At 58.9% G+C, this 55,735-nt stretch carries 54 protein-coding genes (1 of these 54 running past the window's edge); 29 read left to right on the forward strand and 25 right to left on the reverse strand.

The genetic code is table 11. From position 1 onward, the window contains the following. The 4 genes from purF to alr form a co-directional block, all read right to left on the reverse strand. Window positions 1-1,277 carry the 5' portion of an amidophosphoribosyltransferase gene (purF, locus tag ACTJKV_RS08715; protein WP_062425637.1) on the reverse strand. It extends 217 nt beyond the left edge of the window, so only the first 1,277 of its 1,494 coding nucleotides appear in the window; its start codon is at window positions 1,275-1,277; its stop codon lies off the left edge, out of view. Between the two features lie 138 nt (window positions 1,278-1,415). Continuing rightward, window positions 1,416-2,003, reverse strand: a complete 588-nt coding sequence (locus tag ACTJKV_RS08720; RefSeq protein ID WP_062437952.1) for a CvpA family protein — start codon at window positions 2,001-2,003, stop codon at window positions 1,416-1,418. 93 nt (window positions 2,004-2,096) lie between these two features. Continuing rightward, the gene (gene radA, locus ACTJKV_RS08725; protein WP_274103767.1) at window positions 2,097-3,500 is read right to left on the reverse strand and encodes a DNA repair protein RadA; all 1,404 of its coding nucleotides are present in this window, start codon (window positions 3,498-3,500) and stop codon (window positions 2,097-2,099) included. 111 nt (window positions 3,501-3,611) lie between these two features. Beyond that, the gene (gene alr / locus ACTJKV_RS08730) at window positions 3,612-4,787 is read right to left on the reverse strand and encodes an alanine racemase (protein WP_274103766.1); all 1,176 of its coding nucleotides are present in this window, start codon (window positions 4,785-4,787) and stop codon (window positions 3,612-3,614) included. Window positions 4,788-4,866: 79 nt separating this feature from the next. On the opposite strand from alr, the gene ACTJKV_RS08735 reads away from it, so the two are divergent. The 3 genes from ACTJKV_RS08735 to ACTJKV_RS08745 all read left to right on the forward strand — a co-directional run bounded on the left by ACTJKV_RS08735 (window position 4,867) and on the right by ACTJKV_RS08745 (window position 6,807). After that, the gene (locus ACTJKV_RS08735; protein ID WP_274103765.1) at window positions 4,867-5,724 is read left to right on the forward strand and encodes an AraC family transcriptional regulator; all 858 of its coding nucleotides are present in this window, start codon (window positions 4,867-4,869) and stop codon (window positions 5,722-5,724) included. Between the two features lie 73 nt (window positions 5,725-5,797). Next, a complete protein-coding gene (locus ACTJKV_RS08740; protein ID WP_274103764.1) occupies window positions 5,798-6,508 on the forward strand; it encodes an AzlC family ABC transporter permease in 711 nt (236 codons plus the stop codon). Next, the gene (locus tag ACTJKV_RS08745; RefSeq protein ID WP_113179442.1) at window positions 6,505-6,807 is read left to right on the forward strand and encodes an AzlD family protein; all 303 of its coding nucleotides are present in this window, start codon (window positions 6,505-6,507) and stop codon (window positions 6,805-6,807) included. Before ACTJKV_RS08740 ends, ACTJKV_RS08745 begins: the two co-directional genes overlap by 4 nt. Window positions 6,808-6,874: 67 nt before the next feature. Here ACTJKV_RS08745 and ACTJKV_RS08750 read toward each other — a convergent pair whose 3' ends face one another. Further along, the gene (locus ACTJKV_RS08750; protein ID WP_062425631.1) at window positions 6,875-8,371 is read right to left on the reverse strand and encodes a replicative DNA helicase; all 1,497 of its coding nucleotides are present in this window, start codon (window positions 8,369-8,371) and stop codon (window positions 6,875-6,877) included. 320 nt (window positions 8,372-8,691) lie between these two features. Here ACTJKV_RS08750 and ACTJKV_RS08755 point away from each other — a divergent pair, with 320 nt between their 5' ends. The 3 genes from ACTJKV_RS08755 to ACTJKV_RS08765 all read left to right on the forward strand — a co-directional run bounded on the left by ACTJKV_RS08755 (window position 8,692) and on the right by ACTJKV_RS08765 (window position 11,936). Further along, window positions 8,692-9,147, forward strand: a complete 456-nt coding sequence (locus ACTJKV_RS08755) for a MarR family winged helix-turn-helix transcriptional regulator (protein ID WP_113179443.1) — start codon at window positions 8,692-8,694, stop codon at window positions 9,145-9,147. A gap of 146 nt (window positions 9,148-9,293) precedes the next feature. Continuing rightward, complete coding sequence (locus tag ACTJKV_RS08760) at window positions 9,294-10,850, forward strand: MFS transporter (RefSeq protein WP_113179790.1); 1,557 nt, start codon at window positions 9,294-9,296, stop codon at window positions 10,848-10,850. An 18-nt stretch (window positions 10,851-10,868) separates the two neighbouring features. Next, window positions 10,869-11,936 (forward strand): HlyD family secretion protein, encoded by a 1,068-nt coding sequence (locus ACTJKV_RS08765; RefSeq protein ID WP_112359598.1) that lies wholly within the window; start codon window positions 10,869-10,871, stop codon window positions 11,934-11,936. A gap of 84 nt (window positions 11,937-12,020) precedes the next feature. Here the strand turns inward: ACTJKV_RS08765 and ACTJKV_RS08770 are convergent, their stop codons facing one another. Then, a complete protein-coding gene (locus ACTJKV_RS08770) occupies window positions 12,021-12,731 on the reverse strand; it encodes an ArsR/SmtB family transcription factor (RefSeq protein WP_274103763.1) in 711 nt (236 codons plus the stop codon). A gap of 121 nt (window positions 12,732-12,852) precedes the next feature. On the opposite strand from ACTJKV_RS08770, the gene ACTJKV_RS08775 reads away from it, so the two are divergent. Continuing rightward, window positions 12,853-13,776: a DMT family transporter gene (locus ACTJKV_RS08775; RefSeq protein WP_274103762.1), complete on the forward strand. Its 924-nt coding sequence runs from the start codon at window positions 12,853-12,855 to the stop codon at window positions 13,774-13,776. A 76-nt stretch (window positions 13,777-13,852) separates the two neighbouring features. Here the strand turns inward: ACTJKV_RS08775 and rplI are convergent, their stop codons facing one another. From rplI to ACTJKV_RS08800, 5 genes are all read right to left on the reverse strand, one after another. Further along, on the reverse strand, window positions 13,853-14,428 hold the full coding sequence (gene rplI / locus ACTJKV_RS08780) for a 50S ribosomal protein L9 (protein WP_440598611.1): 576 nt from the start codon (window positions 14,426-14,428) through the stop codon (window positions 13,853-13,855). A 15-nt stretch (window positions 14,429-14,443) separates the two neighbouring features. Further along, complete coding sequence (locus tag ACTJKV_RS08785) at window positions 14,444-15,421, reverse strand: DUF2232 domain-containing protein (protein WP_274103761.1); 978 nt, start codon at window positions 15,419-15,421, stop codon at window positions 14,444-14,446. Window positions 15,422-15,610: 189 nt separating this feature from the next. Beyond that, window positions 15,611-15,859, reverse strand: coding sequence for a 30S ribosomal protein S18 (gene rpsR, locus ACTJKV_RS08790; RefSeq protein ID WP_003502063.1), 249 nt, complete (start codon window positions 15,857-15,859; stop codon window positions 15,611-15,613). Between the two features lie 12 nt (window positions 15,860-15,871). Next, window positions 15,872-16,309: a 30S ribosomal protein S6 gene (gene rpsF / locus ACTJKV_RS08795; RefSeq protein ID WP_062425625.1), complete on the reverse strand. Its 438-nt coding sequence runs from the start codon at window positions 16,307-16,309 to the stop codon at window positions 15,872-15,874. A 288-nt stretch (window positions 16,310-16,597) separates the two neighbouring features. Continuing rightward, window positions 16,598-17,641 (reverse strand): aldo/keto reductase, encoded by a 1,044-nt coding sequence (locus tag ACTJKV_RS08800; protein ID WP_274103758.1) that lies wholly within the window; start codon window positions 17,639-17,641, stop codon window positions 16,598-16,600. Between the two features lie 226 nt (window positions 17,642-17,867). On the opposite strand from ACTJKV_RS08800, the gene fabD reads away from it, so the two are divergent. From fabD to gmk, 7 genes are all read left to right on the forward strand, one after another. Beyond that, window positions 17,868-18,812, forward strand: coding sequence for an ACP S-malonyltransferase (fabD, locus tag ACTJKV_RS08805; RefSeq protein WP_113225465.1), 945 nt, complete (start codon window positions 17,868-17,870; stop codon window positions 18,810-18,812). A 30-nt stretch (window positions 18,813-18,842) separates the two neighbouring features. Then, window positions 18,843-19,580 (forward strand): 3-oxoacyl-[acyl-carrier-protein] reductase, encoded by a 738-nt coding sequence (fabG, locus tag ACTJKV_RS08810; protein ID WP_274103757.1) that lies wholly within the window; start codon window positions 18,843-18,845, stop codon window positions 19,578-19,580. A gap of 383 nt (window positions 19,581-19,963) precedes the next feature. Then, window positions 19,964-20,200 carry an acyl carrier protein gene (locus tag ACTJKV_RS08815; protein ID WP_027675866.1) on the forward strand — a complete coding sequence of 79 codons (237 nt, stop codon included), beginning with the start codon at window positions 19,964-19,966 and terminating at the stop codon, window positions 20,198-20,200. A gap of 165 nt (window positions 20,201-20,365) precedes the next feature. Next, on the forward strand, window positions 20,366-21,628 hold the full coding sequence (gene fabF, locus ACTJKV_RS08820; protein WP_062425622.1) for a beta-ketoacyl-ACP synthase II: 1,263 nt from the start codon (window positions 20,366-20,368) through the stop codon (window positions 21,626-21,628). Window positions 21,629-21,938: 310 nt separating this feature from the next. Next, a complete protein-coding gene (gene mltG / locus ACTJKV_RS08825) occupies window positions 21,939-23,156 on the forward strand; it encodes an endolytic transglycosylase MltG (RefSeq protein ID WP_113225403.1) in 1,218 nt (405 codons plus the stop codon). A 58-nt stretch (window positions 23,157-23,214) separates the two neighbouring features. Next, window positions 23,215-24,102 carry a YicC/YloC family endoribonuclease gene (locus ACTJKV_RS08830; protein ID WP_274103756.1) on the forward strand — a complete coding sequence of 296 codons (888 nt, stop codon included), beginning with the start codon at window positions 23,215-23,217 and terminating at the stop codon, window positions 24,100-24,102. 5 nt (window positions 24,103-24,107) lie between these two features. Beyond that, window positions 24,108-24,770, forward strand: coding sequence for a guanylate kinase (gene gmk, locus ACTJKV_RS08835; RefSeq protein ID WP_062425619.1), 663 nt, complete (start codon window positions 24,108-24,110; stop codon window positions 24,768-24,770). On the opposite strand, the gene ACTJKV_RS08840 is transcribed toward gmk, so the two are convergent. The 7 genes from ACTJKV_RS08840 to lptF form a co-directional block, all read right to left on the reverse strand. Then, complete coding sequence (locus tag ACTJKV_RS08840) at window positions 24,771-25,394, reverse strand: alpha/beta hydrolase (RefSeq protein ID WP_274103755.1); 624 nt, start codon at window positions 25,392-25,394, stop codon at window positions 24,771-24,773. Window positions 25,395-25,457: 63 nt separating this feature from the next. Further along, window positions 25,458-26,288 (reverse strand): 16S rRNA (adenine(1518)-N(6)/adenine(1519)-N(6))-dimethyltransferase RsmA, encoded by an 831-nt coding sequence (gene rsmA / locus ACTJKV_RS08845; RefSeq protein ID WP_113225406.1) that lies wholly within the window; start codon window positions 26,286-26,288, stop codon window positions 25,458-25,460. After that, window positions 26,288-27,304 carry a 4-hydroxythreonine-4-phosphate dehydrogenase PdxA gene (gene pdxA, locus ACTJKV_RS08850; RefSeq protein WP_274103806.1) on the reverse strand — a complete coding sequence of 339 codons (1,017 nt, stop codon included), beginning with the start codon at window positions 27,302-27,304 and terminating at the stop codon, window positions 26,288-26,290. The genes rsmA and pdxA overlap by 1 nt, the downstream gene beginning before the upstream one ends. A gap of 115 nt (window positions 27,305-27,419) precedes the next feature. Next, entirely contained in the window at window positions 27,420-28,361 is a 942-nt protein-coding gene (locus tag ACTJKV_RS08855) for a SurA N-terminal domain-containing protein (protein ID WP_062598224.1), read from the reverse strand. 324 nt (window positions 28,362-28,685) lie between these two features. Next, the gene (locus tag ACTJKV_RS08860; RefSeq protein ID WP_274103754.1) at window positions 28,686-31,046 is read right to left on the reverse strand and encodes an LPS-assembly protein LptD; all 2,361 of its coding nucleotides are present in this window, start codon (window positions 31,044-31,046) and stop codon (window positions 28,686-28,688) included. After that, entirely contained in the window at window positions 31,046-32,134 is a 1,089-nt protein-coding gene (gene lptG / locus ACTJKV_RS08865) for an LPS export ABC transporter permease LptG (protein WP_062425614.1), read from the reverse strand. The genes ACTJKV_RS08860 and lptG overlap by 1 nt, the downstream gene beginning before the upstream one ends. Beyond that, window positions 32,131-33,300, reverse strand: a complete 1,170-nt coding sequence (lptF, locus tag ACTJKV_RS08870) for an LPS export ABC transporter permease LptF (RefSeq protein ID WP_440598612.1) — start codon at window positions 33,298-33,300, stop codon at window positions 32,131-32,133. The genes lptG and lptF overlap by 4 nt, the downstream gene beginning before the upstream one ends. A gap of 295 nt (window positions 33,301-33,595) precedes the next feature. Here lptF and ACTJKV_RS08875 point away from each other — a divergent pair, with 295 nt between their 5' ends. Together ACTJKV_RS08875 and ACTJKV_RS08880 are read left to right on the forward strand one after the other, a co-directional pair. Then, a complete protein-coding gene (locus ACTJKV_RS08875; protein ID WP_274103752.1) occupies window positions 33,596-35,086 on the forward strand; it encodes a leucyl aminopeptidase in 1,491 nt (496 codons plus the stop codon). 29 nt (window positions 35,087-35,115) lie between these two features. After that, on the forward strand, window positions 35,116-35,565 hold the full coding sequence (locus ACTJKV_RS08880) for a DNA polymerase III subunit chi (RefSeq protein ID WP_062425612.1): 450 nt from the start codon (window positions 35,116-35,118) through the stop codon (window positions 35,563-35,565). A 12-nt stretch (window positions 35,566-35,577) separates the two neighbouring features. Here the strand turns inward: ACTJKV_RS08880 and ACTJKV_RS08885 are convergent, their stop codons facing one another. Then, window positions 35,578-36,504, reverse strand: a complete 927-nt coding sequence (locus ACTJKV_RS08885) for an SMP-30/gluconolactonase/LRE family protein (protein WP_111847821.1) — start codon at window positions 36,502-36,504, stop codon at window positions 35,578-35,580. A gap of 33 nt (window positions 36,505-36,537) precedes the next feature. Continuing rightward, entirely contained in the window at window positions 36,538-37,251 is a 714-nt protein-coding gene (locus ACTJKV_RS08890) for a GntR family transcriptional regulator (protein ID WP_062425610.1), read from the reverse strand. Window positions 37,252-37,356: 105 nt separating this feature from the next. On the opposite strand from ACTJKV_RS08890, the gene ACTJKV_RS08895 reads away from it, so the two are divergent. The 10 genes from ACTJKV_RS08895 to ACTJKV_RS08940 all read left to right on the forward strand — a co-directional run bounded on the left by ACTJKV_RS08895 (window position 37,357) and on the right by ACTJKV_RS08940 (window position 48,337). Next, a complete protein-coding gene (locus tag ACTJKV_RS08895) occupies window positions 37,357-38,406 on the forward strand; it encodes a Gfo/Idh/MocA family protein (protein ID WP_274103751.1) in 1,050 nt (349 codons plus the stop codon). Then, window positions 38,403-39,419, forward strand: coding sequence for a Gfo/Idh/MocA family protein (locus ACTJKV_RS08900; protein ID WP_274103750.1), 1,017 nt, complete (start codon window positions 38,403-38,405; stop codon window positions 39,417-39,419). The genes ACTJKV_RS08895 and ACTJKV_RS08900 overlap by 4 nt, the downstream gene beginning before the upstream one ends. Next, window positions 39,416-40,495: a Gfo/Idh/MocA family protein gene (locus tag ACTJKV_RS08905; protein ID WP_274103749.1), complete on the forward strand. Its 1,080-nt coding sequence runs from the start codon at window positions 39,416-39,418 to the stop codon at window positions 40,493-40,495. Before ACTJKV_RS08900 ends, ACTJKV_RS08905 begins: the two co-directional genes overlap by 4 nt. Before the next feature lie 117 nt (window positions 40,496-40,612). Beyond that, window positions 40,613-41,887, forward strand: coding sequence for an ABC transporter substrate-binding protein (locus ACTJKV_RS08910; RefSeq protein ID WP_111847825.1), 1,275 nt, complete (start codon window positions 40,613-40,615; stop codon window positions 41,885-41,887). Between the two features lie 57 nt (window positions 41,888-41,944). Continuing rightward, the gene (locus tag ACTJKV_RS08915) at window positions 41,945-42,913 is read left to right on the forward strand and encodes a carbohydrate ABC transporter permease (protein WP_274103748.1); all 969 of its coding nucleotides are present in this window, start codon (window positions 41,945-41,947) and stop codon (window positions 42,911-42,913) included. Beyond that, the gene (locus ACTJKV_RS08920; RefSeq protein WP_274103747.1) at window positions 42,906-43,949 is read left to right on the forward strand and encodes a carbohydrate ABC transporter permease; all 1,044 of its coding nucleotides are present in this window, start codon (window positions 42,906-42,908) and stop codon (window positions 43,947-43,949) included. The genes ACTJKV_RS08915 and ACTJKV_RS08920 overlap by 8 nt, the downstream gene beginning before the upstream one ends. 22 nt (window positions 43,950-43,971) lie before the next feature. Beyond that, on the forward strand, window positions 43,972-45,054 hold the full coding sequence (locus ACTJKV_RS08925) for an ABC transporter ATP-binding protein (protein ID WP_274103746.1): 1,083 nt from the start codon (window positions 43,972-43,974) through the stop codon (window positions 45,052-45,054). Between the two features lies 1 nt (window position 45,055). Continuing rightward, complete coding sequence (araD, locus tag ACTJKV_RS08930; RefSeq protein ID WP_274103745.1) at window positions 45,056-46,780, forward strand: L-arabinonate dehydratase; 1,725 nt, start codon at window positions 45,056-45,058, stop codon at window positions 46,778-46,780. Window positions 46,781-46,792: 12 nt separating this feature from the next. Next, the gene (locus ACTJKV_RS08935) at window positions 46,793-47,593 is read left to right on the forward strand and encodes an NAD-dependent epimerase/dehydratase family protein (RefSeq protein ID WP_274103744.1); all 801 of its coding nucleotides are present in this window, start codon (window positions 46,793-46,795) and stop codon (window positions 47,591-47,593) included. 33 nt (window positions 47,594-47,626) lie between these two features. Then, window positions 47,627-48,337, forward strand: coding sequence for a ribonuclease activity regulator RraA (locus ACTJKV_RS08940; protein WP_062425600.1), 711 nt, complete (start codon window positions 47,627-47,629; stop codon window positions 48,335-48,337). Between the two features lie 146 nt (window positions 48,338-48,483). Here the strand turns inward: ACTJKV_RS08940 and ACTJKV_RS08945 are convergent, their stop codons facing one another. From ACTJKV_RS08945 to ACTJKV_RS08955, 3 genes are all read right to left on the reverse strand, one after another. Continuing rightward, window positions 48,484-49,410, reverse strand: coding sequence for a Gfo/Idh/MocA family protein (locus tag ACTJKV_RS08945; RefSeq protein WP_274103743.1), 927 nt, complete (start codon window positions 49,408-49,410; stop codon window positions 48,484-48,486). A gap of 99 nt (window positions 49,411-49,509) precedes the next feature. Further along, window positions 49,510-50,352 carry a polysaccharide deacetylase family protein gene (locus ACTJKV_RS08950; protein WP_112359618.1) on the reverse strand — a complete coding sequence of 281 codons (843 nt, stop codon included), beginning with the start codon at window positions 50,350-50,352 and terminating at the stop codon, window positions 49,510-49,512. Window positions 50,353-50,448: 96 nt separating this feature from the next. Further along, window positions 50,449-52,332, reverse strand: coding sequence for an ABC-F family ATP-binding cassette domain-containing protein (locus ACTJKV_RS08955; RefSeq protein WP_440598613.1), 1,884 nt, complete (start codon window positions 52,330-52,332; stop codon window positions 50,449-50,451). A 114-nt stretch (window positions 52,333-52,446) separates the two neighbouring features. Here ACTJKV_RS08955 and ACTJKV_RS08960 point away from each other — a divergent pair, with 114 nt between their 5' ends. The 3 genes from ACTJKV_RS08960 to ndk all read left to right on the forward strand — a co-directional run bounded on the left by ACTJKV_RS08960 (window position 52,447) and on the right by ndk (window position 54,536). Then, window positions 52,447-53,205 (forward strand): class I SAM-dependent methyltransferase, encoded by a 759-nt coding sequence (locus tag ACTJKV_RS08960; protein WP_112359620.1) that lies wholly within the window; start codon window positions 52,447-52,449, stop codon window positions 53,203-53,205. A 116-nt stretch (window positions 53,206-53,321) separates the two neighbouring features. Further along, the gene (locus ACTJKV_RS08965) at window positions 53,322-54,011 is read left to right on the forward strand and encodes a glutathione S-transferase family protein (protein WP_162686475.1); all 690 of its coding nucleotides are present in this window, start codon (window positions 53,322-53,324) and stop codon (window positions 54,009-54,011) included. Window positions 54,012-54,113: 102 nt separating this feature from the next. Further along, window positions 54,114-54,536 (forward strand): nucleoside-diphosphate kinase, encoded by a 423-nt coding sequence (gene ndk / locus ACTJKV_RS08970; protein WP_062425595.1) that lies wholly within the window; start codon window positions 54,114-54,116, stop codon window positions 54,534-54,536. A gap of 99 nt (window positions 54,537-54,635) precedes the next feature. On the opposite strand, the gene ACTJKV_RS08975 is transcribed toward ndk, so the two are convergent. Then, entirely contained in the window at window positions 54,636-55,136 is a 501-nt protein-coding gene (locus ACTJKV_RS08975) for a hypothetical protein (RefSeq protein ID WP_274103742.1), read from the reverse strand. Beyond that, entirely contained in the window at window positions 55,133-55,684 is a 552-nt protein-coding gene (locus ACTJKV_RS08980) for a CGNR zinc finger domain-containing protein (RefSeq protein ID WP_113225419.1), read from the reverse strand. The genes ACTJKV_RS08975 and ACTJKV_RS08980 overlap by 4 nt, the downstream gene beginning before the upstream one ends. Window positions 55,685-55,735 lie beyond the last annotated feature (51 nt).

The following is a 55,735-nucleotide window of genomic DNA, read 5'->3' on the forward strand; positions in this document are numbered from 1 at the left end:
CACTGGTTGGCGAGAAGCTTGTCGGCATCCGGCGTGTCGATACCGTAGAAATCGGGATGAAAAATCATCGGGCTCGCGACGCGGATGTGGACTTCCTTGGCGCCCGCTTCGCGGATCATCTGTACGATCTTGACCGATGTCGTGCCGCGAACGATCGAATCATCCACCAGAACGACACGCTTGCCCTCGATCATTGCCCGGTTGGCCGAATGCTTCAGCTTCACGCCGAAAGCGCGAATCTGCTGTGTCGGCTCGATGAAGGTGCGACCGACATAGTGGTTGCGGATGATGCCGTATTCAAACGGGATGCCGCTTTCCTGCGCAAAACCAAGCGCTGCAGGCGTGCCGCCATCCGGTACCGGCACGACGACGTCGGCCTCAAGCGGCGCTTCCTTGGCGAGGTTCATGCCCATGTTCTTGCGCGTCGTGTAGACGTTACGACCGCCGACGACCGAGTCGGGACGCGCGAAATAGACATATTCGAACAGGCAGAGCCGTTCGGGCTGCGGCTTGTTTGGCTTGCGCGCATCGATGCTGATCGATCCATCCGGCTGGATTTCGCAGATGATGACTTCGCCGTTCTCCACGTCGCGCACGAATTTCGCGCCGATAATGTCGAGCGCACAGGTCTCCGAACAGAAGATCGGCTTGCCGTCGAGGTCCCCCATGACGAGTGGGCGAATGCCCGTGGGGTCGCGCGCAGCAATCAGCTTGGTGCGGGTCATCGCAAGCATCGAATATCCGCCCTCCATCTGGCGGATCGCGTCGATGAAGCGGTCGGCGGTGGAGGAATGGCGTGAGCGTGCGATCAGATGCAGCACAACTTCGGTATCGGAGGTGGATTGGCAGATTGCACCGGTTGCGATGATCTGGCGGCGCAGTGTCAGGCCGTTGGTGAAGTTGCCGTTATGGGCAATGGCGATACCGCCTTCTTCCAATTCGGCAAACAGCGGCTGCACGTTGCGCATCGCCACTTCACCCGTGGTGGAGTAGCGGGTGTGACCAATAGAGATCGAGCCGGGCAGGCGGGCAAGTGTCATTGGGTTGGTGTAGTGATCGCCCACCAGACCCATGTGCCGCTCCTGATGGAAGCGCTTGCCATCGAAGGAAACGATACCGGCCGCTTCCTGACCGCGATGCTGGAGAGCATGCAGGCCGAGCGCCGTCAGGGCCGCCGCATCCGCGTGACCGAGGATGCCGAACACACCGCATTCCTCATGCAGCGTATCGCCATCGATAATGTCATTGAAGGTGGAATGCGAAAGCGGCTCATTCATCTGGCTTGCCTTTGCTTACTGCCAAAAACAAAAACCGCCCCGACGAATTGCTTTGCCGGTTTGGCCTGTCTGCTGCCTATGTCGAAGTATCTAGCACAAATAGCGCGCCTTGCATCTATTGCAAGGCGCGCTATCGCATCAATTCGCTGGTACCGGTGCCGTGGTCGCCGGTGCGTCTTCCGCGGGCGCCTGCTCAGGTGTCGTTTCTGTCTTTTTGCCGAGAATGCGAGCGCGGATTTGCGGCTCGATATCATCCGGCAGAACCGCCTCAAGCTTTCCGACCAAACCATCCAGGAACGGCTTGGACTTGGCCTGCGTCACCCATTCGGGCTGCGTTCTGACATCGACCAGCCAGTTCCAGAAGGCGACCGCGACGACGAGCAGAAGCAGGCCGCGCGCTGCACCGAAGAGAAAACCGAGCGTGCGATCCAGCGCACCAATGCGGCTGTCGATGATGAAGTCGGCAACGCGCGAGGTAATGAAGGAAATGATGATCAGCGCAACGAGAAAGACCAGACCGGCCGAACCGGCAATCGCGATCTTGTCGTCATCGGTATAGTTGCGCGCATAGGGAAGCAGCAGCGGGTAGAGATAATAAGCAGCTGCAACGGAGCCAACCCAACTTGCGATGGACAGAATTTCACGCGAGAACCCGCGCACCATGGCGAGAACGGCGGAGAAAAGCACAACGGCAAGAACGATACCGTCGAAAATCGTAATGGGCATTTACCAACTCCGGAGGTCGCAGCACCCAAACAGGGCGCCGCTGTGCCAATTTGCGATCCTCTTACACTAGCCGGGTAACCAGCGAAAGGATCATTATTCGTCTTCCTCAGCCTGTCTGAAGCGGTTGCCCGAGCCGGCAATGCGCGCCACGAGATCGGGGAGGCTTTCAATTTCCGTCCAGCGCCCCTTTGAGCCCTTCGGGAGTTCTGCTGATGCGGAAGGCAGAAATGCGGCGGAAAATCCAAGTTTCTCGGCTTCCTTCAACCGCTGCGCCGTTTGGGAAACCGGCCGCACTGCGCCCGACAGGCTGATTTCGCCGAAATAGACGCAATCGGCAGGCAGGGCAAGACCGGCAAGCGAGGAAACCAGTGCAGAAGCAATCGCCATGTCTGCTGCGGGCTCCGAAATCCGGTAGCCACCGGCGATGTTGAGATAGACATCGTGCTGGCCAAGCTTCACGCCGCAATGGGCCTCGAGCACGGCAAGAATCATGGCAAGGCGTGAGGAGTCCCACCCCACCACAGCACGACGCGGTGTGCCAAGCGAGGTGGCCGCCACCAGGGCCTGAACCTCCACCAGCACTGGCCGCGTGCCTTCCATACCGGCGAAAACAGCCGCACCTGGGGATTTTTCGTTGCGCTCTCCAAGGAAAAGCTCCGATGGATTGGAGACCTCGCGCAGACCCCTGTCCGACATTTCGAAGACACCGATTTCATCGGTCGGCCCGAAACGGTTTTTGACGGTACGAAGGATGCGGTAATGATGCCCACGATCGCCTTCGAAATAGAGCACGGCATCCACCATGTGTTCCACCACACGCGGACCGGCGATCTGGCCTTCCTTGGTTACATGGCCGACAAGCACCATGGTGGCACCCGTCTGCTTGGCAAAGCGGATCATCGCCTGAACGCCGGTGCGCACCTGCGTGACAGTTCCAGGCGCTGAATCGGTGGTGTCGCTCCACAGCGTCTGAATGGAATCGATGATGACGAGATCGGGCCGTTTGCCCTCGGAGATCGTCGCCAGAATATCTTCGACGTTGGTTTCAGCCGCCAGCAACACGTCGGTGTCCGCCGCACCAAGACGCTGCGCTCGCAAGCGCACCTGTGCCACAGCCTCTTCGCCCGATACGTAAACGACACGATGACCTTGGCGGGAGAGTGCCGCCGCAGCCTGCATCAGAAGGGTGGATTTTCCGATGCCCGGATCGCCACCGATCAACACCGCCGATCCGCGCACGAAGCCCCCGCCGGTCGCACGATCCAGTTCGCTCATACCGGTCGGAATGCGCGGTGCCTCTTCGATTTCACCGGAAAGCGAGGTGAGGGTGACGGGACGGCCCTTCTTCGGCGTCTTGCCCGGGCCGCCGCCAATTCCGCCCATCGGGTCTTCTTCGACGATGGTGTTCCACTCGCCGCAGCCCTCGCATTTTCCGGCCCAACGGGTGTGCACCGTGCCGCAGTTCTGGCAGACGAATTGTGTCTTGGCTTTGGCCATGAATGTCAGTCTTTTTCTTTAGAGAGTAACGAGCGGGGTCGCGAAGAATTTCGATCCCGTTTTGTTCTCATCTAGCACGGATCGCTCGAGCTTTCCAAGAGGTGGAAATCGTTACTCGTCGCCGATCAGATATTGCCGCTCATACCGAAGCCCGAGGCTTGTCAGCATCTCATAACCGATGGTGCCCGCGGCCCGCGCCACTTCATCGACTGGAACATTCGGCCCGAAGAGCTCGATATAGTCGCCTGCGCGAATGGCACGTTCCGGCACGTCAGTGACGTCGAAAATGGTGAGATCCATGGTGATGCGGCCGGCGACCGGAACGCGATAGCCATTGATGAACCCTTCCGCGCCGCCACGGCCCATCTCGCGCAGCGGAATGCCGGAGCCGGAGAGCGATCGCGAATAGCCATCGGCATAACCCACAGCCGCGATCGCCAGACGGCTCGCACGCTGCAACTGATAGGTGCCGCCATAACTCACCGTCTGCCCTTCACCGGCCTCGCGAATCTGAATGATCCGCGCCTCCGCCTTGGCGACGGGGCGCATGGGGTTCTTCATGTCATTGACCGCTTCGCCGCCGTAAAGCGAGATGCCTGGACGCGTCAGATCGAAGTGGTAGTCCGGGCCGAGGAAGATTCCGGCAGAGGCTGAAAGGCTTGATTCGATACCTTCGAAAGCAGCGCTAACTCTGCGAAATGATTCAAGCTGCGCCTTGTTCATTGGCGAAGAGGGGGTATCGGCGCTGGCAAGGTGGGACATGACCAACACGGGATCGAAGCTTGCCGGACGTGTCGGGTCATCGGCGAGATAAAGCGCGTCTTCGAGCGGAAGCCCAAGCCGGTTGAAGCCCGTATCGACATGCAGCGCAAACGGATGGTCGCCGCGCTCGGCCAGAGCGCCCGTCCAGAAGGAGAGCTGCTCTTCAGAGGCAATGACTGGCACGAGATCATGGGCGAAGACGTCGCGTTCCTGGCCCGGCCAGATGCCGGAAAGAACGAAGATGCGCGCTTCCGGCGCATGAGGACGAAGCGTCACGCCCTCCGACACACTGGCGACGAAGAAATCCCGGGCACCGGCGTGATAGAGCGTTGCGCCACAATCCTCAATCCCCATGCCATAGGCATCCGCCTTCACCACGGCGGCGGCGCGTGCCTTGCCGGAACGGCGCTGCATGTCGCGAAAGTTATCTGCAAGTGCGGCAAGATCTATGGTCAGCCGAAGTGGCGCGGTTTCGAATGCATCCGCATCCATCTCGGAGAAGCTGTCATCGAGGTCGTCTGTCATGGTCTGCACCTTTTGAATATCGCCGTGGTCTATCACTTTTGTTCAAGACGGTCATGACGGATTGGGTTAAACCCGAGCTATGCACAATGTTTCGCAGGAACAGGCCACCGACCACATGCCGCTTTCACGCGCAGAAACCACCAGGTTCTGGCGGGACAAGCGTTTCAAAGGCATGGAGTGCATGACCGCGACGTTCCTGACGCATGAGTTTTCGCCGCATGCGCATGATACATTTTCCATCGGCGCCATCGAAAACGGCTCGCAGATTTCAACCATCAAGGGCACGACGGAGCGCACCGGCCCCGGTCATCTCTACCTGATCGATCCCGGCCAGATACATGACGGTGCCCCCGGCGGTGACGGTTATCGATACCGCATGATCTATCCAGATATCGCGCTTTTGTCTGAGGTCATCGAAGACATGACGGGCCGCGCCTTTCACGGCACGCCATCCTTCCCAAGCTTCCTGCCGCATGATCCCAAGATGGCGCAGGCCTTCCAGATTGCCCATCGCAGGTTGGAAAACGGGGCAGGCGCACTGGAGGCAGATGAGGGCATGTTCTCGGTTCTGGCAGAACTGTTTTCCCGCCATGGCAGCACCATCATTCTGCCCGTCCAGACACGCGAGAAAACTGCGGTCTATCAGGCGCGTGAATATCTCAACGACAACTTCGACACGGATGTCGGGCTCGAAGAATTGGCGGGTATGGCGGGGCTCAGCCGTGCGCATTTGATCCGCGCCTTCCGCCGCGAATTCCACATCACGCCGCATGCCTATCTCACTGATATCCGCATCCGCCGAGCAAGGCATCTGTTGCGTCAGGGAGAAAGCCCGGCTTCGGTTGCGCTCGAATGCGGGTTTGCCGATCAGGCGCATTTTACGCGCCACTTCAAGGCCCGCACCGGCGTAACGCCGGGTCAATTCCGCGCCGCATGACCGGCAGATCATTTTCGTTCAATACGGCGGACCAGCTGTCTCCTAGATGCATCTCCTGAAGAAGGAGAATGACATGGTGAGCAAAGCCAAACCTGAAAGACGCCAGGAACTGATCTCCGGCCTCAAAGCCGCGTCCCCGCTGCTGGTTGCCATGGTGCCGATTGGCGTTGTCTTCGGCGCGATCGCTGTCAGCAAAGGTCTGTCGCCGGTGGAAGCCTGCCTGATGTCACTCCTCGTTTTCGCCGGCGGTTCGCAATTCGTCGCAATGGACTTGTGGACCCACCCGGCAAGCTGGGGAGCGCTCGGTTTTGCGGCACTCCTCGTCAATCTCAGACACATATTGATGAGCGCTTCCATCGGCGTGAAGATGGAGGGCTTCAAGCCCTGGCAGCGCTGGTTTGCCATGCCGGTCCTGACGGATGAATCCTGGGCGTTGGCGGAATTTCGCAGCATGACGAGCACGCTCCGTCCGGCATTTTTCGCTGCTGCTGCTCTCTCGATCTATGTCGTCTGGAACTTGTCAACGCTGGCAGGCGCTCTGCTCGGTTCGGTCATGGGCGACACGACCATCATCGGCCTCGATTTTGCATTCCCTGCGGTCTTTATCGTGCTTCTGATGGGGTTTTGGAAAGGCAGGCAAACGGGCTTCGTTCTTCTGGCGAGTGCGACCGCCGCCTTCGCCACCCATAGATACGTACCCGGCGCATGGTATATCGCTGCGGGTGCTCTTGCAGGACTGGCCGTTGCCGCCTTCGCCAAGGACGAGACGGAGATGCCCCAATGAGCATCGATGCCAACACGCTGCTGACCATCCTCGCCATGGCCGTCGCGACACTCGCAACACGCTTCGGCGGTCTCCTTCTCATCCGCCATGTCCAGATGACGGATCGAGCCAAACGCGCGCTCAACGCCGTACCGCCGGCAGTCCTGATGGCCGTCGTCACCCCAACAGCATTGACGAGCGGCCTTGCCGAAACCATCGGCTGCGCTGTCACCGCGCTCGCTGCGATGCGCCTTTCGCTTCTACCTGCCGCAGCTGCGGGTGTGGTAACCGTGGCGGTTTTACGCGGAATCGGTTTCTAAACCGCCGCCGCTATCCCCTTAAAAAGACTCCGCCTCATCTTTGCTGAAATATGAGGCGGAGGGACTGTTAGTGCTCTTCATACTGGCTGAAGGATGGATCGGCCAGATCCGCAAAGCGGGTGAACTCGGCCTGGAAGGCGAGCTTCACCGTACCGGTCGGTCCGTGACGCTGCTTGGCGATGATGACGTCGGCCGTGCCCTTGACCTTGTCGAACAGCGATTCCCACTCGGCATATTTCGGGTCTGCGGGATCGCGCGGCTCCATGTTCTTCACATAGTATTCCTCACGGAACACGAAGAGCACCACGTCGGCGTCCTGCTCGATGGAGCCCGATTCACGAAGGTCGGAGAGCTGCGGGCGCTTGTCTTCGCGGCTTTCCACCGCACGGGAGAGCTGTGAGAGCGCGATGATCGGAACGTTGAGTTCCTTGCCGAGCGCTTTCAGGCCGGTAGTAATCTGGGTGATTTCCTGCACGCGGTTTTCGCCGCCCTTGCCGGAGCCGGTCATCAGCTGAACGTAGTCGACCACCAGAACATCAAGGCCGCGCTGACGCTTCAGGCGGCGCGCGCGCGCGGCAAGCTGCGCAATCGAGATACCACCGGTCTGGTCGATATAAAGCGGTACCTTCTGCATCATCTGGCTGCAGGCGACGAGCTTTTCAAAGTCTGCTTCGGTGATGTCACCACGGCGGATTTTCGAGGACGAGACTTCCGTCTGCTCCGAAATGATACGGGTTGCGAGCTGTTCGGACGACATTTCGAGCGAGTAGAAGCCGACGACGCCGCCATTCTTGGCCTTGTAGGTGCCGTCCGGCTGCACTTCCTGCTCGTAGGCGGCTGCAATGTTATAGGCGATGTTGGTGGCAAGCGAGGTCTTGCCCATGCCTGGACGTCCGGCAAGCACGATCAAGTCCGACCGCTGAAGGCCACCCATGCGGGCATCGAGCGAATGGATGCCGGTGGAAATACCGGAGAGATTGCCGTCGCGCTCGAAGGCAGCGCCGGCCATGTCGATCGCGAGCGCCACCGCATCGTTGAACGACTGGAAGCCGCCATCATAGCGCCCGGTTTCGGCAAGTTCGAAAAGGCGGCGCTCGGTGTCTTCGATTTGCGCCTGCGGCGGCATGTCGAGCGGCGCGTCATAGGCGATGTTGACGACATCCTCACCGATTTGAATCAGCGCGCGGCGAAGCGCCAGGTCATAGATCGCCCGGCCGTAATCCTCGGCATTGATGATCGAAACCGCTTCGGCAGCAAGGCGTGCAAGATATTGGGCAACGGTCAGGTCGCCGACCTTATCGTCTGCCGGAAGGAAGGTCTTGATGGTGACCGGGTTGGCCGTCTTTCCCATGCGGATGATATCGCCCGCGACTTCAAAAATCTTGCGGTGCAGGGGCTCATAAAGATGCACCGGCTTCAAAAAGTCCGACACGCGATAATAGGCATCGTTGTTGACGAGGATGGCGCCCAGCAGCGCCTGCTCGGCCTCAATGTTGTTGGGCGCCTCGCGGTAAAGCGGTTCGGCAGCGGGCGCTGGGGTGATCTTTCTCACGGCGTCATTCATGGTCTCGTGATCTCCCTTTAGCCTTATCTTTTGTTCTGCAAGCCTGCCGGTTTGAAGCCTGGAGGCGTTGCCGTCAATGACCTGAAGGCAACACTTACAACTCACCTTACCTAAAGAGAGGCGGGGGACCCAACATAACGGGTTGTCCCCATTAATCCACAGGATGATTCGGCTGACGTCTCAGGTACCGAGCGAATCAGGCATGCTCCGCCATGATTTTAAGGCATGGCTCCAATCCACCAAAGACACTTGAAATTTAGCAAGGATCAAAATAGATAGGAACAAAATAAGTAGCTACCTAATTATAAGGTCTAATTACGTTGTCCCGCATTACCGAGAAAGAACAGCTTTTCGATGAGATGGCGGCCTTCAATCGCAAGCTCCGCTCGTTCTTCGACGCCCGCGTTGCTGAGAAAGGCTTGACGCTGGCGCGTGCGCGAACATTGTTTGCGCTGTCGAGAAGGGGTTCGTTGACGCAAAAGGAGCTTGCCGAGGAGTTGGAAATCGAAACGCCGACGCTCGTGCGGCTATTGGATGCCATGGAGAAACAAAAGCTCATCGAACGGCGTTCTGATGAGATCGACCGGAGGGCGAAACGAATTCACATGACACCCGCCGGACTGCAGACATTCGAAGATGTGGATGCGCAGGCAAAAGCCATGCGAGCCGAGATCGCGCTGGATATCTCTACAGATGAGATTCGCGTGGCGCTCAACGTGGTAAGACGCCTGACGGGCAATCTGCAAAAACTTTCGGAAAACGAGGTGACGCCGTGAGCAATGCCATAACGAGCACGCGCGATGCGCCTTTGGATGAGGCAGGCGAGCAAGCCGCTTCGCCCGCAGCGACAGCGCCTGCGCCGGAGGACGCTGCACCGGTGCCGCCAGCGCAGCCTGCGGAAAAGCCGCTTCGCGAAAAGCTTATGTATATCGCCGCTGGTCTTGCCTTCTTCATCACCCAAGGCATGGGCATGAACATCGTCATGGCCAATCTGTATCAGCTGCAGGGCGAGTTTTCCGGCACGGTGGCGGAGGTCGCGGGGCTGTCGGCCGCTTATATGGCGCCTTACGCCACCTTCTCGATTGCGCTGTTCAAGGTGCGCCAGCAATATGGCCTGCGGCCCTTTGCGGAAATCAGCATCATCGCTTTCGTCCTGGCGTCCTGTCTCAACCTCTTCGTCACGGATTTGCACTCCGCCATCGTCGTGCGCTTCGTCAGCGGCATGGCGGCCGCACCTTTGTCATCTCTCGGCTTCCTCTATATTCTCGAAGCCTTCCCCGTGCAGCGCAAGCTCACTCTAGGCCTCAGCATCGCGCTGACCGGAACGCTTTTGGCGGCACCCCTTGCTCGTATCGTCTCGCCACCTCTCTTGCAGATTGACGGCTGGCACGCGCTCTACAGCATGGAAGTGGGTTTAGCGCTCGCGGTTCTGCCCATCATCTATCTTCTGCCATTGACAGCACCTCCCCGGGTCAAGGTCATAGAGCGCCTGGATATCTTGAGCTACCTGCTTTTCGCCGGTGGCCTAGGTTGCCTTGCCGTGTTCCTGACGCTTGGCCGTTTTTACTGGTGGTTCGAGACCTGGTGGCTCGGCGTTCTGCTGGCAACCTCGATCACCCTGTTGACCGTGATGACAATGATCGAATTGCCACGCAAGAACCCGATGCTCGATCTGCGCTGGATCTTCTCGCGCACCAATCTGCATCTTATCGCAGTCCTGCTGGTCTATCGCGCCGTCTCGTCGGAACAGTCCTCCACAGCTGTCAGCCTCTATCAGCAACTCGGCATCCTCAATGACCAGACCACGGGCCTTTACGGTCTTATCATTCTGGCAACCGTCCTTGGCGGCGCGACCTGTGCTTTGCTGATGCTGACGAAATATGTCGAGACTGCGCACGTTATCGCGCTGTCCTGTATAGCGGTTGGCGCCTTCATGGACAGCACATCGACGAACCTGACGCGTCCCGAACAAATGTATCTGAGCCAGGCGATGATCGCCTTTGGCGCTGCCATGTTCCTGCCGCCGGTGATGGCGAAGGGCTTTGGTGCCGCATTGGCGAAAGGCCCGCCCTATCTCGTCAATTTCATCACCATCTTCCTGTTCACCCAGATTACCGGATCGATGCTGACGACAGGGCTACTGGGCTCCTTCGTGACGCTGAGGGAAAAATTCCACTCCAACATCCTGGTGGAAAGCATCCTTCTGCAAAATCCGCAGGTCGCGCAGCGCATCAGCCAGCTCTCCGGTGCCTACAGCCATGTGCTCACCGATCCGACGCTTCTGCGAGCGGAAGGCGTGACCCTTCTTGCCCAGCAGGTGTCGAGAGAGGCCTATATCCTGGCTTACAACGACACATTCCTGCTGATCGCCGTCTGCGCCGCCGCCGCTCTCGTGATGCTGCTCCTTCACCTGGCGTGGCTGCGCATCAAACCATTGATGACGGGCGGCGAGAGCGCCGCCGCCGTTTCCCAATCCTGATCCTTCAGAGACCCCAAAATGCTAAAAAAGATTTTCACACCCGTTACTCTTATCGTTCTTCTCGGCGGCATCGCCGGGGTCGCGCTGGTTCTCTATGCCTGGCGCCTGCCACCCTTTTCCAGCCATGTCGAAATGACCGACAATGCCTATGTACGCGGTTATGTCACCACGATGAGCCCACAGGTCAGCGGCTACGTCGTGGATGTGCCGGTCAAGGATTATCAGGAGGTCAAGCAGGGTGACCTGCTGGTCAAGATCGATGACCGCATCTTCCGCCAAAGACTGGCCCAGGCCGAAGCCACACTCGCCGGCCAGACGGCAGCCTCGGATAATTCCCGCCAGCAGGAAAACGCTGCCCGCGCCAATATCGCGTCCAGCCAGGCCGCGGTGGATAGTGCCGAAGCGTCCTTGAAACAGGCGCAGCTTGCTGCCGACCGTCAGGACAACCTGATCCGCAGCGGTGTCGGCACTTCAAGTCTTCAGGAAGAAGCGCAAGCCAATCTCGAAAAGTCCCGTGCCGGGCTGTCGCAGGCCAAGGCAGCACTCGAAGTCGCGCGTCAGGATTTACAGACCATCATCGTCAACCGCAGCTCGCTTCAGGCCGCCGTCGCCAATGCGCAAGCCGCAGTCGAACTCGCCCGGATCGATCTGCAAAATACGGAGATCAAGGCGCCGCGCGATGGCGAACTGGGCGAGGTTGGCGCGCGTGTGGGCCAATATGTCGCCGCTGGCAGCCAATTGATGGCGGTCGTGCCGCACGAGGTCTGGGTCGTTGCCAACTTCAAGGAAACCCAGCTTGCGGGTATGGAAGTCGGGCAGCCTGTCTCGATTTCTGTCGATGCGCTGCATCATCGCAAATTGAAGGGCAGGGTCGAGCGTTTCTCGCCCGCCGCGGGTTCAGAATTTGCGGTAATCAAGCCGGACAATGCCACGGGCAATTTCGTCAAGATCGCGCAGAGAATCGGCGTACGCGTGTCGATCGATCCGGATCAGCCGGCCGCGACGGAACTGTCTCCCGGACTGTCCGTGGTGGTGCGCGTCGATACGAGCAAGCCGCCGGTGGCTGAACAAACGGCGGCCAAGTAGTCTTAGGCAAGCCTTTCACGTTCAAGCCTTTCAGCTCAAATCGAGAGTTGGAGGGCTTTATCTTGTTTATCTGGTCGCGTCCGCTCAGCCTTCCCGCCACTCAGCGGGCAGACAGAAGATGTCTCGAAATCCTTTGTCGCCAGCAGGCGTGATCCTCAACGCGCGGCTATCGGTCCGGCGCGTCACCCAGCCAAGATCCAGCGTGCGCTGAAAAAGCGCAGTACCGACGCGTCCCGCAATGTGGTGCCGTCTCTCGCTCCAGTCCAGGCACGTGCGGCAAAGCGGTCGCTTCGACCGGGTGCCATCGTTGAGATCGATGCCGAAATCCACCAGGAAGGCCTTGCCCTGTTCCGTCACCAGTGCACCTTCGTCGGAAAGCAGAATGTGTCCCCTGCCGCTGAGACTGTCGGCCATCGCCACCGCAAGCCGGCCTGCGATGTGGTCGTAGCAACTGCGGGCAAGCCGCATGTCCTTTTCCTTCGGCCCGACGGGATGATGCCGTTTCGGCCCGGCTGCGGCAATCGACATCAGCGCATCGATACCATGGGCAACCTGCGCAGAAGCAAGCCGGTAGTAGCGATGGCGGCCCTGTTTCACCGTCGTCAGCAGATTGGCGTCCACCATTTTCGCCAGATGTTCGCTGCCCGTCTGCGGCGTTACACCCGCACCCCGGGACAACTCACCTGCTGTCAGCGCTTGCCCACCCATAAGCGCGCAGAGCATGTTTGCGCGCGTGGTATCGCCAATCAGGTTGGCGATGGCGGCAATGGTGTTGGGGGAGGCGATACCGGTCATGGGAGAAATACTATCATCCGAGTATGCCTTCGTCAGCGGGCCATTGTTCGGCCGATACCGAAGCTTCCCATCCTAGCGCAACTCTATAAAGAGGGATCGCTTCGACAGAGAGACTGACAGAATGACCGACAAAAAGCTGCTGCCCGAACTTGCCCTGCTTGTATTGCTGGGGTGCCTGTGGGGCAGCTCCTACACTTTCATCAAGATCGGCATCGAGACGATCCCGCCGCTGACGCTGATTGCGGCTCGCACCGCGATAGCCGGCAGCATCCTCACCGTCATCATTCTCTGGCGAGGCTTGCGGCTACCGAAGGATCCAGCGCTGTGGAAGATGTTTGCCATCCAGGCCGTGCTGAACAGCGTCCTTCCATTCACGCTGATCGCCTGGGCCGAGCATTACATCGATGCCGGGCTTGCCGTCATTCTCAACTCGCTGACACCGGTCTTCACCTTTCTGCTGACGGCGATCATCACCCGGCATGAGGTGGTGAATGGCCGGAAGCTCTTCGGCGTCATGATCGGTCTCGTTGGGACAGTGGTCATGATCGGCGTTCAGGCACTGAATGGTCTGGGCGATGTGGTGCTGGCGCAAATGGCGGTCATTCTTGCCACCGCCTTTTATGCAGGCGCGGCAATCTTTGGGAAGAATTTCAAGGGCATCGATTCGATGATCCCTGCTGCAGCCTCGCTGATCTGCGGGGCGATCATTCTCATTCCTGTCAGCCTGGTGGTGGACCGCCCGTGGGAGCTTGCACCCTCAACGCGCTCGATTGCGGCCCTGATCGGGCTCTCGATATTTTCCACCGCGCTCGCTTTCACCATCTACTTCCGCCTCGTCCGCACGCTTGGATCTCTCGGAACGACGGCGCAGGCCTATGTGCGCGTGCCCGTAGGCGTGGCGATCGGCGTGGTTTTCCTTGGTGAGCAACTGCAGGTGAGCACGATGATCGGGCTTGTGTGCATTCTGGCTGGCGTCATTGCCATGACGCTGCCGTCACGGATGCCGACTAGAGTAAGGACAGCGGCGAAAGCCATAGGCGAATAGTTTTCGCAACGCCCAAACAAAAACCCCGGATGTCGCCATCCGGGGTTTTGTCTTTGAGCCAAAAGGCCTCAAGATATTAGTCGTCGTCGCCGTCGCGGTCAGCTTCTGGATCGAAGAAGTCTTCCGGACGAAGCGCATCTTCGTCAACGCCGTAGATGGCGTCAGCGGAGGTGAGGTTTTCACCCTTGGCCTGACGCTCAGCTTCTTCAGCCGAACGGGCAACGTTCAGTTCAACCTGAAGCTCGACTTCCGAGTGCAGGTGAAGCGTGACGTTGTGCAGACCGATGGTCTTGATCGGCGTGTTGAGTTCGACCTGGTTACGGCCAACGCTGAAGCCTTCAGCGCCGAGGATTTCAACGACGTCACGGGCAGCAACGGAACCGTAGAGCTGACCGGTTTCGCCAGCGGAACGAACAACGATGAAGCTCTTGCCTTCGAGTGCGTCGGCAACCTTCTGGGCTTCGGACTTGCGCTCAAGGTTACGGGCTTCGAGCGTTGCGCGCTCGGTTTCAAAACGGGTCTTGTTGGCAGCGTTGGCGCGCAGTGCCTTGCCCTGCGGCAGCAGGAAATTACGTGCGTAGCCGTCGCGAACCTTTACGGTTTCGCCCATCTGGCCAAGCTTTGCGATACGCTCGAGAAGAATGACTTCCATCTTCTTGATCCTTTCTTATTTGGAGTTGGTTTCGTTCGATTTATCGGAGCTCCGCGCAGGTGTCAGAGAGATCGTGCTGCGCACGTCGCTGAGACCTAGGAGGAGGATGAGGAACAGCGGAAACATGAAGATCGCTGAAAGGTATGCGAGGATAAGAACCGGCAGCCGCCAGTCCTTGCCCTTGGAACGGTGATGCAGCGAGGCGTAACCCGCCATGATGAATCCCGCGCCGAATGTACCGCAGAGAACCGCACCGACCATGGCGGGAACACCGCCAAAGAAGGTCAGGACGATGCCTCCAAGGAAAATGAAGATCGCGTTGCGATGCATGCGAAGTGCGGCTGCGATATCTTCGCGTGGGCGAAGACCCTTACCGAAGGAGCGCACCATGCGGCTTGCGAAATAATAGGCCGCAAACAAAAGCATAACCCAGAGGCCGCCCTGGATCATCGGCAGCATCAGAACCAGAAGCGACTTTGTTTGCGAAAGGGCTGCCGGATCTGGCTTGAAGGTCGATTCGCTTGCCTGGACCGACGCCATCATCAGGTCGACCATCTGCGAAACGAGTTCGTGACCATAGCCGATCATCGTGCCGAGAATGATGACCGAGACCGTGATCAGGCCGCACAGATGCAGAACGATGCCGGACAGCGGGTACCAGGCCATCAGGTCTTCCGGGCCGCCGATCTCGGCGGCAGGCCGTGCGAGGTTTGCGAGGTGAGACAGCCAGCCAGCCGGGATCAGCGTAAAGATCGCGATCGTCACGGCAAAAAGCGGGGAGACGGCAAGGGCGCCGAGGAAGCCTGCGGAGAGAACGGCAACGATGGCCGCGGCATTGCCCCAGCCGAGACCGGCAACGAGAACCGGCATGGCGGAAGCTGCATAGAGCAGGAAGGACATCGACGACTGTGCCGTTGCGCCAAGCGTTAGAAACGCGGCGCATATGCCGGCAAGAATGCCGGCGATCAGCACTGTCTGGTTCAATTGTCTCAACGTCGCTGTCCTGCTTGTCTTAGCAGTTAGAGGACCGTTCGTTTGAACGTCGTCCCCAACATGGGGTTTGCTGTCATTCGATCCGCGCCCAACGCGGAAGGAATTGGCGCTCTTGAAGAAGCTGACCGAGAGTCGGCTGCTTCGAGAGGGAGAACGAGGTCGCGTGAAACCGCGACCTCGAAACTTGAATTACGCTACGACGTAAGGCAGCAGGCCGAGGAAGCGTGCACGCTTGATCGCCTGAGCGAGTTCGCGCTGCTTCTTCTGGGAAACGGCGGTGATGCGCGAAGGAACGATCTTGCCGCGCTCGGAAATGTAGCGCTGCAGCAGACGAACGTCCTTGTAGTCGATCTTCGGAGCGTTTGCGCCGGAGAAGGGGCACGTCTTGCGACGGCGGTGGAAGGGGCGGCGTGCCTGGGAAGAGGATGCGTCAGCCATTATTGTTTCTCCTTATGCACGGTCTTCGCGCGGACGGCGCGGACGGTCTTCGCGCGGTGCGCCATCACGGGGACCACGGTCGCCACGGTCAGGACGGTCGCCGTCGCGGCGCGGGCGGTCGTCACGGTCGCGCTTCTGCAACATGGCAGACGGGCCTTCTTCGTGAGCTTCCACAGCGATGGTCATGTAACGAAGAACGTCTTCGTTGATGCGCATCTGGCGCTCGATTTCGTGGATAGCAGCCGCCGGAGCGTCGATGTCCATCAGAGCGTAGTGAGCCTTGCGGTTCTTCTTGATGCGGTAGGTGAGGGACTTCAGACCCCAGTTCTCGATGCGTCCGACTTTGCCGCCGAACGATTCGATAACGCCCTTGTACTGTTCGACAAGTGCGTCGACCTGCTGGGCAGTGATATCCTGCCGGGCAAGGAAGATGTGTTCGTAAAGAGCCATTTAAGCTTTGCCTTTCTTGCGTTTCATTCATCACCCGGCAATGGCGCTAAGCCTCAACGACTGCTCTTGATCGGAAAACCGGAGGCAAGAAAAGCGTTGTTCGAGACGGTCGAGAGCGGAGACACGGGAGGCCGGAAAAACCTTATGGTTCCTGCTGTTTCGAGATCGAAACCAGCCCTCCGTTCAGCCACCAGCCATAAGACCGGGTGTTGTGAACAGCGCGCTTATACTGAATTTTGCTGCGAATGCAAGCGCGCTGCCCGAAAAAGCCTGGTTTAAGGGCCTCGATCAGATTGCCATCGGATACTGACGATGGATATCGGCTATGCCCTTCAGCACCTCGTCGGAGAGCGTGACATCGGCCGCGGTAATATCCGTCTTCAACTGCTCCATCGTTGTTGCACCGATAATGACCGACGCCATGAAGGGGCGCGTAAGACAAAAGGCAATCGCGAGCTGGGCCGGATCGATACCAGCCTCATAGGCCAGTTCCAGATAGGCCTTCACCGGCGCTTCCTGCAGAGGCTGAAGCCGTCCGCCGATGTCGTGATTGATCGACCCGCGCGATCCTTCCGGGCGCGCGCCGTTCTGATACTTGCCGGTCAGGATGCCACCTGCAAGCGGCGAATAGGCAAGCAGGCCGACATCTTCGTGGTGGGCCACTTCGGCCAGATCGAGGTCGAAGCTGCGATAGAGTAGATTGTACTCGTTTTGAATGGAGGCAACGCGTGGGAGCCCCTTTGCTTCGGCGATATCGATATATTTCTGCGTGCCCCAGGCGCTTTCATTGGAAAGGCCGATGGCGCGGATCTTTCCGGCCTTTACCAGCTCGCCCAGTGTTTCGAGCTTTTCGTTGAACTCTTCGAGCGTCTTTTCCTTATTCTGCTTGGACGCGTCGAAGCTCCAGGCCCCGCGGAAATGATAGGTACCGCGGTTCGGCCAGTGGATCTGGTAGAGGTCGATGTAATCGGTCTTCAGGCGATTGAGGCTGGTATCGACTGCTTCGCGAATGGCTGCGGCATCGATATCGCGCCCACCGCGAATGTAATCGCGGCCGGAGCCGGCAACCTTGGTGGCAAGAACCACGTCGCTGCGCTTGCCGGTCTTCTCGAACCATGTCCCGATATAGTCTTCCGTGCGCCCTTGCGTTTCGGCAGAGACCGGCGTCGTCGGGTAGAGCTCGGCTGTGTCGAAGAAATTGACGCCGTTCTCGAGTGCGTAGTCCATCTGCTCATGGGCCTCGGCCTCGGTGTTCTGCGTGCCCCATGTCATCGTGCCAAGGCAGATTTCCGACACGGAAATGCCCGTGCGTCCCAACGTGTTCTGTTTCATGGAAATGTCTCGTTTTGCTTGGAAGGTGGGCAGAAAGTAATGCGGAATTGCCGCAGCGCAAGAAAAAACATTCCGTCTCAATCTCTGTGGAAGAGGGCGGCGAAACAGATGGCAAAGGCGTCGCAAGCGGCGCAAAGCCTTGACTTTGCGGGCCGGAATGTGAATGGAAAGCCCCACAATGGAAGGGAAGGCCCGAGAACAGGCCCAAAAAGAAGGACCGCATTCCATGGCTATCGCATTCACATTTCCCGGTCAGGGCAGCCAGGCTGTCGGCATGGGCAAGGATCTGGCGGAGAATTTTGCAGAAGCCCGCGCCGTTTTCGAGGAAGTCGATGAAGCACTGGGACAGAAACTGTCCGACATCATGTGGAATGGTCCGGAAGAGACGCTGACGCTGACCGCCAATGCACAGCCGGCCCTGATGGCGGTTTCTGTCGCCGTGATGCGCGTCTTGGAAGCGCGTGGCCTGAAGCTCGCTGAAAAAGTATCCTACGTTGCGGGTCATTCGCTTGGCGAATATTCGGCGCTTTGTGCAGCCGGTACCTTCTCGCTGGCCGATACCGCCCGTCTTTTGCGCATCCGTGGCAATGCCATGCAGGCTGCCGTTCCCGTAGGCCAGGGCGCCATGGCGGCGATCATCGGCCTCGAGCATGGCGATGTAGAGGCCATTTGCGCCGAAGCGGCTGCCGGGGGCGTCTGCCAGATTGCCAATGACAATGGCGGCGGCCAGTTGGTCATTTCCGGCGCTAAGGCACCGGTGGAAAAGGCAGCAGCTCTTGCTTCAGAGAAGGGCGCCAAGCGCGCCATCATGCTGCCGGTCTCCGCACCCTTCCACTCGGCGCTGATGGCACCTGCTGCAGAGGCGATGCGCGAGGCGCTGGCTTCTGTCAAGAAGAACAATCCGGTCGTTCCGGTTGTCGCCAATGTGCGCGCAGCACCCGTGTCGGATGCCGAGGAGATTGCCGCCCTGCTGGTCGAGCAGGTGACAGGCCAGGTTCGCTGGCGCGAAACGGTCGAGTGGTTTGCCGCCAATGACGTGACGACACTTTACGAGATCGGCTCCGGCAAGGTTCTGACGGGTCTCGCTCGCCGCATCGACAAGACCGTCAACGGCGTTGCCGTCAATTCCCCTGCGGATATCGAAGCCGCACTTCAGACGCTTCTCGGCTGAGTTCAAGAGAAAAATAAAAGGACGAACAGCATGTTTGATCTGACTGGCCGCAAGGCTCTCATTACCGGCGCGACCGGCGGCATCGGCGAAGAAATCGCCCGTATTCTCCACGCGCAGGGCGCAACCGTTGGCCTTCACGGCACCCGCGTCGAAAAGCTCGAGGCATTGGCCTCCGAGCTTGGCGAGCGCGTCAAGATTTTTCCGGCCAACCTGGCTGACCGCGCAGAGGTAAAGGCACTTGGCGAGAAGGCGGAAGCCGAACTCGAAGGCGTCGACATCCTCGTCAACAATGCGGGCATCACCAAGGATGGCCTTTTCGTTCGCATGAGCGATGAAGACTGGGACAATGTCATCGAGGTCAATCTGACGTCCATGTTCCGCCTGACACGTGAGCTGACCCACCCGATGATGCGCCGCCGTTTCGGCCGCATCATCAACATCACCTCCATCGTCGGCGTCACCGGCAATGCGGGCCAGACGAATTACTGCGCCTCGAAGGCCGGCATGATCGGCTTCTCCAAGTCGCTGGCACAGGAAATTGCTTTGCGCAACGTGACCGTCAACTGCGTGGCACCGGGCTTCATCGAAAGCGCGATGACTGGCAAGCTGAACGACAAGCAGAAGGAAGGCATCATGGGGGCGATCCCGATGAAGCGCATGGGTACGGGCGCTGAAATCGCTTCTGCCGTGCTTTATCTTGCCTCTAACGAGGCCGGTTACATGACCGGTCAGACTCTTCACGTAAATGGCGGCATGGCCATGATCTAATCCATCCTGCATGAAAATCCGCTGCGATTTTCGTGAGGGGTGATTGGACGATCCAACAGGTGAAAGCGCCTTGCATCTTGCTGTGGTGGCGCTTGCACACTTCGACTTCTGACATGTATCGAAAAGAAAATTGCCTGTAGAGCGCGTGTGTTAGCGCTATTTTAAGGCTTTTTTCCCGCAGGAAAGCATGTTAAGCGGGCGAAGACTGTGAACAGTCGTCCCGGAGTGACAGGCGACCGTTGCGATTTCTTGCGACGATGTTAGCTTGACCGGGTTGAACGGGTTTGCCCACGGTGCTTGCCTTAAAGGGGCGCTTGGGGGTTTTAACAGGGCAGGGTGCCTGAAGGGGCATTCCTTTCAAAGTAAAGGTCGAGGAAACCGACATGAGCGATATCGCAGAACGCGTAAAGAAAATTGTAGTTGATCATCTTGGCGTTGACGCCGACAAAGTCGTTGAAGGCGCAAGCTTCATCGACGACCTGGGCGCTGACTCGCTCGACACCGTTGAACTGGTTATGGCGTTCGAAGAAGAATTCGGCGTTGAAATTCCAGACGACGCAGCTGACTCGATCCTGACTGTTGGCGACGCTGTCAAGTTCATCGAAAAGGCTCAGGCCTAATCTTTGAATGGATCAAGGGAAGGCCTAAAAGCCTTCCCGATGTGGCCCGGCCTGTCCGGGCCAATATTTTATCATGCGGTCTCTTTGGGCCGGATGACGCTTGTCGCACGCAAGATGACATATACCAAACACCTATGATTGGACTATGAGGGCGCACAATTGACTTTGAGACGTGTCGTTATCACGGGTACCGGCATGGTATCTCCCCTTGGCTGTGGAACGGAAGTGACCTGGGAGCGGCTTTTGGCCGGTCAGAATGGCGCCCGTCTCGTCACGGAATTCGAAGTCGAAGATCTGCCCGCGAAAATTGCCTGCCGCATTCCTGTCGGTGACGGCACCGATGGCACCTTCAATGCCGATGACTGGATGGAGCCGAAGGAACAGCGCAAGGTCGATCCCTTCATCATCTATGGCATGGCCGCCGCCGAGATGGCGCTGAACGACGCCAACTGGCATCCTGCAACTGACGAAGACCAGATCATGACTGGTGTGCTGATCGGCTCCGGTATCGGTGGCCTCGAAGGCATCGTGGAAGCAGGATACACGCTTCGCGATAAAGGCCCGCGCCGCGTCTCGCCCTTTTTCATTCCCGGTCGTTTGATCAATCTCGTTTCCGGCCAGGTGTCCATCAGGCACAAGCTGCGCGGCCCGAACCATTCGGTCGTCACGGCATGCTCCACCGGTGCGCACGCGATTGGTGATGCTTCCCGTCTGATCGCGCTTGGAGACGCCGATGTGATGGTTGCAGGTGGTGCTGAATCGCCCGTCTGCCGTATTTCACTCGCTGGCTTTGCCGCCTGCAAGGCGCTGTCCACCCAGCACAATGACGATCCGCAGAAGGCATCGCGCCCCTATGACCGCGACCGTGACGGTTTCGTCATGGGCGAGGGCGCCGGCATTGTCGTTCTCGAAGAGCTGGAACATGCAAAGGCACGTGGCGCGAAGATCTATGCCGAAGTCGTCGGCTATGGTCTCTCCGGCGATGCTTACCACATCACCGCTCCGTCCGAAGATGGCGAAGGTGCCTATCGCTGCATGGCCATGGCACTCAAGCGTGCCGGCCTGACGCCAGCCGACATAGATTACATCAACGCCCACGGCACCTCCACAATGGCCGACACGATCGAGCTTGGCGCGGTCGAGCGTCTGGTGGGTGACTCTGCCTCGAAGATTTCCATGTCGTCGACCAAGTCGGCGACAGGCCATCTTCTCGGTGCAGCAGGCGCGATCGAAGCGATCTTCGCGACGCTTGCCATCCGCGACAACATCGTCCCGCCGACGCTCAATCTCGACAATCCCGATGTCGAGACCGCGATCGATCTGGTGCCGCACAAGGCGCGCAAGCGCGACGTCAATGTGGCGCTTTCGAACTCCTTCGGCTTTGGCGGCACGAATGCATCTCTGGTCCTGCGCCGTTACGAAGGCTGAGTGTCTGGACTGACGCTCTAAGTCTGCCAGCATGGGGCGGCCACTTGCCGCCCTTCCAAGAATCGATCAGAACGTTTTTCAGCTTTCCCGGCGAGTTGCCGGGATTGCCTGATCTGCCAGCTCTTCGAAACCAAGGATGCGAGCGCGTCCGTTTTCGATGAACTGGAACGGTGGAGGAACCTCGCTTCGTCAACGAAGATGTGTTTGATCCGTCAGCCGGTTGAGAGTGCAGAATAGCCTGCCGAACCTGTTTTTGCCGCATTGCCTGCTCAAATAAGCCGTTGTAATGCCGAACTGAAAAGGACCGCCGGTGAGCGATAACAGAGAGAACAATCAGCCGCCCTACGACCGCAACAGCTCCTATGAGAGCAAGGGTGGACCGATCATTCCCAAATCGCCGACCGAGGCTCTGAGACCTGAAAAAGTGCCTGAGCCGCCGAAGCGCTCGCGCAAGGCCCACAGCCAGACAGTGATCTTCCTGAATTTTTTGATGACGCTGATCGTGGCCGTCACCGTGGTAGGTATCGCGGGCTTCTACTACATGATCCACTCGTTCCATGAGCCGGGCCCGCTGCCGACCAACACGACCATTACGGTGCGCAATGGCGCCGGTCTGGCGGAAATCGCCAACACGCTGGAGCGAAGCGACGCCATTTCCAACGGACGCATCTTCCGCCTGATGGCAGATCGTTACATGGAGGCCGGTCAGACGCCGAAACCGGGCGAATATGAGATCAAGGCCCATGCATCGATGAAGGATATTCTGTCCTTGCTGGAATCGGGCAAGTCGATCCTCTACACAGTTGCTTTCCCGGAAGGCCTGACGGTCAAACAGATGTTCGCGCGCCTTGAATCCGACCCTGTGCTCGAAGGTGATCTTCCGACCGAATTGCCACCGGAAGGCAGCCTGCGTCCGGACACCTATCCCTTTACCCGCGGTACCAAGCGGGAAGAAATCGTGCGCCAGATGCGCGCAGCGCAGACAAAGCTCGTCGACATGCTGTGGCAGCGGCGCGACCCGGACCTGCCGCTGAAGACCGTCGAGGAATTCATCACACTTGCTTCCATCGTCGAGAAGGAAACCGGCAAGGATGATGAGCGTGGGCACGTCGCGTCCGTCTTCTATAACCGGATGAAAAAGAATATGCGTCTGCAATCCGATCCGACGATCATCTACGGTCTGTTTGGCGGTGAGGGCAAACCATCCGACCGGCCGATCTATCAGTCGGACCTGCAAAAAGAGACGCCGTTCAACACCTATATCATCCGCGGCCTGCCGCCGCACCCGATCGCCAATCCCGGCCGGGCAGCGCTTGAGGCAACGGCCAATCCCTGGCGGACAGACGATCTCTACTTTGTAGCCGATGGCACAGGCGGCCATGTCTTTGCCAAGACGCTGGACGAGCACAACGCCAATGTCCGTCGCTGGAGAAAGATCGAAGCCGAAAAGGCTGCTAGCGGCGGAAACTCCGAAACCGTTGTCGACGGTCAGCCAGGCGGTAATCAGGCAGAGAAACCGGCGAATTAATAGAGGGCTGGCTGCGGCTGCGTGGCCGCACGCACGCAAGCGTCTGGGGGACATTCGAATGACATTGCAATCCATGACGGGCTTCGCGCGCAGCGAAGGCTCCTCCGGACGATATCGCTGGGCCTGGGAGTTGCGCTCCGTCAATGGCAAGGGGCTGGATCTAAGGCTGCGCCTGCCATCGGGCATGGAGGCACTGGAGACGGCGCTCCGTGACATCGCATCGAAAAGCCTGTCGCGCGGTAACATTCAGGCCGGGCTCTCGGTCTCTGCATCAGAGACCAAGCTTGAGGCCGTCGTCAACCGTGACGCGCTGGATGCGGTCCTTGCCTTGAAGCAGGAACTGGGAAATGCGGTCAGCGACGCGCCGCTCAGCTTTGATACGTTGCTGTCGGTGCGCGGTCTCGTTGAGTTTCGCGAGCCAGAGGAAACGGAAGATGCGCAAGCTGCCCGCAACGCCGATATCGTTGACGGATTCTCCGCGGCCGTCGCTTCGTTGAAAGCCATGCGTGAAAGGGAAGGTGCATCGCTCTACACGCTGCTTTCCACCCATATCGACCGTATCGAACAGCTGACATCTATCATCGAAGCCGATCCCTCCCGCCAGCCGGAGCACATCCGGGCGAGGCTGGAAGCGCAGATCGCCTTGATCGGCGATGGCAATGGAGGTCTTGATCGCGAGCGCCTTTATGCGGAAGCCGCATTGCTGGCCACCAAGGCGGATCTGCGCGAGGAGATTGACCGGCTGACCTCGCATGTGTCAGCGGCGCGTGAACTTCTCGCCACCGGCGGGCCTGTCGGGCGCAAGCTCGATTTTCTTGCACAGGAATTTAACCGGGAGTCGAATACGATCTGTTCCAAATCCAATGCCAGTGCTGTAACCGCTGCTGGTATCGAATTGAAAGTCGTGATCGACCAATTCCGCGAACAGGTTCAAAATCTGGAGTAGGCTCCATGGTACCAGCAGATAGCTCTCCCGTTCATATCGCCCGTAGAGGGTTGATGCTGGTCATGTCCTCGCCGTCAGGTGCGGGCAAGTCCACCATCGCCAGAAACCTGCTGGATCGGGACAAGAATATCAGCCTGTCGGTGAGTGTCACGACGCGGCAGCGTCGGCAGAGCGAGATCGAAGGCATTCATTATCACTTCATCACCAAGCGTGAATTCGAGGTGCTGCGAGACAGCGATCAACTGCTGGAATGGGCGGAAGTGCACGGCAATTTCTACGGAACGCCGCGCGCGCCGGTAGAGCAGGCCATGTCTGAAGGTCGCGACATGCTGTTCGATATCGACTGGCAGGGCGCAGAACAGCTTCAGGACAAGATGCAGGCAGACGTGGTGTCGATCTTCATTTTGCCGCCGACCATGACCGAACTGCAGTCGCGCCTGCATCGCCGCGCCGAAGACACCGAAGAAGTGATCCGCACACGCCTCGCCAATTCGCGCGCCGAGATCGAGCACTGGCGGGACTATGACTATGTGATCCTCAATGACGATCTTCAGGCAGCTTTTTCGGCCGTCGAAGCCATCGTCAAGGCCGAACGTGTCCGCCGCAACCGTCGCCACGGCATGTTCGATTTCGTCAGGGGATTGTTGGAGGAAGAGCCGCAGCTTTAATCAGCCCGGTTCTTTAATTGCCAGCCACTTACGAGACAGCTTTTCATCGGCTGCGTCTTCCGCCCAGCCGTGACCACCCTCGAGCATTTCGAGACGAACATCCGCTCCAGCACTAGTGAACTGGTCTGCCAGATCACGCGCGTCGTTCTCCGCGCGCCGTTCATCGTGCTTGGCAGCAAGCAGCAGGACGGGAAAGCCGGTGAGGCTAGGGAGTTCTTCATGTCTTCTAGGTGAAAGCGGCCGCAAGAGGATGGCTCCTCGCGCCATGCTGCCATTCTGGCACAGCACCTCAGCCGCCATGATTGCACCATTTGAGTAGCCGACGAGAAACGGCATCTCGCCTGTCTGACGGATGACAAAATCCATGAACATGCAGAGCCTGGTCGCCTGCGCTCTCAGATCGTCCACGTTGATTTGCCGGTCGGGCTTTCTGCGGAAAAATGCGTAACCATTTTCCCAGGGCACCGCGCCGCGTAGGGCATAAAGAACGGCATTGGGAAACACCGCCCTGCCGAATGCCAGGAGGTCGTTCTCATCCCGTCCTGAGCCATGGAGAAGCACCACGACGCAGTCTGCGGTTCCTGATGGGACAGCAAGCTCGTATTGGAAACCGGCATCGTTCATGGCGGCCCTCTCGGCAGGGTCTAAAACAAGATGAATGTCGGCTTGGTAATACCCCTGACAGGATTACAAACTGTTCGCCAGCCGCACGAACTCTTCGACCGAGAGCGTTTCAGCGCGTCTTGTTGGGTCGATGTCCGCCTTTTCAAGCAGGGCTTCTCCGCCGATGCTTTTCACGCTCTGGCGCAGCATCTTGCGGCGTTGGCCGAAGGCCGCTTCCGTGACCTTCTCAAGCTTCTCAACATCGCAGGCCAGCGGCTTTTCCTTGGGCAGGAGATGCACGACGGTCGAGGTGACTTTGGGCGGTGGGCTGAAGGCTTGTGGCGGAACATCGAAAGCCATTTCCGGCACGGTGCGCCAGCCCGTGAGTACACCGAGGCGGCCATAGTGGTTATCGCCTTCTTCGGCAACAATGCGCTGTCCGACTTCCTTCTGGAACATCAGCGTCATGGACAGCCAGAATGGCGGCCATTCCTTCGGCAGAAGCCAGTTGACCAGAAGCTGGGTGCCGACATTATAGGGGAGGTTGGCGATGATGCGGACCGGTTCGCCCTTGGGAACAAGGGCTTCGAAATCGGTCTTGAGCGCGTCGCCTTCGATCACGTCCAGCCGTCCGGGATAGTGATCGGCAATTTCCGCCAGTGCTGGAAGACAGCGGCTGTCTCGCTCTACGGCAATCACCTTTTTTGCGCCAAGCGAGAGAATGGCGCGGGTCAAGCCACCTGGGCCAGGCCCGACCTCGAAAACTGTAACACCGTCTAGAGGACCGGCGGTACGCGCGATCTTCTGCGTCAGATTAAGGTCGAAAAGGAAGTTCTGACCGAGCGACTTCTTCGCATCAAGGCCGTGGCGCTGGATGACGTCGCGCAGCGGCGGAAGACCATCGATTGCTGCCATCACGAAACCTGCCGCGCAGCGATCTCGGCCGCCATCTTCAACGACGCCACAAGGCTTGAGCAGTTGGCGATACCCTGTCCGGCAATACCGAAGGCGGTGCCATGATCGGGTGACGTGCGGATGAAGGGCAGGCCGAGCGTCACATTGACCGAGTCATCGAAGCCGAGTGCCTTAGCCGGAATCAGGCCCTGATCGTGATACATGCAGATCGCAACGTCATAACGCTTGCGCGCGGCATCATGGAACATGGTGTCGGCCGGCAGAGGGCCGAATGCGTCGATGCCATCCTTGCGCAACTGCATGGTCGCCGGATGGATGATATCGCGATCTTCCGTGCCGATCGCACCGTCTTCGCCCGCATGTGGGTTTAGCCCAGCGACTGCCAGTCTTGGCGCATCCATGCCGAACTTGCTCGTCAGGTCGTTGGCAACGATCCGGCATGTATCGATGATGAGCTCCTCCGTCAGAGCAGATGCCACATCCTTGATGGGAATGTGGATCGTCACAGGCACGACACGCAGCTTTGGCCCGGCGATCATCATGACCGGTCGCGCTGCCTGGCCTGTGTGCTTGAGCGCGAGATCCGCAAGGAATTCTGTGTGGCCGGGGAAGCCGAAGCCGGCTTCGTAAAGCACGGCTTTGGCGATCGGATTGGTAACGACGGCAGCCGCCTTTCTCGCCATCGTCAACGAGGCAGCGGTCTCGATGGCCTTGATGGTGGAGATGGCTGTGCCGACATGAGGTTGGCCTGCCTGTACGTCAAAACCGACAGGAACAGGCAAAACGGGCAGGCCGGTGGTGAATGCAGAAACTGCTTCTTCAGCCTCGCAGGTGACGATGTTGACCGGAATGTCAAGAATATTTGCCCGGCTCGTCAGCACGTCTGGATCACCGACGAAGAGAAATGGCGGAACACTGAGTTCATCACGTCTTGCCCAGGCTGCAAGCGCGATATCGGGACCGATGCCGGCGGGATCGCCCTGTGTCAAAGCGAGAGGCAGTTCAAGCGACGTCACGACGTTCGGATCTTTCACCTGTTGCGCTGGTCTCGAAAGGTGCGACCCTGCCGATCAGCGGCATTTTGATATCTTGGAAACCATAGCGGCACCGCATCAGGGTGCCGCACCAGGATCAGGTTTGAGTGATCTGTGCCTTGCTGCGAAGCTCGTCCAGATACTTCTTCTCGTTCGGGTTCTCACCCTTTTCCGCCTTGCTCAGGTCTTCGGCACGAAAGACAACTTCCGCCGCATAGTCATCGGAAACCTGCTGCTTCTTGCAGACAGCCAGGTACTCGACGCCCTTCTCGGTCACGCGCGTGGCGGTGGTGCCGCCCTCAGGCGTCTTGGTAACCAGGTCCTTCCACTCCGTGGGAAGTTCCGGTTCGAGAATCCGGCCAAGGTCCTTGATCGAAACATCCAGCATCGTGGCTGCGAAGGTCTTTGCCTGCTCGCAGCCGGGATAGCGCTTACGGGACGCTTCCGCTTCGCTCTTGCGTTTGCCGATGATGGACTTCTTCGATTCCGGTACGACGAAAATTATCTGCTGCAGGAAGTATTCCGACGTCACAGGCTTCTGGCCGCGCTCCTTGAGACGCGTGATGAAGTCCTGTGTCGACATGCGGTTCTTGCCGCCGTAGCGCGCATTGACCAGGCGTGGCCAGCTCATCTGCACGGCGATGAAGGATTTGAAGTGGTCGGCACCCACGCCAGCCTGGGTCAGCACCTTGGTCAGTTGGTCTTTCGTCAACTTGTTGCTGGCAGCAAAGCGGCCGAAGGCGGCATCGACATCTGCGGTGCTGACCGAAGCCTTGACGCGGGCGATTTCCTCGCGCTTCAAAGCCTCCTCGATCAGCTGTTCGCGGGCCTTCTCGTTGAGATTGCCCGACTGCCGCTGCAGCTTCAAGAAAGCCACGCGGCGTGCAATATCGTCAGAGGTGATCGGTGTCTTGTTGACGACGATCTTCACCGCGCTGTCGGCAAAAGCGACATTCGCCTGCGGCGCGACAATCATGGGAACTGCGAAGATCGCAAAGGCAAACGCGACGCTGCGCATCGCCTTCTTTCCGAAGTTCATCCTGGTCTCTCCCTCTCGGCAAGCCATTGGACCGGTTCCACGGCATTGCTTTTGAAACTCTCGCGGCATGAAGTTTATATGCTCACCTCACGGTGATGCTTCGCCTTCTTCCGCGATCCTAAATATGAACGCGCCCGTGTATATCACTGGAATGATTACCACCGCAATCGTCCGTCACAACCAGATCGTCGATATCTACGGCAAAAGCGTGACCTTAACTGCAGTCTGTCGATGACATGATATCGAGCGCCACACCCGGTGGAGGTGTCGCTACAAATGAAAACGGCGGGAAAATCCCGCCGTTGTTTTGTAAGGTCTAGGCTATCAGTAGTTGTTTGGCTGCCAGCCAATATCGGCCTTGTCCCAGTCTTCCGCAGCCGAGCCGACGCTGATGTCGCCGAGTGTGCGGAAGGCGAGGCGGGCATTGATCGACCAGTCATTTGCCGCCTCGCGCACGGTGCTGAGGTTACCCTCATCCGAGTAGCTGACGGTAAAGATGGTGCACTCGTCCTGATAGAGAACACCGATACGGCGCTCGCTCGAGAACTTGTTGTTCAAGTCGTAGTTGATCGCGCCGAACAGAGCCCAATTGTCGTCGAGGCGGATCTTGCCCGACGTCTGGATGATGTCACGATCACGGTCATAGCCGTAATTCGGCTGTGCCTTGACCTGCGTATAGCTGACCTTGCCGGTAAAACGGTTGTCCGTGTAGTGGACGCTGTTCTCCATCCGGTTGATCTCGAAGTTATCCTTGTCCAGACGCAAGCTGTTGGAGAAGGACAGACCGATCGGCGCATCGATCGCCGCCATCGTCACGTAGTCGGAGCGGTCCGATTCCAGACCGGAATCGGCACCGGCATTGACCAGATCCGGGGAGGCGAAAGAATTCTCGCCGGCCAGATGGAAGGACTGACCCGCAATCGCGCGGATGCCGTAGCCATTGTCGAACGTGCCGTTATAGCGGAAGCCGAGATTGGCACGCGTGCCGCCTTCGACACGGTCGAAGCCCGTGAACTTGTCGCGTTCGAACAGGTTGGTCGCATCGAAGACGAAGGCCTGCGAATCTTCGTTTGGAAGGCGACCGGCAAATTGCTCATCCGGACGCACGAATACCTGAGCGATCGGCTCAATCACGTGGCTGCTGTTCTGCGCCGTGAACAAAATCGGATATCGTGCTTCGAGACCAAGCGTTGCCATGCCGCGGAAGGCCGCGTCATCGTCAATCGAACTGCCATAGGCGAGACCCTGTGTCGCCATATCGGTGGAGAAGATGTCTCCACGAAGGGCGCCGAGCGGTGTCAGTTGAAGGCCGCTGTCGAAGGTGTAGGTTCTCTTCCACTCGGCTTCCGTCGTCAGGCGCGTATAGGTGCCTTCAAGACCCGGGAAGCGGTTGGAGGTTCCGAGCGCGTAGGCATCCTGATTGCGGCGCGTCAGGCTCGTGAGGTTCGTCGTCAGCGAAAGCTCGCCGCCATAGACGGGATCGGGAAGGAAGTAACGATAGTCAACGGCTGGATGGACAATCGCCTGCCTGCGCTCTTCCAACTCGAAGTCGTCCTTGTCCTGGACGTTGAAGTAGTAGGCATTGGCATCGAAGCTGTTACGATCACCGAGGCCGGTGAGGTAAAGCTTGTTGGTCTGGGTTTCGCTCTTATAGCCCTTGAGGTCATAGGTGCGGGCGAAGTTGTTGTCGGACTGCACCATGACGTCCCAGCCGAATGACCAGCGAGGATTGATCTTGAAGTCACCCTTGCTGGCAACCATGCCGCGACGGTCGTTCAGCGCGTCGCTGGTGCCAGAGTCGAATCGTTCCGGGTCGCGCTGGTCGATGCCGGCAAATGTCAGCGTGTGCGTTCCCATCTCGAAACGGTTGCGCAGTTCACCGTGAAGCAGAAGGCCCTGGGCAGTGTAGAAGGTCGGTGTGACCGTCAGATCCGCGCTATCGCCAAGCACCTGATAATAGGGCACGCCGATACCGAAACCGAGCTTGTCGGTTATGCTCATCTGCGGGAACAAAAAGCCCGATTTGCGCTTTACCCGGTTGTCGGGAACGGTGAGGAACGGAAGATAGGCGATCGGCTTGCCGAACAGCTCGAAACGAGCCTTCTCCAATCGAACCGTCTGGCTCTTGCCGTCCTGAATGACGCGCTCTGCCTTGACCTGCCAAAGTGGCGGCTTGTCGGGACGTTCGGCGCAGGGAAGGCAGGCCGTATAAACGCCGTTGTTGAGGATCATAACATCCTCATTGACGCGTTCAGCACTTTCGCCGGCAATGCGCGTGTTGTCGGTCGTTTCCACGCGCAGAGCATTCACGAAGCCCTGCGAGAAATTGTCGGTCACGTCCAACTCATCGGCATAGATGCGGTTGCCGCTTGGCTCGATGAGTTCGATGTTTCCACGGGCAACGACGCGACCGGTGCCCTGATTATATTCAATGCGTTGGGCCACCATGCGGTAGCCGGAATATTTCAAGCGCACGCCACCCGTCGCGATCACTTCTTGTGCGTCACGATTATAGGTGAGTTCATTTGCTGTAAGCAGGAGTTTTGATTGGTCTTGAGCGTCGCCCACAATCACCCCGTCATCAGCGAAAGCGCTGGATGCGGTAGCTACGTATGCGCACACAGAAGCCCCTGTCAGAAGGGCTGCCGCAAGCCGTCTGATATTCCCGCGGTCAAATACCGCCACTAGCCGTCCTCCTGATGAAGCAGAATGGTTGCCCCCAATGCCAACGCTACGACGACTGGAATCCAGACCGCAACGAAGGGCGGAACAACGCCGCTACTCCCGAATGCCCTTACGAGCACGGTTACCACATAAAGCACGAAGCCGGAAAGGATTCCACCCAGAATCACTGAACGGGACTGTGCAAAACGGCTGAACTTTAGAGAAACAGTTGCCGCAATGAACGTCATCGCCACCAGTAGAAATGGCATGGAGAGTAGGAAGTGATATTGCGTCTCGAGTGCCTTGGATGACAGGCCGAAGGATTTCGCCACTTCGATTTTTCGAGAAAGATCAAAGAAAGCAACGGTTTCCGGCTGAGTCAGACGCTCTTGAACGAATTCCTGTCTCAAATTGGTACTGATTCTGGCCGTCGCCTGATGGGTGGGGACGTGACCCGGCCGAATCTCCGAAACGTTGTTAAGAAGCCAGTAACCATCTTCCAACTTCGCCGAGGCGGCGTCCTGTCGGAAAAGGATGTTGCCGTTCTTGTCGAGGTGGATCAGCACCACATCTTTCAGCAGCGCGCCGTTATCCTCGAAGCTCTTGGCTCCGATGATCGTGTCCTCTCCACCGCTGCTTTGGCGCAGCCATGGAATTACCTGCTGCTGACGCGGGCCGCTGCCATCATTACGCCATCCCGCCTCAACGGAGAGCGACTTGCTTTCGCCCCAGGCGGCGAGCGGATTGAGCGCCGCGACGCAGAGGATGCCGAGCAGGATTGCGCCGGTGATGAAGGGCAGCATGAACTGCCAGACGGAAATGCCCGCCGCGCGCGTCACCACAAGCTCGTAGCGGCGGTTCAGCGAGATCAGCGTCGTCATGCCGACGAAGAGGGCAACGAAAGGAACAGTCTGCTGTAGGATAAGCGGCAGTCGAAGCGCCGTTAGCCCCAGTGCGGCCGGCACGGAATACCCGGGAAGACCGGACATGCGTCGTGCGGTTTCGCTAAAATCGGCCAGAAAGATGATCGACGAGACGCCGAGCAGAAACCAGAAGGTGGTCATGGCGTAGCGACGAAGAAAATAGCGGGCGAGTGTACCGAAGATCATGCGCTCTGTCCCCCGTTACCGTTCACCTTTGGCCGGCTGACGCGACGCTGGAGCGCCTGGGTTGCGGTATGAAGGAAGGACGGCATATGCAGCTTGCGGCCGGTCGCCAGCAGATAGGCGGCAATGAGGCCGCTGACCACCGGAACGGCATAGACGAAGGGAATGAAGGCAGCGCTCTGCTTCACCTGATTGGTGAAATAGAAGCCCAGCCAGCGCAGCATGAAGGCCGTGACCAGCGCAACCACCATGGGATGTAGCCGTGCCTCGCGGTGAGAGCGCGCGTCCCCTGCGACGACCAGCGAGATCAAAGCAAACACGAAGGGAAACATCCAGTCGACGAGACGCCGGTGCAGTTCCGAACGGAAGCTTCCAGGATTTTTCTTGTAGCTTTCCAGGTTCTCGTCGGGAGACAGCAGGAAGGCCAGGCTGGCATCGCTGGCAGACAGCGACGGCTCATTGTCGGACTTCTCCGACATGGTCGAGAGATCGAAGGCGTAGGACAGGAACTTGACGACCGAAACCTTGCCGTCCGGCGTCTTCTGCTGAACCTCACCGTCACGCATGGTGAGTGAGGTACCACCTTCATCGATCATGCCTTCCTTGGCATAATAAATAAGGTCGTAATTCGGATCGCGACGGTCGGCAACGAAGAGCCCACGAAGGATTCGGCCCTGACGCTGGCCGATTTGCACATAAAGTCCATCCTGAATGGTGCGGAAAGTCTTCTCTTCGATCACCGAGGAGAGGAGGTCGGCATAGGCTGCAGCGACCATCTGGCGCGCAGCGGCACGTGCCGGCGGCTCGGCAAAATTGGTGATGCCGAAGGAGACGAGGCTCAGCACCGCGCCGAGAATGAGGACAGGCTTGTAGATGATCGTGCGGCGCGCGCCCGACGCATCGATAATGGCGAGCTCCGAGTCGGTGTTCATCGCGGTGAGCGTCTGCGTCACGCCAATGACAAGCGCGAAGGGTAGAACGACGGGAATGAGCGTCGGCAACAGCATGGTCGCGAGCGTCATGAACGAGCCCATCGACTGGCCGCTATCCGTGACGAGGTTGATTCTTTGCAGAACCTGGATCGTCCAGATGATTGCCAGCACGGGCATCAGCGCGACGAGAACCATCTGCGTCGTGCGTCGCAATATGTACCGTTCGAGAAGCGCCATTTAGTCCCTGGTAACGTTTTTCATTCTTTTTTCCCGTGCAGGGAACCGGCCCTATGTAATCGCATCGATCCCGCTTGGCGACTCTCGATGGACCACAAATTTCTTTCACGCAGTCATTTTTCCTGTGGCTGTGGCTTTTTGTGGAGAGCTGGCGAAAAAACTTTTCGTCGAACCTCAGTCGTTACCGCGACCATCCACAAATTTGACACTGCGAGTCGCCATGCCGGGGTTGCGTCACGGGCGGAAAGGCCCATGATCCGCACACCCTTTAAAAAACAGCAAGATGAGCATCAAGATGTCCGCCAGTTTCGATATTTCCTTCGCCGCTTCCGCCTCATGTGAAAATGCCACGGCAATTCTTCTGCGCGCTTCCGGCGACGAAGGGGCGGCGGGTCAGGCGCATGTGGATCCGGCTGGCGTGCTGGAAAAGGCCGCCAAGGTGGCAGGCTTTTCAGCAAAGTCGATGAGCGTTCTCGATGTTCTGACGCCCCAGGGTTCTGAGGCAGATCGCATCACCGTGATCGGCCTTGGCAAGGCCACGAAGCTCACCGCGCATGATTGGCTGAGGGCAGGCGGCACTGCTGCTGCCAATTTCAAGAAGGCGGAAAAGGTCGTCGTCTATGTCGATGTTCCGGGCCTCGATGTGAATGGCAAGGCCGCCGCCGACTTCGCCCTTGGGCTTCTGCTGCGCGCCTATAGCTTCGATGCCTACAAGACCAAGAAGCCGTCCGACGAAGAGAAGAAGCCGAAGCGCGTCGATGTGACGATTGTGACGGTTGTCCACAAGGAGGCAGAAAAGGCGTTCGAGGCTGCTCAGGCCGTCGCCGATGGCGTCATTCTGGCGCGCGATCTCGTCAATCTGCCGCCGAATGTGCTTGGTCCGGTCGAATTTGCCGAGAAGGCGGAAGGCTTGAAGAAACTCGGCGTAGAGGTTGAAATCCTTGGCGAAAAGGAAATGAAGAAGCTCGGCATGGGCGCACTTCTCGGCGTGGCGCAAGGCTCTGTTCGCCCGCCACGGCTTGCCATCATGCAATGGAATGGCGGCTCCAAGAAAGACGAGCCGATCGCCTTCATCGGCAAGGGCGTGGTGTTCGACACCGGCGGTATTTCTCTGAAGCCAGGTGCCGGCATGGAAGACATGAAGGGCGACATGGGCGGCGCTGCTGCCGTGACCGGTCTCATGCACACGCTTGCGGCCCGCAAGGCAAAGGCCAATGTGATCGGCGTTATCGGGCTCGTCGAAAACATGCCGGATGGCAATGCCCAGCGGCCTGGCGATATCGTCACCTCCATGTCCGGCCAGACCATCGAGATCATCAATACCGACGCCGAAGGCCGCCTCGTTCTGGCGGATGCGCTCTGGTACACGAACGATCGCTTCAAGCCGAAATTCATAATCAATCTTGCCACGCTCACCGGTGCAATCACAGTTGCGCTTGGTAATCTTCAGGCAGGCCTCTTCTCCAATGACGATGAACTGGCCGGTCAATTGGTCGAGGCGGGCGACACGACACAGGAGAAGCTGTGGCGCATGCCGCTTGGCAAGGACTACGACAAGATCATCGATTCGAAGTTTGCCGATATGAAGAACAGCGCTGGCCGCTTGGCGGGCTCGGTCACAGCGGCCCAGTTCCTCAAGCGCTTCGTCGGTGAGACGCCATGGGCGCATTTGGATATTGCCGGTACGGCCATGGGCTCGCCGCTGACTGAGATCAACCAGTCCTGGGGCTCCGGCTATGGCGTGCGCCTTCTGGACGAGTTGGTCCGCGCGCACTACGAGGATTGAGATAGAAGCATGAAGGTGGCAATCCCCCGATGACGGAAGTTCTGTTTTATCATCTGACGGAATCCAAGCTGGAGGATGCCTTGCCGCCGCTGCTGGAAAAATCGCTGGAGCGCGGCTGGAAGGTCGCGGTCCAAACGGGAAGTGATGAGAAGCGCGATGCGCTCGACGTGCTTCTCTGGACGTTCCGCGACGATAGCTTTCTGCCGCACGCCACCGATGCCGCCGCAACATCTGCGCAACAGCCGGTGTTGCTCACCTCAAGTGATGGCAATGCCAATCAGGCGACAGTACGCTTTCTTGTCGATGGTGCGGAGCCGCCGGCACTGGACGCCTATGAGCGCATCGTCTTCATGTTCGATGGCTATGACGCAGAGCAGCTGGAAGCGGCACGCGCGCAGTGGAAGAAGCTGAAAGGCGAGGGCCATGCACTCACCTATTGGCAGCAATCGCCTGAAGGCCGCTGGCAGAAAAAGGCGTGAGCCTCCAGCGCATCAACGACGAAAACGAAAACCGGCAAAGCCGGTCGTCTTGGTCGGGATCATCCACACACCGCCCGATGATGGCGCCTTCTGCAACCGCTCGTCGGACATGTTGTGACGGTGGGACGTCAGAAAAAGCGTACTGAAGTCCGGCCCACCGAAGCAGCCCATGGTGGGGTGCGGGACGGGCGCCTCAGTCGCACCAAGATGCGTACCGTTGGGCGAAAACGCATTGATCAGTCCGGCAGAAACGCCAGCGCTCCAATAAACGCCAGAACGATCGACGCAGCCGCCATCGGGCCTGCCCGTTTCCTCTGTCATCTGCGCAACCAGAATGCCTTCATCGAAAGTGCCGCGGCTCTTGTCGAAGGCGCGGCGACGGATCCATCTTTGGACGGAATCGCTCTGCCACATGACCGAACCATCTTGCGAGAAGGCAAGCCCATTGGGGCAGGTGAGGCCGGTCTGCATCCGTTCGGCGCCACTCGCCGTGACGCGCCAAAGTTCGCCGCGCGGCTCCATCTGCGCCAGTGGCACGTTATGCATCGTGCCGACCCAGAATGCACCGTCTGGCCCGATCCGTCCGTCATTCAGGCGGAAAGCTGCGCCTTCCGGCGCCGGAATGCTGCAAAGCGTTTGGGTGGCGCCACTTTCCGGATCGAGGAAAACAATATCCATGCCGCAGGCAATGATGAGGTCACCATTGTCGCAAAGCCCAAGGCTGGACACCGTGCTTGGGAAAGACCATTCACGGTACTGGCCGGGCGTTAGCGCGGCAGAGCGCACCGTCTTGCCGAGAATATCGCACCAGAACAGCACTTGGCGCTTTTCGTCCCAAACGGGCGATTCGGCGAGAGTGCTGATTGTGTCGCAGAGAAGCTCTGCCTCTGACATGCCAAGCGTTTCGGCAGGCAGCGATCCGGAGTGTGCAGTCGTCATGATGGGGTATCCAGTGTCGGTGGTGCCGCGGATTTACTCGAAATAATCCTGATGGTTGGCGAAGACCTGCGCCAGAATGCCAAGAACGCGGCGAAGATGTTTGCGCAGTTCATCCGCCGCAAGAGTTTCATTGCCATCCTGGATCGCTGCATAGACTGCCTCGTGTTCGGCAAGCAGGCCAGCCATGTGCGCCTCATCGGTAATGGCAAGAGCCCGCAGGCGATCAAGTCCTGCTTTTTCGCGGATGAGCAGCGTTTCCAGCCTGTCCATCCCTGTGGCGGCAGCAAGAGCACTGTGAAACTGGTCGTCATGCATACGAAAGGCCTTGCGATCTCCACGCTGCATTGCCTTGCGCTGACCGTTCAGCGCATGCTCGATCTCCTGCTCCGCTTCCGCCGAAAGACCGATCTCGCACAGCTTCTCGACCGCTGCGACCTCAAGCGCTTCACGGATGAACTGCGAACTGCGGATACTTTTTTCAGAAAGCTTGGAGACATAGGTGCCGCGGCTGGGAAGGGTCACGATCAGGCCGTCGTCTCGCAGACGGCTCAAGGCTTCACGCACCGGCGTGCGACTGGAATTGAATGATAGCCCGATCTCATTTTCAGACACCGCCTGCCCGGGAAAAAGCTCTCGCGACAAAATGGCGGATTTCAACGCCGAATAAATCTGATCCACTACCGGGCGGTTCAGATCCAGCCGTTCCATAGTCGGGACAGAGCCGCCTGTCATCGGGATTTTTGGCATTTGCACTCCAGCAATTTTAAACCGGTATACCGGAACACGAGTCAGTTGACAACCGGCATACCGGTATGCAATTTACGTCGCATTGGGAAGGGAGGCTCCCCGAAAATGCAGAATTTCAAGACCTGCGTCATTATAGGCGCCGGAATGGTGGCGAAGACCCACGTGCGCGCTTGTGCAGCAAGCCCCGAGAAAATTAGATTGAAGGGTATCGTCGACAGCGGTTCCGGACGCGCCAAGGCGCTGGCCGAGGAAGCGTCGAAGCATGCAGGATATGACGTTACGGTCTATTCCTCGGTGGAAGCGGCGGCGCATGATAAGGATGTCGATTTCGCCATCATCGCCACGCCGCCGAACGCCCGCCTCGATATCGTCGAAGCTTTCGCCCGCGCCGGCAAAGATATTCTGATGGAAAAGCCGGTTGCTCGCAACACCGATGAGGCGGAGCATCTGGTTGCTCTCTGTCGGGACGCTGGCGTCACGCTCGGTATCATCTTTCAGCACCGCATGCGGGCTGCATCACAGAAGGCGCGTGCACTTGTTGATGGCGGAACGCTTGGAGAGCTCGGTCTCTGCGAGATTTCCGTGCCGTGGTGGCGTGCCCAGTCCTATTATGACGAGCCCGGTCGCGGCACTTTGGCGCGTGACGGTGGCGGCGTTCTGATTTCCCAGGCCATTCACACCATCGATCTTGCCCTCAGCCTCACAGGTCCTGTGTCGCGCGTTCAAGCTATGGCGGCAACGACTCGTTTCCATCGTATGGAAACCGAAGATTACGTTGCTGCGGGCCTTCGCTTTGCAAATGGCGCGGTCGGCTCGCTTGTCGCGAGCACGGCAAGTTTTCCAGGCTCGGCGGAATCGATCGTCCTGCACTTCGACAATGCCAGCCTCCGGATCGCTTCCGGTCTCCTGCATGTCGATTGGCGCGACGGACGCCAGGAGGTCTTTGGTGGGGCGGCTTCCGGCACCGGTGGCGGCGCCGATCCGATGGCTTTTACCCATGAATGGCACCAAGGCGTCTTCGAGGATTTCGCCGATAGCATAACCGCCCGACGTCCACCGGTTGTCACGGGCGAAGCGGCTCTTTTGTCTCACAGATTGATCGACGCGATCATTAACTCGGCCGAAACCGGCAAGGAAGTGGAACTGCAACAATGACTAAAGCAATTAAGTTCGTCGCTCTGGGCATAGAGCACCGCCACATTTTTGGCATGGCACAGAACCTGATGGATGCCGGTGCGGAGTTCGTCGGCTGGTGGACCGAAGGCGAGCCCGACGTGGTCGAAGGCTTCGTCAAGCGTTTTCCCGAGGTGCCGCGTTCGGCCACCAAGGAAGCGCTTCTGGCGGATCACAGCGTCGATCTCGTCGTCATTGCCGATATCCCATCCAAGCGCGCAGACCTTGCGGTCGCCTCGATGGAGGCCGGCAAGGATGTCATGACCGACAAGCCGGGCTGCACCACATTTGAACAGCTTGAGCGCATTCGCCAGACGGTCAAGAAGACCAACCGCATCTGGACAGTCGACTTCTCGGAGCGCTTCGAAGTGCCGAGCGTCACCAAGGCTGCGGAACTGGTCGCAGCCGGCGCCATCGGCCGCATCGTGCAGACCATCGGCATGGGTCCGCATCGCCTCAACCGCCAGATCCGTCCAAAGTGGTTCTTCGAGCGTGAAGCATACGGCGGCATCATCACCGACATCGCCAGCCACCAGATCGACCAGTTCATGTTCTTCACCGGCTCCACCGAGGTGGAAATTGTGTCTGCTTCGGTTGCCAATTACGCCAACCCGGGAGATCCGGGCCTGCAGGATTTTGGCGAAGTGCTGCTGCGCGGTGACAAGGGCCATGGCTACATCCGCGTCGATTGGTATACGCCGGATGCGCTGCCCACCTGGGGTGATGGCCGCCTGACGATCCTCGGCACCGAGGGCTATATCGAACTGCGCAAATATGTCGATGTCGGCAACAGCGAGGGCACAGATCGCCTGATCCTCGTCAATGGCGATCGCTGCGAGTACATCGATGCCTCCGACGCTGGCCTCCCATATTTCGGACGCGTATGCGACGACATCCGCAACCGCACCCAAACGGCGATGGCGCAGGAACATGTCTTCAAGGTTTGCGATCTGTCGCTTCAGGCACAGGCCAAGGCTGAAGGAGCAAAGGCATGATTGGCGTCGCCATTGTCGGTGCCGGTATTGGTGCCGAGCATCTGAAGGGGTATCTCGCTTTGCCGGAGCGTTTCTCCGTCAAGGCGATCTGCGATCTCGACGTGGAACGTGCGCGTGGCGTTGCCAATGGCACGTCCATCCACGTCACAGCCCATCTGGATGAGGTCCTGGCGGATCCGAGCATCCAGCTCATCGACGTCTGCCTGCCGCCGCACTTGCATTTTCCGATCACGCTGAAGGCGCATGCCGCCGGCAAGGACGTGGTCTGCGAGAAACCGCTCGTGCGTTCGCTGGAAGAGGCAAATGCGCTTCTCGAATCCGTCAAGACAACCGGCCGCAGCATCTTCCCCGTTTTCCAGTATCGCTTTGGTCCGGCCATGCGCCAGCTTCGTGCGCTGATCGATGCCGGGCTTGCTGGTAAGGCCTATGTTGCAAGCTCGGAGGTCCACTGGAACCGTGGCAAGGGTTATTACGACATTCCATGGCGCGGCACCTGGAAGGGCGAATGCGGTGGCGCGATCCTCGGTCATGCGATCCATGCGCATGATCTGATCTGCTACGTGCTTGGCCCGGTCGATGAAGTCTTCACCATGGCCGATACCCGGGTCAACACGATCGAAACCGAAGACTGCGCGGCCCTCAGCTTCCGCATGAAGAATGGCGCGTTGGCAACAAGTTCTGTCACGCTCGGTGCTGCCGAAGATACGTCGCGTCTACGCTTCTGCTTTGAAGGTTTCACTGCCGAAAGCGGTTCGCTGCCCTATCGTCCTGCGGAAGACAAATGGCGCTTTATCGCCCGTGCGCCAACGACTCAAGCTCAGATCGACGCGGTTCTTGCGACGGTTGGCGACGGCGAAAACGGTTTCACCGGTTTTGTCGAGGCGATCGCCGACGCCATGGAGGGACGCGGCGGCAAGGAAGTCACCGTAACGGACGGTCTGCAATCGATCGAACTCGTCACGGCCATCTATCGCTCGGCGCGGGAAGGCAAGCCGGTGCGTCTGGCAGAAGCGGCGGAAGGTCAGTGGATCAAGGGTTGGGCTCCACAGCCAGCACCAGCTGCAGCATCGGCCTGAGAATCGGAGCGATTTTCGGAATGCACGATGCGTAAATCTGAAGCGTAGAGCGTCCTTTGTGCGTCCCAAAGGACGCTCGGCGCTCTAAAGCACAATCATCGAACGGGAGGAAACCAGATGATCAGTCAATACAAAATCGCATTCGCGGCGTTGGCCTTGGGCACAGCGTCTTTCGCGGGTGGCGCTCAGGCTGCCCAGGAAGTTCGCTTCACCTGCGCCTATGACGGCAATGGCTGCGAAATCCTGAAGGACATTCTCGCACGCTATGAAAAGCAGCATCCCGACGTGAAGATCGTGACCGACGTGGTTCCTTACAAGGCACTGCTGGAAGGTCTGCCCGTTCAGCTCGCTGGTGGCAGCGGCCCTGACTTCGCCACCGTCACCGACCTTGGCGGCCTGAACCGTTATTACCTCGATCTCACGCCCTATGTGGACGCGAAGAACTGGGAAGACAATTTCTCCAACGTGCTGAAATGGTACCGCAGCGGCCCTGAAGACAAGGGCATCTACGGCATGCATACGCAGTTGACCATCACAGGCGCCTTCATCAATCGCACGCTCTTCGATCAGGCCAATGTTGCCGTACCCGGCAAGGACGCGACGATGGACGATTGGGCAAAGGCTGCGACTGCCGTTGCCAAGGCCACCAGCACGCCTTACCCGATGGCGATCGACCGTTCCGGCCACCGTATTGCCGGCCCGGCCATTTCCTACGGCGCCAAGATTTTCGACGCGGAAGGCAAACCGATCCTGGTCGATGAAGGCTTTACGACTTTCGTGAAGAAGTTCGTCGAGTGGAACAAGAACGGTACCATGGCGCGTGACGTCTGGGCCGGGCAGGGCGGCAACACCTATCGCGACGCCGCGCAGGAATTCATCAACGGCCAGCTTGCCTACTACTATTCCGGCAGCTGGCAGACCGCGCGCTTCGACAGCCAGGTGGGCGATGCCTTCGACTGGGAAGTCGTACCACAGCCATGCGGTGGTGCTGCCTGCACCGGCATGCCAGGTGGTACCGGTATTGTCGGTTTCAAGCAGACCAAGAACCCGAAAATCGTTGCCGATATCCTGAACTTCCTCGCTGAAGACGAGAACTATCTCGATTTCACGGTTCGCACCCGCAACGTTCCGGCCAAGAAGTCCATCGCGGAAAAGGGCGTGACCTATACCGGTGCGACCCCTGCCACGCAGAAGGCCATGAATGCCTGGCTCGACCAGATCCCCGGCATCAGCCCGATTGCTTACGCCTACCAGGGTTACAAGAATAATCGCGCCATGTTCAACATCTCTGTCCAGCGTATCACGCAGGCCATCGTCGGCGAACTCACGGTCGATGAAGCGATGGCACGCGCCAAGACGGACGTTGAGGAAATGTTGAAACAGGCGAAGTGATCCATCGCCTTCCGGCGCGGCGCATCCCGCGCCGCGCCGGATCGAAGGAGGAGCCCCATGTATAAATTTATTGCGCCAGTGATGGGCATCGTCGAACTGCCATTCGCCTTCCTGCAGAAGGTTCTCGGCCATCGACGGATTGCCTGGGTGTTTCTCACCCCTAACCTGTTACTCTTTGCTGTTTTCGCATTTCTGCCGATCCTGCTGAACGTCGCCTATTCGGTGACCGGCACCGAGCAGATCATGCTTGCCGATCGCCCCTTCGTCGGCGGTGGTAATTTCTCGGCGCTGATGTCCTGCGGCAATTATCTCGACCCGAATTCCTGTCAGCAGGATCTCTTCTGGCGCTCGGTATGGAACACGCTGCTCTTCGTCGTGCTGCAGGTGGGCTTCATGGTCGGCTTCTCGCTGATCACCGCCATCATCCTCAACCGCGATATCCGCGCCCGTGGTTTCTTCCGCGCCGTGTTCTTCTTCCCCGTGCTTCTGTCGCCCGTCGTCGTGGCGCTGATCTGGAAGTGGATCTTGCAGCGCTTCGGCGTGCTGAATGCCGCGATGGAAGGGATGGGCTTGAGCTCTGTCGACTGGATGCTGGAAGCAAACCTTGCCTTCGGCTGGTCGGTCTTTCTCTCGGTCTGGGCGCATATGGGCTTTTACACGCTCATCCTGCTTGCCGGTCTGCAGGCGATCCCGCGCGACGTCTACGAGGCCGCAGAACTCGACAGGGCCAACCCCTGGCGCATCTTCCGCCGCATCACCATGCCGCTTCTGGCGCCGACCATGCTCGTCGTGCTGGTTCTGTCGCTGATCAAGGGCGTACAGACCTTCGACGAAATCTTCGCCTTCACCGGCGGTGGTCCAGGCTCGGCAACGACCTTCATCATTCAATACATCTATCAGACCGGTTTTGCCGGAACGCCCCGCAATTTCGGCCTTGCAGCCGCAGCCTCGCTGCTTCTCGCTGTCGTTCTCGTGGTGCTGACCGCGCTACAATTCCGGGCAAACAGGAGCAAGGTCGATGGCTAGGATTGGTGCATTTCTGACCCGCACGCGCGGCCGCAATGGCAAGCTGCACTGGACCGACTGGCTGTCCTACGCCTATCTTGGCATGGCCGTTCTGATCATGTTCGGCCCGGTCGTCTGGCTTGTTCTGTCGTCCTTCAAGACGGAAGCGGACCTTCAGCGCTTTCCTCCGCGTTTTCTGCCCTATTCGCAGGAGACGGTCGTGGTGGAGGGACAGCAAGCGCCGCTTCCCGCCTACACCACCAAGGACGGCCAGACGGTGGGCATGGTGCGGCGCATCGGCCTGGTAGCGCAGGTCATCGATCCGGCCAAGCCGGCCGAAATTCAAAAAATGCCGTTCAACGAGTTGAAGCCGGCAGAGCGCGTGTCGCTGGCGACGGAGAACTACACCGAGCTTTTCCAGCGCTTCAACTTCCCGCTCTACTTCTGGAACTCGGTCTTCATCACGGTAACGTCCACCGTCATCATGCTGATCGTCAATTCCATGGCGGCCTTTGCCCTGTCGAAATATCAGTTCAAGGGCAGGGGTGCCGTTCTCGCCATGGTCGTCGGCACTTTGATGATCCCGCAGACGGTCGTCCTCGTGCCGCTCTTTCTCATCACCAGCCAGCTTGGCATGATCAACAGTCTCTGGGGCGTGATCATTCCCGGTGCCGCCACGCCGACCGGCGTGTTCCTGCTGCGCCAATATATGCTGACGATCCCCGATGAGATCCTCGACGCGGCACGCATGGATAAGGCCAGCGAGTGGAAGATCTACTGGCGCATCATCTTGCCGCTCTCTGCACCGGCACTTGCGGTGCTTGCGATTCTCGCGGTCATGTGGCGCTGGAACGACTTCCTCTGGCCGCTGATCGTGCTGACCCGCAACGACAATTTCACCCTGCAACTGGCACTGAATTCCTTCCAGGGAGAGATGTCGACGGAGTGGAGCAACCTGCTCGCCATGACCGTGCTGACGCTCGCGCCCATCGCGCTGGTCTTCATGTTCCTACAAAAATACATCGCCACCGGCATTGCATCGACGGGCGGCAAATAATCCTTCGGGAGGAGACAAGACAATGGCAAGTATTGAGCTTCGTCAGGTCAAAAAGACATATGGCGCCCTCGATGTGATCAAGGGTATCGATCTCGATATCAAGCACGGCGAATTCTGCGTATTCGTCGGACCGTCCGGCTGTGGCAAGTCAACGCTTCTGCGCATGATTTCAGGCCTGGAAGCCCTGACCGATGGCGATATCGTCATCGGTGGCGATGTTGTCAACACGGTGCCAGCCGCCGACCGCGGTCTTGCCATGGTGTTCCAGTCCTACGCGCTTTACCCGCATATGACGGTGCGCGAGAACCTCTCCTTCGGCCTTGAAAACATCGGCACGCCGAAGAAGGCGATCGCCGAAAAGATCGCTCAGGTTTCCAAGATGCTACAGATCGATCAGCTTCTGGAGCGCCGCCCCAAGGATCTGTCGGGCGGCCAGCGCCAGCGCGTTGCCATCGGTCGTGCCGTCGTGCGTGAACCGCGCGTCTTCCTTTTCGATGAGCCGCTTTCCAACCTCGACGCGGAGCTGCGCGTCGATATGCGCGGCGAAATCTCCGCTCTGCACAAGCGTCTTGGCAATACGATGATCTACGTCACCCACGACCAGGTGGAAGCCATGACCATGGCCGACAAGATCGCCGTGCTTCGCGCTGGCAAGCTGGAGCAGTTCGGCGTCCCGCTCGATCTTTACAATCGGCCTGCCAATCTCTTCGTCGCAGGCTTCATCGGGTCGCCAAAGATGAACTTCTTCGCTGGCGAGGTGATCTCCGGACCGACACCTCTGCTGAAGATCGCCACGGGAGAACTGATCCCGCTGCCGCAGACCGGTTTTTCCTATGTGCCCGGCCAGAAGGTCACGCTCGGCATTCGCCCCAACCATGTGAAGCACGGCAGTGAGGGACCGCTCACCATGTCGGTGCGCACAGCCGAACAGCTCGGTGGAGAATCCTATCTCTACGGCAATATGGGCGATGGTACGCCCGTGACGCTGCATCTGTCCGGGCAAACCTCCACTGCAGCCGGTGAGGTGATCCGCATGGCCGCGCCGCTCGAGCACGTTCACCTTTTCGATACGACGAGCGGCTTGACGCTCAAGCAGGACGTTTGACATGACCGAGAAGAAGCTTCGCTCCGCCCGCTGGTTTGCCCCCGACGACCTGCGCAGTTTCGGCCACCGCTCGCGCATGATGCAGCTTGGCTATTCCGAAGAGGATTTTGCCGGCAAGCCGGTGATCGGCATCCTCAATACGTGGTCGGAGCTCAACACCTGTCACTCGCATTTTCCCGAACGAGTGAAGGACGTGAAGCGTGGCGTTCTTCAGGCTGGCGGCTTCCCCGTCGAGATGCCATCCCTCTCCGTCGATGAGAGCTTTACCAAGCCGACCTCCATGCTTTACCGCAACATGCTGGCGATGGAGACGGAAGAGATGATCCGTTCTCATCCGCTCGATGGCGTCGTGCTGATGGGCGGCTGTGACAAGACCACACCCGGTCTCGTCATGGGTGCGATCTCCGCTGGCGTTCCGATGATCTATTTGCCCGCTGGCCCGATGCTGAGCGGCAACTATGCCGGCAAGACACTCGGTTCCGGCTCTGACGCCTGGAAATACTGGGACGAACGCCGCGCAGGCAATGTCACCGATGAAGAGTGGAGCGGCGTCCAGGGCGGCATCGCGCGCTCCGCCGGCGTCTGCATGACCATGGGCACGGCCTCCACCATGACCGCGATCACCGATGCGCTTGGTCTGACGCTGCCGGGTGCATCTTCGATCCCTGCCGTGGACTCAGCTCATCTGCGCATGTCGGCGGCCTGCGGCCGTCGCATCGTGGAAATGGTGGCCGAGGATCTGACCCCAAACAAGATTTTGAGTGCGGCAGCCTTCCGCAATGCGGCGATCGTTGCCATGGCAACCGGCTGCTCCACCAACGCCGTCGTGCATCTGATCGCCATGGCTAGGCGCGCCGGCGTGCCGATGACGCTGGACGAATTGGATGCGCTCGGCCGCGTCACCCCGCTGATCGCCAATGTCCGTCCCTCGGGCAAAGACTATCTGATGGAGGACTTCTACTTTGCCGGTGGTCTGCGCGCTCTGATGAAGCAGATCGAAAGCCGCCTTGATTGTTCAGCCTTGACGGTGACCGGTCGCAGCATGGGTGAAAACCTGGAAGGCGCCAAGGTCTATAACGACGATGTCATTCGCTCGCTCGACAATCCCGTCTATGCAGAGGGTTCGCTTGCCGTCCTTCGTGGCAATCTCTGCCCGGATGGTGCCGTGATCAAGCCTGCGGCCAGCGATCCCAAGTTCCATGTCCATGAAGGTCCAGCGCTCGTCTTCGATAGCTATCCCGAAATGAAGGCGGCGATCGACGATGAAAATCTTGACGTCACCCCTGATCATGTTCTGGTGCTGCGCAATGCAGGACCACTGGGTGGCCCGGGCTTTCCGGAGTGGGGCATGTTGCCCATCCCCAAAGCGCTGATCAAGAAGGGCCACCGCGACATGGTGCGCATTTCCGACGCCCGCATGTCCGGCACGTCCTATGGCGCCTGCGTGCTGCATGTTGCGCCGGAAAGCTTTGTTGGCGGCCCGCTCGCGCTTCTGAAGACAGGTGATATCGTCCGCCTCGATCTGCCCGCACGTCGCCTCGATATGCTGGTCAGCGAAGAGGAGATCGAAAGCCGCCGTGCCGCCTGGCAGCCGCCAGCGCCGCGTTATGAGCGTGGCTACGGCTATCTCTTCTCCAAGCATGTGACCCAGGCGGATGAGGGTTGCGACTTCGACTTCCTCCAGACGGATTTCGGCCACAGCGCTGGCGAGCCGGACATCTACTAAAGGATTGGGTCGATGATGAAGCGTTTGCTGATCACAGGTGCCGGCGGCCAGCTTGGCAGAATGCTGCGCGGGCGTCTCGGCCAGGTTGCCGAAATCGTCCGCCTTTCGGATGTGGCGGAGATTGCCGCACCCGCCGGACCGCACGAGGAAGTGGTGCGTTGCGCGCTGGAGGATGCTGAGGCCGTCCACGATCTGGTGAAGGATTGCGATGGCATCGTTCATCTAGGCGGCATTTCGGTCGAGAAGGCATACGACCCGATCGAGGACGCCAATCTGCGCGGAGTCTACAATCTCTATGAAGCGGCGCGGGCGAACGGGAAGCCACGCATTCTCTTCGCTTCGACCAATCACACGATCGGCTACTATCCGCAAGGCGCTCAGCTCACTGCAGACATGCCCTTCCTGCCGGACGGGCTTTACGGCGTGTCGAAGATTTTCGGCGAGGCGATTGCGAGCCTCTATCATTCCAAGTTCGGCCAGGAGACGGCGATCGTCCGGATCGGTTCCTGCACCGAAAAGCCGATGGATTGGCGCATGCTCTCCACCTGGCTCAGCCATGACGATTTCGTCTCGCTGATCGAGGCCGTTTTCCTCGTGCCAAAGCTTGGCTGCCCGGTGATCTGGGGTGTGTCTGACAATGATGATGCCTGGTGGGACAATTCACATGTCGATTTTCTCGGCTGGCAGCGGCGTGACAATGCCGCGCGGTTCCGCGAGGAGATCGAACGGACCGTGCCGCGCCCCGATCCGGAAGCGGCCATCGCGAAATATCAGGGTGGCGTCTTCATCGACGAGCCCATTCACAAGGCGTGAAAAGCCTTCATCCGTCACGACGAGGAGAACACTATGAACAGCGAAACCCGCGAAAAATTATCGACGATTTCCGTCGCGACACTGGCAACGGCGCTTTACAAGCGCGGCCTGCGCAACCAGGTCATCCAGGGTGTGCGCCCGCTTGGTTACAAGGGCAAGAACATGGTGGGCCCGGCCTTCACACTGCGCTACATGCCGGCCCGTGAAGACCGCAATCAGCTCGTCGAATTCCGCAACCCTGCCCATCCGCAGCGCGTGGCGATCGAGACCTGCCCTCCAGGCCATGTGCTGGTCATGGATAGCCGCAAGGATGCAAGTGCTGCCTCTGCCGGCGATATTCTCGTCACCCGTTTGATGGTGCGCGGCGGTGCCGGTATCGTCTCCGACGGCGGCTTTCGCGATGCGGCAACCATTGCCGAGCTGGATATCCCGGCCTACCACACCCGCCCGTCCAGCCCGACGAACCTCACCAAGCATGAAGCAATCGAGATCAACGGCCCGATCGGCTGCGGCGACGCGCCGGTCTTCCCTGGCGACATCATCGTTGGCGATGCGGATTGCGTTATCGTCATCCCCGCCGGTATTGCCGATGAAATTGCGACCGAAGCCGTAGAAATGACCGCTTACGAGGACTTTGTCGTGGAACGGGTCAAGGCAGGCGAAACGATTATCGGCCTCTATCCCTGCACGAAGGACGAGCACCAGACCGCTTTTGCAGCATGGCGCAAGGAAAACGGTCGTTGACCTTCGGGCAAGGCCCTACAGCGTCGGCCCGAAAATCGAAGCCGATTTTCGGAAAGCACGGCGCTCTAAGCGAGATCATTCATAAAGAAAATGGCCGGGTTCGTCCCGGCCATTTGTCCATCGGCTAAACTCGTCGACGACCGCTATTAGTCGTAGAAGGAATCCACGAACTTGTGGCGACCGAGCAGAAACGCATCGGCGACGTGGGTCAGCGGTGCGAGATCGACGTCGGATGACTTGGCCTTGATGATCTCGGCAAAGCGCTCGTACAGGGCAGGGTATTCGCGCTCCGGCTCTGCAAATGTCAGTTCGCCATTGATCGAAAGCTTCGCGGCGCCTTCGGACAGAACCATCTGACCGGCTTCCGTTTCTGCGACGATATCCCAGCTCTGCTTGCCCGTCTGACGCCAGTCGAACTCGGCATGCACCGGCATCTTCGTCACGTCGGAGAAGTGGATATCGGCGGCAATCGGTGCGTCACGATTTTCCGGGAATTCCAGTGTCGCCTTGGTGATGAACAGCGCGCGCGGCAGGATATGGGTGATGATCGACAGCGCGTTGATGCCGGGGTCGAAGACACCGAGACCGCCAGCCTGCCAGATCCATTCCTGGTTCGGATGCCAGTGGCGCACATCTTCCTTCCAGATGACATGAACGCTGTTGATCTTGGTGGATGCCAGAAAGCTCTTTGCTGCTTCGACAGCCGGAGCGTAGCGCGAATGCCAGCTTGCAAACAGCGAAAGACCCTTTGAGTCCGCCAGGCGAACGAGATCCTGCACTTCCGAAAGGGTCGCACCGGGCGGCTTTTCAAGGAACACATGCTTACCAGCGTTGAGCGCGGTATAGGCAGCCTCGTAGCGATATTGCGGCGGCATGCAGAGCGACACGGCGGTCACGTCCGGCACGGCTCCGATCAGTTCCTCGATCGTGTGATAGCACGGGACGCCTTCGACGGTACCATGGCGGCTGGCCGTCGCGATAAGCTCGAAATCCGCATTGGCGGCAATGGCTGGAAGATGCTGGTCGCGAACGATTTTGCCGACGCCGACGATGGCAAGCTTGATGGCTGACATGCTTTTAAGACCCGTGTGATGCTCTAAAAATAATACTTTATGCCTTGTATCAGAAACGGGCGGGCGGGCAAGCCGTTGCTCGGTGCCGTCGCCGCAAAATCAGCTTGTGGATGCGACGAGCAGCGGCTTGCCGACCGGCTTCTTGTAGACAAGGTGCACCACCTTGTAGCCTTCGGCCTTCAACTGGGTCAGCAGAGCGGGTAGCATGGTTGCTGTTCGCTTGTGGATGTCATGCATCAGGATGATGCCGCTGCCACGATGTCGGAGGGCGGCAATCGTGCGGGACGCGACGACGGCAGGTGTATCGGAGAAATAATCCTTGGAATCGACCTGGACGTCCATGATGACGAGACCGCGCTCGGACACCATGTGCCGGAGGTTGCGATTGTCCGACAGGTAAGGGAAGCGGAAGAACATCGCATCCGTCTCCGTTGCCTTAGCGACGGCCTTTTCACCCTTCGCCACTTCCGCCAGCGCCCGGTCGAAGGTCAGGTTGCGCAGGTTCGGATGGCTGAAGGTGTGGCTGCCGATTGTATGCCCTTCCGCAACGACCTTCTTGGCGATGTCTGGATAGGTCTGTGCCATTTCGCCAACCATCAGGAAAGTGGCCTTCACGCCGAACTCGTCCAACGTTGCGAGAATCCGCTCTGTCTTGCCCGGCACCGGGCCATCGTCGAAACTCAGCACGACTTCCTTATTGGCAAGCGCGATGTCTTTCAGCGATGACACCTCGATGTCGCGACCGGCTAGGCCCATCGGATTGCGAGGACGCATCCATGCCGCTGGCGATAGCGCGATCGGATCATGTGCACCTGCCGCGGGATTGTCGGGCATGGTAGCGGCGAAGGAGCTTTTCAGCGACCCTTCGGCCTGCGGCTTACCTGCGCAACTGGAAAGGCACAGCGCAATGGCTGCGGACACGAAGAGTGGGGAGAAGCGCATGAAAAGCTCGGCAAATCAGGGGTGACGTTGTTGCCGAGCTTTCTATGATTATGGTTAACGGCGCGTTACTTCCCTTGCTGGAAAGTAACGTTTGATTTATCCAGCCATGGCTTCTTCATATTCGCTGGACAACAACAGCCACTGTTCTTCTGCCGCGGAAAGTTTGGCCGCCGCTTCACCGCGCTGCTTGACCTTTTCTGCTGCTTTGGCCGGCGCCTTTTCATACAGCGTCGGATCGGCAAGCTCCGTGTCGAGCGCTTGAATCTGTTTCTCAAGCTTTGCCGTGAAGGATTCGATTTCGTTGATCTTTTTCTTCAGCGGCGCAAGCTGCGCGCGCTTTTCGGCATTGGCTTTGCGCTGATCCGCCTTGGACGCCTGATCACTTGCGGTTTCGACCTTCTCATCCTTCTTCTTGCCGGAGGCGATGACGATGTCGCGATACTCTTCCATATCGCCTTCGAAGCTCGTCACCGTGCCGTTGTTGACCAGCCAGAGACGGTCTACGGTGGCTTCGATGAGATGCCTGTCGTGCGAAATCAGGATCACGGCACCATCGTAATCATTCAGGGCCTCGATCAGCGCGCGACGGCTGTCGATATCGAGATGGTTGGTCGGCTCGTCGAGGATCAGCAGGTTCGGCGCGTGGAAGGCCGCAAGCCCCATCAGCAGACGGGCTTTCTCACCACCCGACAAATCCTTGGCAGCGGTCGACATCTTTTCCGTCGCAAGGCCCATCTGCGCAACGCGTGAGCGCACCTGCGCTTCCGCCGCCTGCGGCATCAGCTTGCGCACATGCTCAACCGGCGTTTCGTTGGGCACCAGATCGTCCAGCTGGTGCTGGGCAAAGAAGCCGATCTTCAGGCCCGGCGCGATACGCAGATCTCCCGCCTGTGCTGGCAGGCGGCCGGAAATGAACTTGGCGAAGGTGGATTTGCCGTTACCGTTGGAGCCGAGCAGGGCGATACGGTCGTCATTGTCGATGCGCAAGTTCAGACCTTTGAGGATCGGCTTGCCCGGTTCGTAACCGACGACACCGCTCTGGATCGCGACAATCGGCGAGGCGGGCTGCTTTTCCGGCTCCGGAAAGGTGATGGGCTGAACGTGATCCTCGATAACGGCGGCAACCGTGCCCATCCGCTCCAGCGCCTTGATGCGGCTTTGCGCCTGCTTGGCCTTGGAGGCCTTGTAGCGGAAACGGTCAATATAGCTTTGCAGATGCTTGCGCGCGGCATCGCTCTTCACCTTCGCCTTCATCTGCAACTCGTCGGCTTCCGCCTTCTGCCGCTCGAAGGAATCATAGCCGCCGCGATAGAAGGTCAGCTTCTTCTGATCCAGATGGATGATCGAATTGACGGCATTGTTCAAAAGATCGCGGTCGTGGCTGATGATGATGACGGTGTGGGGATAGCGACGGATATAGTCTTCCAGCCACAGCGTGCCTTCAAGGTCGAGATAGTTGGTCGGTTCGTCGAGCAGCAGAAGATCGGGCTCGGCGAAGAGAACCGAGGCGAGTGCCACGCGCATGCGCCAGCCGCCGGAGAAGGAAGAGGCGGGGCGCAACTGCGCCTCCTGATCGAAACCGAGACCGGCAAGAATGGCCGATGCGCGCGCCTCTGCCGAATGGGCGTCGATATCGACAAGTCGCATCTGGATTTCCGCAATCCTGTTCGGATCCGTCGCCGTTTCGGATTCCTGCAGCAGCGCTGCGCGCTCCTTGTCGGCCGCAAGCACGATGGAGATCAGCGAATCTTCCGTCCCCGGTGCTTCCTGCGCCACCTGGCCGATGCGCGCATGCTTTGGAATGGTGACGCTGCCACTTTCAGAGCCGAGATCGCCGGTGATGACGCGAAACAGCGTCGATTTCCCAGCACCATTGCGCCCCACAAGACCGGCCTTCACGCCGTCCGGCAGCGAGACGCTGGCATTGTCGAGAAGCAGGCGGCCTGCAATACGGGCGGAAAGGTCGGTAATCGTGATCATGCCAGCCTTTTGGCCGAGTTTACTGGCGCTTGCAAGATGGGAGAGAGGCAAGCCCCGCGCCATCATGGCCTTCTAGACAGGGGAGGTTGCCATGCCGTCACGAAGAACCTATTCATGAGCCGAATTCTCCAGCCCATCTTGAACCTTGTCAGGCTCGTCCTGTCTCAGGCGATCGTGCTCGGTGGTTTCATTCTTGTGCAGCGCATGGGCTGGCGGCTGCCATTTGGGCTTTTCGAAATCCTGCTGATACAGGGCCTTCTGTCGGCGCTGATCGGGCGGCTTCTTGGCCTCTGGTGGTTCTGGCTGCCGGTGCAAATCCTTCTGCCCTTCGCCGTCGTCTACAATGACGTCGTCCCGGCCTGGGCCTATGGCCTCGCTTTCATCGCCTGCGTGCTGGTCTTCTGGAATGGTGCGAAGGAACAGGTGCCGTTCTACATGACCAATCGCCAGACCTGGAGGGCGATCGGCGATCTTGTGGCGCGGGAAAATGCCCGCCGCGTTGCCGATCTGGGCAGTGGTGCCGGCGGCATCGTTACCTTCTTGGCGAAGCATCATCCCACCGTTCAGGTGGACGGTTATGAGACGGCACCGCTCCTGACATTGGTCTCCAAGCTCTGGGTAGCGTTCATCCGCCGTCCCAATGCGGCGATCCTCTATGAGAGCCTGTGGGATGCGGATCTTTCCCAATATGATGTGGCCTACTGCTTCCTGTCGCCCGTACCGATGCCCGGCCTTTACGAAAAGGCAAAGGCGGCGATGCGTCCGGGAACGATCCTGGTCTCCAACAGTTTCGAGGTCCCGGGTGTGGCGCCAGTCACGATCCTGGAGGTCGATGATGCTCGTCGCACGAGGCTTTTCCTCTACAGGTTCTGACCTTCGCTTCATGAGAACAACGTCTCTTCAAACTCCGTGATGGCTGGCATGAAGACTCGTGGTTTGATTTTCGCCGCATCAGCCTGTTCAATGGCGTCAGAAAAACAGGAGTGACCATGTCGATTACGCTTTACACGCTATGCGGCCGTGACATCAGCCGTCCGTTCTCGCCCCATTGCTGGAAAACCGTTTTGTCGCTGGCGCATAAGGGGCTGGATTTCGAAGAGCGTCCGCTCGCCTTCACCGCCATACCCGGCATCGAAAACGGTTTTTCGAAAACCGTGCCTGTCCTGCGTGACGGAGACAGACTGGTAAAGGACAGCTTCGAAATCGCGGTCTATCTCGATGAGGCCTATCCCGACCAGCCATCGCTGTTCAACGGGGAGGGCGGCAAGGCATTGTCTCGGTTCGTCGAAAGCTGGTCGCAGACGCAGCTCCATCCGGCCATCGTCAGGATCGCACTTCTCGATATTCACGACATGCTGGACGACCAGGACCAGGCCTATTTCCGCGAGAGCCGGACCAAAGCGCTGGGTGCCGCGCTGGAAGAGGTGATTGCCGAACGCGATGCGGAGATTGCCGCTTTTCCTGCTCGCCTTGAACCCATTCGCAAGATGCTCGGCCGCCAGCCGTTCCTTGGTGGTGAGAGCCCGCTCTTTTCCGACTACATCGTCTTCGGCGCGCTTCAGTGGTCGAGGGTCGCGAGCGGTGTTGACCTCTTCGCCGCCAAGGATCCCGTTCGCGACTGGTTCGAGCGCTGCCTCGATCTGCACGGCGCGAAGGGGCGCAGTGTGACAGCGGCGTGAAATGTCGCGCGGCGCATGCCAATTGCGGAGAGCCCCCTTGTTTTCGGGCGTTTGGGCGGGTAAACACCGCCCACTTTCTTTCTATGACAAGGAACCGCAATAATGGCGATTGAACGCACATTCTCGATGATCAAGCCGGACGCAACCAAGCGTAACCTCACTGGCGCCATCACCAAGGTTTTTGAAGAAAACGGCCTGCGCGTTATCGCATCCAAGCGCGTCTGGATGAGCAAGCGCGAAGCAGAAGGCTTCTACGCTGTTCACAAGGAACGTCCTTTCTTCGGCGAACTGGTTGAAGGCATGACCTCCGGCCCGACCATCGTTCAGGTTCTGGAAGGCGAAAACGCCATCCTCAAGAACCGCGAAATCATGGGCGCAACCAACCCTGCGCAGGCTGCCGAAGGCACCATCCGCAAGACCTTCGCTCTCTCCATCGGCGAGAACTCGGTCCACGGTTCGGATGCTCCGGAAACCGCTGCCCAGGAAATCGCTTACTGGTTCGCTGAAACCGAAATCGTCGGCTGATCCTATCGGCTGCAAAGCTGAGTGTTTCTGAAAACGGGGCCCGCAACGGCCCCGTTTTTTTGTTTTCGTTCTCTGCCGCAGATGCTGATCGGGCCAATTCTAGGGCACCGGGCAGTTTTGAACTGGCTTCATGTCCGTCGTGCCGTCACTGCGAAACACCTCTGGGTTTGGGGTATAGAGGGGACCGACCACAAGCGGCTTTGCCGGAAGCTGCGATTGATCCGTGTCGGATGTCACCTTGGTTTCAAGTGTCTGCATCACATGCCGATCGGGCGCTCTCAAGCGGATCGTTACCGTGTAGGGCCGGTCCTGCCTGACGCATTCCACCGGTGGGCTCTGAAGAACAATCTTCGAATTCTTGGGAAAAAGTCGTTCGGAGACCGTCAGTGCATCGCCGCCACGCGGGTTCTCGAACTCCGCCTCTATCACGCTTCCTTCTTCTATCGGTACCTGTGCTTGAAGCGTGACGAGATAGGTTGCCACCGCGACGCGGTAGTTGAAGACGAACATGCGCCCGGAAATTTTTGCGACATCCCTTTGCTCTTCACGCTGGCATCCTGCAAGCGCAAGCAGAATGAAGGATAGGGTCAACCATCTCATTCTGGGGTCTCCTTCTTGCGCTTGTAATGGCGGCTCGCCTTGCGCCGGTTGCCGCAGACCGCCATGTCGCACCAGATCCGGCTGCGGTTCTTGCTGCGGTCGAGAAACAGCCAGCCGCAATTGGTGCAGATGCGCATGCGACTGCGATCAGAGCCGTGAATCAAGTACAGTACGGAGTGGGCCGTTGCCGCGGCCAGTTCGTCCGCTTTCGCCGTCCTCAGCGCCGCGGCGCAGGCACTGAGAAGATCGGCAAGCAGCGCGTTGTCTTCCTCCCCTGTGGCAATCGCAGTGCGAAAGTAGCGATCTGTCGCCTCCCTCAGATCGATCAGCACATCTTCCGATTCCACAGGCGGCGGTCGTAAGGCAGTGGGCATGCCTTCTCTTTCGGCACACATCGCAACGGCCGCCTCGCAAAAGCTTTCGATTTGCTCGCTGCTGGCGAAACGGTCGATCGAGCGGTCGGCATCACCGCGTAGAATAACGGTGTTGGCGACATCCAGAGCGAGCGCTCCGCCGGAAAATCGATGCGGTGTCCAAGTGAAGGTCATGACATAATTATAACTGGTAAAATCAGTTTTACCAGTTAGATTGGCGGTGGG

Origin of the sequence: Agrobacterium sp. 22117 (genome assembly GCF_052045735.1) — a bacterium.
In the GTDB taxonomy this organism is placed as follows: domain Bacteria; phylum Pseudomonadota; class Alphaproteobacteria; order Rhizobiales; family Rhizobiaceae; genus Agrobacterium; species Agrobacterium cavarae.

Excerpts from the sequence above, each read along its gene's own strand:
- ACTJKV_RS08900 (WP_274103750.1), top strand. The coding sequence starts at position 38,403 with ATGACTAAAGCAATTAAGTTCGTCGCTCTGGGCATAGAGCACCGCCAC.
- ACTJKV_RS08925 (WP_274103746.1), top strand. The coding sequence starts at position 43,972 with ATGGCAAGTATTGAGCTTCGTCAGGTCAAAAAGACATATGGCGCCCTC.
- ACTJKV_RS08855 (WP_062598224.1), bottom strand. The coding sequence starts at position 28,361 with ATGAACTTCGGAAAGAAGGCGATGCGCAGCGTCGCGTTTGCCTTTGCG.
- ACTJKV_RS08840 (WP_274103755.1), bottom strand. The coding sequence starts at position 25,394 with ATGAACGATGCCGGTTTCCAATACGAGCTTGCTGTCCCATCAGGAACC.
- ACTJKV_RS08875 (WP_274103752.1), top strand. The coding sequence starts at position 33,596 with ATGTCCGCCAGTTTCGATATTTCCTTCGCCGCTTCCGCCTCATGTGAA.
- ACTJKV_RS08770 (WP_274103763.1), bottom strand. The coding sequence starts at position 12,731 with ATGACCGGTATCGCCTCCCCCAACACCATTGCCGCCATCGCCAACCTG.
- ACTJKV_RS08915 (WP_274103748.1), top strand. The coding sequence starts at position 41,945 with ATGTATAAATTTATTGCGCCAGTGATGGGCATCGTCGAACTGCCATTC.
- ACTJKV_RS08815 (WP_027675866.1), top strand. The coding sequence starts at position 19,964 with ATGAGCGATATCGCAGAACGCGTAAAGAAAATTGTAGTTGATCATCTT.
- ACTJKV_RS08945 (WP_274103743.1), bottom strand. The coding sequence starts at position 49,410 with ATGTCAGCCATCAAGCTTGCCATCGTCGGCGTCGGCAAAATCGTTCGC.
- gmk (WP_062425619.1), top strand. The coding sequence starts at position 24,108 with ATGGTACCAGCAGATAGCTCTCCCGTTCATATCGCCCGTAGAGGGTTG.
- radA (WP_274103767.1), bottom strand. The coding sequence starts at position 3,500 with ATGGCCAAAGCCAAGACACAATTCGTCTGCCAGAACTGCGGCACGGTG.
- ACTJKV_RS08905 (WP_274103749.1), top strand. The coding sequence starts at position 39,416 with ATGATTGGCGTCGCCATTGTCGGTGCCGGTATTGGTGCCGAGCATCTG.
- ACTJKV_RS08800 (WP_274103758.1), bottom strand. The coding sequence starts at position 17,641 with ATGAAACAGAACACGTTGGGACGCACGGGCATTTCCGTGTCGGAAATC.
- ACTJKV_RS08885 (WP_111847821.1), bottom strand. The coding sequence starts at position 36,504 with ATGACGACTGCACACTCCGGATCGCTGCCTGCCGAAACGCTTGGCATG.
- ACTJKV_RS08960 (WP_112359620.1), top strand. The coding sequence starts at position 52,447 with ATGAGCCGAATTCTCCAGCCCATCTTGAACCTTGTCAGGCTCGTCCTG.
- ACTJKV_RS08880 (WP_062425612.1), top strand. The coding sequence starts at position 35,116 with ATGACGGAAGTTCTGTTTTATCATCTGACGGAATCCAAGCTGGAGGAT.
- ACTJKV_RS08965 (WP_162686475.1), top strand. The coding sequence starts at position 53,322 with ATGTCGATTACGCTTTACACGCTATGCGGCCGTGACATCAGCCGTCCG.
- ACTJKV_RS08940 (WP_062425600.1), top strand. The coding sequence starts at position 47,627 with ATGAACAGCGAAACCCGCGAAAAATTATCGACGATTTCCGTCGCGACA.
- ACTJKV_RS08910 (WP_111847825.1), top strand. The coding sequence starts at position 40,613 with ATGATCAGTCAATACAAAATCGCATTCGCGGCGTTGGCCTTGGGCACA.
- rpsF (WP_062425625.1), bottom strand. The coding sequence starts at position 16,309 with ATGGCTCTTTACGAACACATCTTCCTTGCCCGGCAGGATATCACTGCC.
- ACTJKV_RS08980 (WP_113225419.1), bottom strand. The coding sequence starts at position 55,684 with ATGACCTTCACTTGGACACCGCATCGATTTTCCGGCGGAGCGCTCGCT.
- fabD (WP_113225465.1), top strand. The coding sequence starts at position 17,868 with ATGGCTATCGCATTCACATTTCCCGGTCAGGGCAGCCAGGCTGTCGGC.
- ACTJKV_RS08830 (WP_274103756.1), top strand. The coding sequence starts at position 23,215 with ATGACATTGCAATCCATGACGGGCTTCGCGCGCAGCGAAGGCTCCTCC.
- ACTJKV_RS08775 (WP_274103762.1), top strand. The coding sequence starts at position 12,853 with ATGACCGACAAAAAGCTGCTGCCCGAACTTGCCCTGCTTGTATTGCTG.
- ACTJKV_RS08950 (WP_112359618.1), bottom strand. The coding sequence starts at position 50,352 with ATGCGCTTCTCCCCACTCTTCGTGTCCGCAGCCATTGCGCTGTGCCTT.
- araD (WP_274103745.1), top strand. The coding sequence starts at position 45,056 with ATGACCGAGAAGAAGCTTCGCTCCGCCCGCTGGTTTGCCCCCGACGAC.
- ACTJKV_RS08920 (WP_274103747.1), top strand. The coding sequence starts at position 42,906 with ATGGCTAGGATTGGTGCATTTCTGACCCGCACGCGCGGCCGCAATGGC.
- ACTJKV_RS08895 (WP_274103751.1), top strand. The coding sequence starts at position 37,357 with ATGCAGAATTTCAAGACCTGCGTCATTATAGGCGCCGGAATGGTGGCG.
- lptF (WP_440598612.1), bottom strand. The coding sequence starts at position 33,300 with ATGGCGCTTCTCGAACGGTACATATTGCGACGCACGACGCAGATGGTT.
- ACTJKV_RS08735 (WP_274103765.1), top strand. The coding sequence starts at position 4,867 with ATGCACAATGTTTCGCAGGAACAGGCCACCGACCACATGCCGCTTTCA.
- ACTJKV_RS08740 (WP_274103764.1), top strand. The coding sequence starts at position 5,798 with ATGGTGAGCAAAGCCAAACCTGAAAGACGCCAGGAACTGATCTCCGGC.
- rsmA (WP_113225406.1), bottom strand. The coding sequence starts at position 26,288 with ATGGCAGCAATCGATGGTCTTCCGCCGCTGCGCGACGTCATCCAGCGC.
- lptG (WP_062425614.1), bottom strand. The coding sequence starts at position 32,134 with ATGATCTTCGGTACACTCGCCCGCTATTTTCTTCGTCGCTACGCCATG.
- ACTJKV_RS08890 (WP_062425610.1), bottom strand. The coding sequence starts at position 37,251 with ATGCCAAAAATCCCGATGACAGGCGGCTCTGTCCCGACTATGGAACGG.
- ACTJKV_RS08975 (WP_274103742.1), bottom strand. The coding sequence starts at position 55,136 with ATGAGATGGTTGACCCTATCCTTCATTCTGCTTGCGCTTGCAGGATGC.
- ACTJKV_RS08935 (WP_274103744.1), top strand. The coding sequence starts at position 46,793 with ATGATGAAGCGTTTGCTGATCACAGGTGCCGGCGGCCAGCTTGGCAGA.
- ndk (WP_062425595.1), top strand. The coding sequence starts at position 54,114 with ATGGCGATTGAACGCACATTCTCGATGATCAAGCCGGACGCAACCAAG.
- ACTJKV_RS08955 (WP_440598613.1), bottom strand. The coding sequence starts at position 52,332 with ATGATCACGATTACCGACCTTTCCGCCCGTATTGCAGGCCGCCTGCTT.
- fabG (WP_274103757.1), top strand. The coding sequence starts at position 18,843 with ATGTTTGATCTGACTGGCCGCAAGGCTCTCATTACCGGCGCGACCGGC.
- ACTJKV_RS08760 (WP_113179790.1), top strand. The coding sequence starts at position 9,294 with ATGTATATCGCCGCTGGTCTTGCCTTCTTCATCACCCAAGGCATGGGC.
- rpsR (WP_003502063.1), bottom strand. The coding sequence starts at position 15,859 with ATGGCTGACGCATCCTCTTCCCAGGCACGCCGCCCCTTCCACCGCCGT.
- rplI (WP_440598611.1), bottom strand. The coding sequence starts at position 14,428 with ATGGAAGTCATTCTTCTCGAGCGTATCGCAAAGCTTGGCCAGATGGGC.
- ACTJKV_RS08720 (WP_062437952.1), bottom strand. The coding sequence starts at position 2,003 with ATGCCCATTACGATTTTCGACGGTATCGTTCTTGCCGTTGTGCTTTTC.
- ACTJKV_RS08750 (WP_062425631.1), bottom strand. The coding sequence starts at position 8,371 with ATGAATGACGCCGTGAGAAAGATCACCCCAGCGCCCGCTGCCGAACCG.
- ACTJKV_RS08745 (WP_113179442.1), top strand. The coding sequence starts at position 6,505 with ATGAGCATCGATGCCAACACGCTGCTGACCATCCTCGCCATGGCCGTC.
- ACTJKV_RS08765 (WP_112359598.1), top strand. The coding sequence starts at position 10,869 with ATGCTAAAAAAGATTTTCACACCCGTTACTCTTATCGTTCTTCTCGGC.
- alr (WP_274103766.1), bottom strand. The coding sequence starts at position 4,787 with ATGACAGACGACCTCGATGACAGCTTCTCCGAGATGGATGCGGATGCA.